61 protein-coding genes and 1 pseudogene (1 of these 62 running past the window's edge) are annotated in these 54,383 nt (G+C 69.7%); 48 read left to right on the top strand and 14 right to left on the bottom strand.

Annotation, left to right across the window (positions count from 1 at the left end; all coding sequences use genetic code 11):
- Together ACIBG4_RS33845 and ACIBG4_RS33840 are read right to left on the bottom strand one after the other, a co-directional pair.
- Positions 1-371: the start of a neutral zinc metallopeptidase gene (locus tag ACIBG4_RS33845; RefSeq protein WP_397205580.1), read on the bottom strand. Its footprint begins 406 nt before the window's first position; the window shows 371 of its 777 coding nt (coding positions 1-371); its start codon is at positions 369-371; its stop codon lies off the left edge, out of view.
- A 123-nt stretch (positions 372-494) separates the two neighbouring features.
- Entirely contained in the window at positions 495-1,067 is a 573-nt protein-coding gene (locus tag ACIBG4_RS33840; RefSeq protein ID WP_397205578.1) for a TetR/AcrR family transcriptional regulator, read from the bottom strand.
- Positions 1,068-1,163: 96 nt separating this feature from the next.
- On the opposite strand from ACIBG4_RS33840, the gene ACIBG4_RS33835 reads away from it, so the two are divergent.
- Complete coding sequence (locus ACIBG4_RS33835) at positions 1,164-1,532, top strand: DUF4267 domain-containing protein (protein ID WP_397205576.1); 369 nt, start codon at positions 1,164-1,166, stop codon at positions 1,530-1,532.
- Between the two features lie 35 nt (positions 1,533-1,567).
- Complete coding sequence (locus ACIBG4_RS33830; RefSeq protein ID WP_310707248.1) at positions 1,568-2,065, top strand: cupin domain-containing protein; 498 nt, start codon at positions 1,568-1,570, stop codon at positions 2,063-2,065.
- A gap of 39 nt (positions 2,066-2,104) precedes the next feature.
- On the opposite strand, the gene ACIBG4_RS33825 is transcribed toward ACIBG4_RS33830, so the two are convergent.
- Positions 2,105-3,007 carry an EamA family transporter gene (locus ACIBG4_RS33825; protein ID WP_397205574.1) on the bottom strand — a complete coding sequence of 301 codons (903 nt, stop codon included), beginning with the start codon at positions 3,005-3,007 and terminating at the stop codon, positions 2,105-2,107.
- A gap of 183 nt (positions 3,008-3,190) precedes the next feature.
- Between ACIBG4_RS33825 and ACIBG4_RS33820 the strand changes: the two genes are divergently transcribed.
- The 6 genes from ACIBG4_RS33820 (at position 3,191) to ccsA (ending at position 8,719) form a co-directional block, all read left to right on the top strand.
- Positions 3,191-4,111, top strand: coding sequence for a LysR family transcriptional regulator (locus tag ACIBG4_RS33820; protein WP_397205572.1), 921 nt, complete (start codon positions 3,191-3,193; stop codon positions 4,109-4,111).
- Between the two features lie 57 nt (positions 4,112-4,168).
- Positions 4,169-4,810, top strand: a complete 642-nt coding sequence (locus tag ACIBG4_RS33815) for a histidine phosphatase family protein (protein ID WP_397205570.1) — start codon at positions 4,169-4,171, stop codon at positions 4,808-4,810.
- Positions 4,811-4,899: 89 nt separating this feature from the next.
- Entirely contained in the window at positions 4,900-5,493 is a 594-nt protein-coding gene (locus tag ACIBG4_RS33810; RefSeq protein ID WP_310707244.1) for a TlpA disulfide reductase family protein, read from the top strand.
- Positions 5,486-6,208 carry a cytochrome c biogenesis CcdA family protein gene (locus tag ACIBG4_RS33805; RefSeq protein ID WP_397205568.1) on the top strand — a complete coding sequence of 241 codons (723 nt, stop codon included), beginning with the start codon at positions 5,486-5,488 and terminating at the stop codon, positions 6,206-6,208. The genes ACIBG4_RS33810 and ACIBG4_RS33805 overlap by 8 nt, the downstream gene beginning before the upstream one ends.
- Positions 6,208-7,788 (top strand): cytochrome c biogenesis protein ResB, encoded by a 1,581-nt coding sequence (locus tag ACIBG4_RS33800; RefSeq protein WP_397205566.1) that lies wholly within the window; start codon positions 6,208-6,210, stop codon positions 7,786-7,788. The genes ACIBG4_RS33805 and ACIBG4_RS33800 overlap by 1 nt, the downstream gene beginning before the upstream one ends.
- Entirely contained in the window at positions 7,778-8,719 is a 942-nt protein-coding gene (ccsA, locus tag ACIBG4_RS33795) for a cytochrome c biogenesis protein CcsA (RefSeq protein ID WP_397205564.1), read from the top strand. Before ACIBG4_RS33800 ends, ccsA begins: the two co-directional genes overlap by 11 nt.
- 164 nt (positions 8,720-8,883) lie before the next feature.
- On the opposite strand, the gene ACIBG4_RS33790 is transcribed toward ccsA, so the two are convergent.
- Positions 8,884-9,189 carry a PLD nuclease N-terminal domain-containing protein gene (locus ACIBG4_RS33790; protein ID WP_355441053.1) on the bottom strand — a complete coding sequence of 102 codons (306 nt, stop codon included), beginning with the start codon at positions 9,187-9,189 and terminating at the stop codon, positions 8,884-8,886.
- Between the two features lie 185 nt (positions 9,190-9,374).
- Between ACIBG4_RS33790 and ACIBG4_RS33785 the strand changes: the two genes are divergently transcribed.
- Complete coding sequence (locus ACIBG4_RS33785; protein ID WP_397205562.1) at positions 9,375-10,412, top strand: hypothetical protein; 1,038 nt, start codon at positions 9,375-9,377, stop codon at positions 10,410-10,412.
- A gap of 10 nt (positions 10,413-10,422) precedes the next feature.
- Positions 10,423-10,776: a hypothetical protein gene (locus ACIBG4_RS33780; protein ID WP_397205560.1), complete on the top strand. Its 354-nt coding sequence runs from the start codon at positions 10,423-10,425 to the stop codon at positions 10,774-10,776.
- 140 nt (positions 10,777-10,916) lie between these two features.
- On the opposite strand, the gene ACIBG4_RS33775 is transcribed toward ACIBG4_RS33780, so the two are convergent.
- Positions 10,917-11,138: a BldC family transcriptional regulator gene (locus tag ACIBG4_RS33775; protein ID WP_026214226.1), complete on the bottom strand. Its 222-nt coding sequence runs from the start codon at positions 11,136-11,138 to the stop codon at positions 10,917-10,919.
- Positions 11,139-11,393: 255 nt separating this feature from the next.
- Between ACIBG4_RS33775 and ACIBG4_RS33770 the strand changes: the two genes are divergently transcribed.
- Positions 11,394-11,612: a DUF4229 domain-containing protein gene (locus ACIBG4_RS33770; RefSeq protein ID WP_355441065.1), complete on the top strand. Its 219-nt coding sequence runs from the start codon at positions 11,394-11,396 to the stop codon at positions 11,610-11,612.
- On the opposite strand, the gene ACIBG4_RS33765 is transcribed toward ACIBG4_RS33770, so the two are convergent.
- The gene (locus ACIBG4_RS33765; RefSeq protein WP_355441068.1) at positions 11,609-12,817 is read right to left on the bottom strand and encodes a hypothetical protein; all 1,209 of its coding nucleotides are present in this window, start codon (positions 12,815-12,817) and stop codon (positions 11,609-11,611) included. The two genes, ACIBG4_RS33770 and ACIBG4_RS33765, sit on opposite strands and share 4 nt — an antisense overlap.
- A 78-nt stretch (positions 12,818-12,895) precedes the next feature.
- Between ACIBG4_RS33765 and ACIBG4_RS33760 the strand changes: the two genes are divergently transcribed.
- From ACIBG4_RS33760 to ACIBG4_RS33680, 17 genes are all read left to right on the top strand, one after another.
- Positions 12,896-13,612, top strand: coding sequence for a demethylmenaquinone methyltransferase (locus ACIBG4_RS33760; protein WP_397205557.1), 717 nt, complete (start codon positions 12,896-12,898; stop codon positions 13,610-13,612).
- A 207-nt stretch (positions 13,613-13,819) separates the two neighbouring features.
- Complete coding sequence (locus ACIBG4_RS33755) at positions 13,820-15,082, top strand: geranylgeranyl reductase family protein (protein WP_310707234.1); 1,263 nt, start codon at positions 13,820-13,822, stop codon at positions 15,080-15,082.
- 76 nt (positions 15,083-15,158) lie between these two features.
- Positions 15,159-15,554: an NADH-quinone oxidoreductase subunit A gene (locus ACIBG4_RS33750; protein WP_310707233.1), complete on the top strand. Its 396-nt coding sequence runs from the start codon at positions 15,159-15,161 to the stop codon at positions 15,552-15,554.
- Between the two features lie 2 nt (positions 15,555-15,556).
- Positions 15,557-16,108 (top strand): NADH-quinone oxidoreductase subunit B family protein, encoded by a 552-nt coding sequence (locus ACIBG4_RS33745; protein WP_175591133.1) that lies wholly within the window; start codon positions 15,557-15,559, stop codon positions 16,106-16,108.
- Complete coding sequence (locus tag ACIBG4_RS33740; RefSeq protein WP_397205554.1) at positions 16,105-16,800, top strand: NADH-quinone oxidoreductase subunit C; 696 nt, start codon at positions 16,105-16,107, stop codon at positions 16,798-16,800. The genes ACIBG4_RS33745 and ACIBG4_RS33740 overlap by 4 nt, the downstream gene beginning before the upstream one ends.
- On the top strand, positions 16,797-18,125 hold the full coding sequence (locus tag ACIBG4_RS33735) for an NADH-quinone oxidoreductase subunit D (protein ID WP_310707232.1): 1,329 nt from the start codon (positions 16,797-16,799) through the stop codon (positions 18,123-18,125). Before ACIBG4_RS33740 ends, ACIBG4_RS33735 begins: the two co-directional genes overlap by 4 nt.
- Positions 18,122-18,778, top strand: a complete 657-nt coding sequence (gene nuoE / locus ACIBG4_RS33730) for an NADH-quinone oxidoreductase subunit NuoE (RefSeq protein ID WP_310707231.1) — start codon at positions 18,122-18,124, stop codon at positions 18,776-18,778. The genes ACIBG4_RS33735 and nuoE overlap by 4 nt, the downstream gene beginning before the upstream one ends.
- On the top strand, positions 18,775-20,064 hold the full coding sequence (gene nuoF / locus ACIBG4_RS33725; protein WP_310707230.1) for an NADH-quinone oxidoreductase subunit NuoF: 1,290 nt from the start codon (positions 18,775-18,777) through the stop codon (positions 20,062-20,064). Before nuoE ends, nuoF begins: the two co-directional genes overlap by 4 nt.
- A complete protein-coding gene (locus ACIBG4_RS33720; protein WP_397205551.1) occupies positions 20,061-22,448 on the top strand; it encodes an NADH-quinone oxidoreductase subunit G in 2,388 nt (795 codons plus the stop codon). The genes nuoF and ACIBG4_RS33720 overlap by 4 nt, the downstream gene beginning before the upstream one ends.
- Positions 22,445-23,746, top strand: a complete 1,302-nt coding sequence (gene nuoH / locus ACIBG4_RS33715; RefSeq protein WP_357621800.1) for an NADH-quinone oxidoreductase subunit NuoH — start codon at positions 22,445-22,447, stop codon at positions 23,744-23,746. Before ACIBG4_RS33720 ends, nuoH begins: the two co-directional genes overlap by 4 nt.
- Positions 23,733-24,248 (top strand): NADH-quinone oxidoreductase subunit NuoI, encoded by a 516-nt coding sequence (gene nuoI / locus ACIBG4_RS33710; RefSeq protein WP_310707227.1) that lies wholly within the window; start codon positions 23,733-23,735, stop codon positions 24,246-24,248. The genes nuoH and nuoI overlap by 14 nt, the downstream gene beginning before the upstream one ends.
- Complete coding sequence (locus tag ACIBG4_RS33705; protein WP_355441088.1) at positions 24,241-24,999, top strand: NADH-quinone oxidoreductase subunit J; 759 nt, start codon at positions 24,241-24,243, stop codon at positions 24,997-24,999. The genes nuoI and ACIBG4_RS33705 overlap by 8 nt, the downstream gene beginning before the upstream one ends.
- Positions 24,996-25,292 carry an NADH-quinone oxidoreductase subunit NuoK gene (nuoK, locus tag ACIBG4_RS33700; protein ID WP_310707225.1) on the top strand — a complete coding sequence of 99 codons (297 nt, stop codon included), beginning with the start codon at positions 24,996-24,998 and terminating at the stop codon, positions 25,290-25,292. The genes ACIBG4_RS33705 and nuoK overlap by 4 nt, the downstream gene beginning before the upstream one ends.
- Positions 25,293-25,365: 73 nt before the next feature.
- Complete coding sequence (nuoL, locus tag ACIBG4_RS33695) at positions 25,366-27,210, top strand: NADH-quinone oxidoreductase subunit L (protein WP_397205715.1); 1,845 nt, start codon at positions 25,366-25,368, stop codon at positions 27,208-27,210.
- On the top strand, positions 27,210-28,775 hold the full coding sequence (locus ACIBG4_RS33690; protein ID WP_310707223.1) for an NADH-quinone oxidoreductase subunit M: 1,566 nt from the start codon (positions 27,210-27,212) through the stop codon (positions 28,773-28,775). Before nuoL ends, ACIBG4_RS33690 begins: the two co-directional genes overlap by 1 nt.
- Positions 28,776-28,783: 8 nt before the next feature.
- Positions 28,784-30,358, top strand: a complete 1,575-nt coding sequence (gene nuoN / locus ACIBG4_RS33685; RefSeq protein WP_310707526.1) for an NADH-quinone oxidoreductase subunit NuoN — start codon at positions 28,784-28,786, stop codon at positions 30,356-30,358.
- A gap of 11 nt (positions 30,359-30,369) precedes the next feature.
- The gene (locus ACIBG4_RS33680) at positions 30,370-31,359 is read left to right on the top strand and encodes a polyprenyl synthetase family protein (protein ID WP_397205547.1); all 990 of its coding nucleotides are present in this window, start codon (positions 30,370-30,372) and stop codon (positions 31,357-31,359) included.
- On the opposite strand, the gene rarD is transcribed toward ACIBG4_RS33680, so the two are convergent.
- Positions 31,335-32,270, bottom strand: a complete 936-nt coding sequence (rarD, locus tag ACIBG4_RS33675) for an EamA family transporter RarD (protein WP_397205545.1) — start codon at positions 32,268-32,270, stop codon at positions 31,335-31,337. The two genes, ACIBG4_RS33680 and rarD, sit on opposite strands and share 25 nt — an antisense overlap.
- Positions 32,271-32,390: 120 nt before the next feature.
- Here rarD and msrA point away from each other — a divergent pair, with 120 nt between their 5' ends.
- The 8 genes and pseudogenes from msrA to ACIBG4_RS33635 all read left to right on the top strand — a co-directional run bounded on the left by msrA (position 32,391) and on the right by ACIBG4_RS33635 (position 36,432).
- On the top strand, positions 32,391-33,053 hold the full coding sequence (gene msrA / locus ACIBG4_RS33670; protein WP_397205543.1) for a peptide-methionine (S)-S-oxide reductase MsrA: 663 nt from the start codon (positions 32,391-32,393) through the stop codon (positions 33,051-33,053).
- Between the two features lie 66 nt (positions 33,054-33,119).
- The gene (locus tag ACIBG4_RS33665) at positions 33,120-33,326 is read left to right on the top strand and encodes a hypothetical protein (protein WP_397205541.1); all 207 of its coding nucleotides are present in this window, start codon (positions 33,120-33,122) and stop codon (positions 33,324-33,326) included.
- Entirely contained in the window at positions 33,323-33,739 is a 417-nt protein-coding gene (locus ACIBG4_RS33660; protein ID WP_397205539.1) for a type II toxin-antitoxin system VapC family toxin, read from the top strand. Before ACIBG4_RS33665 ends, ACIBG4_RS33660 begins: the two co-directional genes overlap by 4 nt.
- 13 nt (positions 33,740-33,752) lie before the next feature.
- Positions 33,753-33,860: pseudogene (locus tag ACIBG4_RS33655) on the top strand (peptide-methionine (S)-S-oxide reductase); the annotation flags it as partial.
- Positions 33,861-33,863: 3 nt separating this feature from the next.
- Positions 33,864-34,295 (top strand): hypothetical protein, encoded by a 432-nt coding sequence (locus tag ACIBG4_RS33650; RefSeq protein WP_397205537.1) that lies wholly within the window; start codon positions 33,864-33,866, stop codon positions 34,293-34,295.
- Positions 34,296-34,830: 535 nt separating this feature from the next.
- Positions 34,831-35,142, top strand: coding sequence for a hypothetical protein (locus tag ACIBG4_RS33645; RefSeq protein ID WP_355441110.1), 312 nt, complete (start codon positions 34,831-34,833; stop codon positions 35,140-35,142).
- Positions 35,118-35,534, top strand: coding sequence for a type II toxin-antitoxin system VapC family toxin (locus ACIBG4_RS33640; RefSeq protein ID WP_397205535.1), 417 nt, complete (start codon positions 35,118-35,120; stop codon positions 35,532-35,534). Before ACIBG4_RS33645 ends, ACIBG4_RS33640 begins: the two co-directional genes overlap by 25 nt.
- A gap of 121 nt (positions 35,535-35,655) precedes the next feature.
- Complete coding sequence (locus ACIBG4_RS33635; RefSeq protein WP_397205533.1) at positions 35,656-36,432, top strand: hypothetical protein; 777 nt, start codon at positions 35,656-35,658, stop codon at positions 36,430-36,432.
- 104 nt (positions 36,433-36,536) lie between these two features.
- Here the strand turns inward: ACIBG4_RS33635 and ACIBG4_RS33630 are convergent, their stop codons facing one another.
- Positions 36,537-37,928, bottom strand: coding sequence for a cytochrome bc complex cytochrome b subunit (locus ACIBG4_RS33630; protein WP_397205531.1), 1,392 nt, complete (start codon positions 37,926-37,928; stop codon positions 36,537-36,539).
- A gap of 156 nt (positions 37,929-38,084) precedes the next feature.
- On the opposite strand from ACIBG4_RS33630, the gene ACIBG4_RS33625 reads away from it, so the two are divergent.
- The gene (locus tag ACIBG4_RS33625; RefSeq protein ID WP_397205529.1) at positions 38,085-39,017 is read left to right on the top strand and encodes a GNAT family N-acetyltransferase; all 933 of its coding nucleotides are present in this window, start codon (positions 38,085-38,087) and stop codon (positions 39,015-39,017) included.
- 82 nt (positions 39,018-39,099) lie between these two features.
- On the opposite strand, the gene ACIBG4_RS33620 is transcribed toward ACIBG4_RS33625, so the two are convergent.
- A complete protein-coding gene (locus ACIBG4_RS33620) occupies positions 39,100-40,254 on the bottom strand; it encodes a methyltransferase (RefSeq protein WP_397205527.1) in 1,155 nt (384 codons plus the stop codon).
- Between the two features lie 141 nt (positions 40,255-40,395).
- Between ACIBG4_RS33620 and ACIBG4_RS33615 the strand changes: the two genes are divergently transcribed.
- From ACIBG4_RS33615 to ACIBG4_RS33605, 3 genes are all read left to right on the top strand, one after another.
- Positions 40,396-40,947 (top strand): RNA polymerase sigma factor, encoded by a 552-nt coding sequence (locus ACIBG4_RS33615; RefSeq protein WP_397205525.1) that lies wholly within the window; start codon positions 40,396-40,398, stop codon positions 40,945-40,947.
- Positions 40,944-41,504, top strand: a complete 561-nt coding sequence (locus ACIBG4_RS33610; RefSeq protein ID WP_397205523.1) for a hypothetical protein — start codon at positions 40,944-40,946, stop codon at positions 41,502-41,504. The genes ACIBG4_RS33615 and ACIBG4_RS33610 overlap by 4 nt, the downstream gene beginning before the upstream one ends.
- A 199-nt stretch (positions 41,505-41,703) precedes the next feature.
- Positions 41,704-42,408: a DUF4097 family beta strand repeat-containing protein gene (locus tag ACIBG4_RS33605; protein WP_397205521.1), complete on the top strand. Its 705-nt coding sequence runs from the start codon at positions 41,704-41,706 to the stop codon at positions 42,406-42,408.
- 78 nt (positions 42,409-42,486) lie between these two features.
- Here ACIBG4_RS33605 and ACIBG4_RS33600 read toward each other — a convergent pair whose 3' ends face one another.
- Positions 42,487-43,332 carry a phosphotransferase gene (locus tag ACIBG4_RS33600; protein WP_397205519.1) on the bottom strand — a complete coding sequence of 282 codons (846 nt, stop codon included), beginning with the start codon at positions 43,330-43,332 and terminating at the stop codon, positions 42,487-42,489.
- Between the two features lie 165 nt (positions 43,333-43,497).
- Here ACIBG4_RS33600 and ACIBG4_RS33595 point away from each other — a divergent pair, with 165 nt between their 5' ends.
- Positions 43,498-44,091: a TetR/AcrR family transcriptional regulator gene (locus ACIBG4_RS33595; RefSeq protein WP_397205517.1), complete on the top strand. Its 594-nt coding sequence runs from the start codon at positions 43,498-43,500 to the stop codon at positions 44,089-44,091.
- A 30-nt stretch (positions 44,092-44,121) separates the two neighbouring features.
- Here ACIBG4_RS33595 and ACIBG4_RS33590 read toward each other — a convergent pair whose 3' ends face one another.
- Positions 44,122-44,754 (bottom strand): class I SAM-dependent methyltransferase, encoded by a 633-nt coding sequence (locus tag ACIBG4_RS33590; protein ID WP_397205515.1) that lies wholly within the window; start codon positions 44,752-44,754, stop codon positions 44,122-44,124.
- A gap of 213 nt (positions 44,755-44,967) precedes the next feature.
- Here ACIBG4_RS33590 and ACIBG4_RS33585 point away from each other — a divergent pair, with 213 nt between their 5' ends.
- The 4 genes from ACIBG4_RS33585 to katG all read left to right on the top strand — a co-directional run bounded on the left by ACIBG4_RS33585 (position 44,968) and on the right by katG (position 48,616).
- Complete coding sequence (locus tag ACIBG4_RS33585; protein ID WP_397205513.1) at positions 44,968-45,393, top strand: ribonuclease domain-containing protein; 426 nt, start codon at positions 44,968-44,970, stop codon at positions 45,391-45,393.
- Positions 45,390-45,755 (top strand): barstar family protein, encoded by a 366-nt coding sequence (locus ACIBG4_RS33580; protein WP_397205511.1) that lies wholly within the window; start codon positions 45,390-45,392, stop codon positions 45,753-45,755. The genes ACIBG4_RS33585 and ACIBG4_RS33580 overlap by 4 nt, the downstream gene beginning before the upstream one ends.
- A gap of 158 nt (positions 45,756-45,913) precedes the next feature.
- The gene (locus ACIBG4_RS33575; protein WP_310707201.1) at positions 45,914-46,351 is read left to right on the top strand and encodes a Fur family transcriptional regulator; all 438 of its coding nucleotides are present in this window, start codon (positions 45,914-45,916) and stop codon (positions 46,349-46,351) included.
- Between the two features lie 33 nt (positions 46,352-46,384).
- Positions 46,385-48,616, top strand: a complete 2,232-nt coding sequence (katG, locus tag ACIBG4_RS33570) for a catalase/peroxidase HPI (protein WP_397205509.1) — start codon at positions 46,385-46,387, stop codon at positions 48,614-48,616.
- 65 nt (positions 48,617-48,681) lie between these two features.
- Here katG and ACIBG4_RS33565 read toward each other — a convergent pair whose 3' ends face one another.
- The gene (locus ACIBG4_RS33565) at positions 48,682-49,638 is read right to left on the bottom strand and encodes a hypothetical protein (protein WP_397205507.1); all 957 of its coding nucleotides are present in this window, start codon (positions 49,636-49,638) and stop codon (positions 48,682-48,684) included.
- Positions 49,639-49,834: 196 nt separating this feature from the next.
- Complete coding sequence (locus ACIBG4_RS33560) at positions 49,835-51,016, bottom strand: FAD-dependent monooxygenase (RefSeq protein ID WP_397205505.1); 1,182 nt, start codon at positions 51,014-51,016, stop codon at positions 49,835-49,837.
- A 114-nt stretch (positions 51,017-51,130) separates the two neighbouring features.
- Here ACIBG4_RS33560 and ACIBG4_RS33555 point away from each other — a divergent pair, with 114 nt between their 5' ends.
- The gene (locus tag ACIBG4_RS33555) at positions 51,131-51,844 is read left to right on the top strand and encodes a TetR/AcrR family transcriptional regulator (protein WP_397205503.1); all 714 of its coding nucleotides are present in this window, start codon (positions 51,131-51,133) and stop codon (positions 51,842-51,844) included.
- Here the strand turns inward: ACIBG4_RS33555 and ACIBG4_RS33550 are convergent, their stop codons facing one another.
- The gene (locus tag ACIBG4_RS33550; protein ID WP_397205501.1) at positions 51,845-52,339 is read right to left on the bottom strand and encodes a MarR family winged helix-turn-helix transcriptional regulator; all 495 of its coding nucleotides are present in this window, start codon (positions 52,337-52,339) and stop codon (positions 51,845-51,847) included. It abuts the gene before it with no gap.
- Positions 52,340-52,407: 68 nt separating this feature from the next.
- Here ACIBG4_RS33550 and ACIBG4_RS33545 point away from each other — a divergent pair, with 68 nt between their 5' ends.
- Both ACIBG4_RS33545 and ACIBG4_RS33540 read left to right on the top strand, forming a co-directional pair.
- A complete protein-coding gene (locus ACIBG4_RS33545; protein WP_310707195.1) occupies positions 52,408-53,022 on the top strand; it encodes a TIGR03086 family metal-binding protein in 615 nt (204 codons plus the stop codon).
- A 180-nt stretch (positions 53,023-53,202) separates the two neighbouring features.
- The gene (locus ACIBG4_RS33540) at positions 53,203-53,997 is read left to right on the top strand and encodes a type I restriction enzyme HsdR N-terminal domain-containing protein (RefSeq protein WP_397205499.1); all 795 of its coding nucleotides are present in this window, start codon (positions 53,203-53,205) and stop codon (positions 53,995-53,997) included.
- The last annotated feature ends 386 nt before the right edge of the window (positions 53,998-54,383 follow it).

Genomic DNA, 54,383 nt, shown 5'->3' with positions numbered 1-54,383 from the left:
ACGACGAAGCGCCGCTCGGCGCCGCAGTATGTCGCCGCGGTGTACTTGCCCCAGGCGTGCCCGCAGTATCGCCGCGGCTTGGTGATGAATCCGATCCTGGCTTTCCTGAACGGCAGGCCGGCGCGCTCGAAATGAGCCCCCCAGGAGGCGTTGAGGCAGTTCAGCACCGTCGTGAGGTACCGCTTGGCGGAGGGCACGTCGTTGCGCTTGACGTCCCGCTCGCGGCATCGGCGCGGTTCGAGGTCGCCGGTGGCGTACAGCTTGTTCTTGGTGAGGTCCGGGTCCCTGATGGGGTAAACGGATGCCTGGGCCGTTCCGGACAGCAGAAGGGAGAAAAGCGTGCATGCCACAACAAGGGGGGTTAAACGCATGAAGGGCATCTTAGGCTCAGATGACCTTGATTGCCGACCATATTCGCGAAGGCCGCTGTCGGCGAATGAATGGCCGCCTAACCCGTAAAGGGCATTTGTTGCCGACCGCGCCGGCGTGGGGTCTCAGCGGGTGAAGCGGCGCAGGAGGAGGGCGACCCGCTGGGGATGCTGCTCGCAGGGCAGCCTGCCGCCCCGCGTGAGCGTCGCCAGCCCGTGCAGGCCGCTCCACAGCGTCTCCACCAGCAGGCCCGGGTCGTCGTCGCCCGCCACGGGCCGGACGGCTTCGAGCAGCTCGTCGAAGGTGGCGTGCAGGGCGGCCGGCGCCTCAAGCGTGGCGAACGGCAGGTCCACGGCCTGGCTGAACATGGCGTCGTACAGCGCGGGCCGCTGCTCGGCGAACGCGGAGTAGGCGGAGGCGACGGCGGCCAGGGCCCGCGTGGGCTCGCGGGCCGTGGCGCGGGCCGCGCGCAACGCCGCGGCCAGGTCGGCGAACCCCTCCACGGCGACCGCGGCCATGATGGCGTCCTTGCCCTTGAAGTGGCTGTAGAGCACCGGCTGGCTGTACTCGACGCGCTCGGCGAGGCGGCGGGTGGTCACCGCCGCCCATCCCTCGGTCTCGACGATCTCCCGGGCCGCTTCGATGATCAGCCGCTCGCGTTCCGCACGCTCGCGCTCTCGGCGCGTCCGAATCGACATACCTCGACTCTAGCGTCGCTAGCGTTCCTGTCTACGCTCTGATAGTGTCGATCTCGTTGCTAGCGCCGCTAGAAAACGTATCGAACGGAGATCGTCGTGCTCACCCCCATCGCCTACGGGCTCGCTGTCGTCCTCGACCTGCTCATCCTCTTCATCGGCATCCGCTTCCTCGCGCAACCCCAGGCCGCCGCCGCGGGTTACGGCGTCCCGGCCAAGGACGGCGACTCCGCCTACCTGACGATCAAGGGCATGCGTGACGTCACCTACGGCCTCGTGGGTCTGGCCCTGCTGTTCTTCGTGGGAGTGCGCGCCGAGGCGTGGTTCATGCTCGTGGTCGCGCTCCTGCCGCTGGTGGACACCGTCATCGTCCTGCGTCACGGCGGCACCAAGGCGGTGGCCTTCGGCATCCACTTCGCCACCGCCGTGGCCGTGCTCGTCAGCGCCGTCCTGCTCTTCCTCGTCTGAGTCGCAACCCCCCTACGAACGCAAGGAGTCCCCAGATGTCTCTCGTCGTCCCCAGCTTCAGCGAGTCCGTGATCGTCCGCTCCGCCGAGGCCGAGGTGATCGGCCGGGCCCCGACCACCATCCGCCTGCTGGCCGACAGCGGCTCCACCGGCGGCGCGCTGTCCACCCAGCGCGTCACGCTGGCCGACGGCGCCGACGGCGCCAAGCCGCACCACCACGCCGGATCGGCCGAGCTGTTCTACGTGCTGGACGGCACCGCCCAGCTCCTGTCCGGCGAGCAGGTCGTGACGGCCGAGCGCGGTGACCTGGTCGTCGTGCCGCCGAACGTCGCGCACGCCTTCGCCGCCGCGCCGGGCGAGGACGCGGACCTGCTCATCGTCATCACGCCGGGCGTCGAGCGGTTCGAGTACTTCCGCCACCTGGAGCGCATCGCGTACGGCAAGGTGCCGCCGGAGAGCCTGCTGGAGGTCCAGGAGCTCTACGACACGTACTTCAGGACCAGCGAGACCTGGGACCGTGCCCGTACGGCATGACCCCGCCGCGGGACCCCGGCCGGCTCGGCCGAGCGGGGGTCAGGGGCGTGGCGCCGGCGTCCGCGGCGCGGAGGGCGCCGGCGACAGGGAGGCGTGCCCCCGGGAACGGGGGCGGCTCCCCGCGTACAGGACGCCCGCCACGATCAGCGCCCCGGCGGCCAGCTTGGGCCACGACAGCGGCTCGCCCGTCAGCAGGGCCGCGGACGACAGGCCGAAGACGGGCACGAGCAGTGTGTACGGCGCGACGGTCGAGGCGTCGTAGCGGCGCAGCAGGTAGCCCCACACGCCGAATCCGCCCAGCGTGGACACGAAGGCGACGTACGCCAGAGAGAGCCAGCCCTCCGCCGGGACGGCGAGGCGCGGCGGGCCCTCCACGAGGAGGGACAGCGCGAGCAGCGGGGGCGCCGACAGGGCGCTCACCCACACCATGAACCGCAGCGAGTCGGGCGGCGCGGCCTTGCGCTGGATGACGTTGCCGAGGCCCCAGGCCGCCGCGGCCGCCACGCACAGGGCGAAGGCGCCGGCGGGCCCCGAGAGGCCGAAGTCGAAGGCGACCAGGGCGAGCCCGGCGAAGGCCACGGCCAGGCCGGTCGCGCGCCGCGCGGTGAGCCGCTCGCCCAGCAGCAGCACCGCGAAGATCACGGTGAAGACCACCTGGGCCTGCAGCACCAGGGAGGTCAACCCGGCGGGCATCCCGGCCCGCATGCCCATGAGCAGCAGGCCGAACTGCCCGACCCCGATCGCCGCTGCGACGCCGGCGACCCAGCGCCACGGCACCTGGGGCCGCCCCACGAGGAGCAGGGCGGGGAACCCGGCGAGGGCGAACCTGAGCCCGGCGTACAGCAGCGGCGGGAAGTGCCGCAGGCCCACCTGCATCACCACGAAGTTGACGCCCCATACGGCCGCGAGGCCGATGGCGAGCGCCAGGTGACGCGGGGTCACGCAGCGCGCGGCTTCCGGTAGCGGACGCGCTGCTCCTTGGCCTGCTCGGCCAGGGTCTGGAGGTAGGAGAACGAGGGGGCGGACTGCTTCTTCTGCTTAAGGATTCGCATGCATATATTTTCCAACGCTACAGAGTGAAGGACAAGCGAGACTTTCTACGCTAAACCCTTTAGGCTGGCTTACATGTTGGACCTGAACCGGCTCAAGGCTCTGCATGCCGTCCACGTCTACGGATCGGTGGGCGCGGCGGCCGACGCCCTCATGGTCACGCCCTCGGCGGTGTCCCAGCAGATCGCCAAGCTCGAACGCGAGACCGGCGCCCGCCTGGTGGAGCGCAACGGCCGGGGGGTGCGGCTCACCGACGCCGCGGGCCTGCTGGCCGAGCACGCCGAGCGCATCCTCGCCCTCGTGGAGACCGCCGAGGCCGACTTCGAGGCGCTGCGCGGCGCGGTCGTGGGCCGCCTGCAGATGGGAGCCTTCCCCACGGCGACCCGCGGGCTCATGCCCGGCGCGCTCACGGGGCTGCGCGCCCGCCACCCCGACCTCCAGGTCGTGCTCAACGAGCGCGATCCCGAGCGGGTGGTGCGCGAGGTGGCGCGGGGCGAGCTGGACCTCGGCGTCATCCAGGACTGGATGAACCGCCCGATGGCCATCCCCGACGGGCTGTCCAAGGCGACGCTGCTCGACGACATCGCCGACGTGGTGCTGCCCAGCGGCCACCCGCTCGCGGGCAGCAGGGAGATCGAGCTGGCCGCGCTGAGCGGAGAGCAGTGGATCAGCTCCTCGCCCGGCACGGTCTGCCACGACTGGCTCGTCTTCACACTGCGCAGCGCCGACCTGGAGCCGGACATCTCCTGCATGGCCGACGAGTACCCGACGCAGATGGCCCTCGTCGCGGCCGGCCTCGGGTGCGCGATCATCCCCAGGCTGGGCAGGGACCTCGTGCCCGAGGGGGCCACCGTCGTGCCGCTGCTGCCCCGGCAGTCGCGGCGGATCTACGCGATCTGGCGCACGGACGCGGCCCGCCGCCCCGCCATCAGGGCCGCGGTCGACGCCCTGACCCACGCCAGCCGCACCCACGAGAACGCCTGGGCCACCGTCTGAAACGCCGGGAACCACGCTGCCGGCGTCAAGGGCGGAGCGGATAGGCTGTGGCTCATCATGGCTGAAACCACCGTCGTCCACCTGATGCGTCACGGCGAGGTGCACAACCCCAACGGCATCCTCTACGGCCGGCTCCCCGGATACCACCTGTCCGACACCGGCCGGCTGATGGCCGAGACCGTCGCCAAGGCGGTGGCCTCACGTGACATCGTCGCCCTCTACTGCTCCCCGCTGGAGCGCGCCCAGGAGACCGTGGCACCCCTGGCGGCGACGCTCGGCCTGGAGGTCACGACCGACGAGCGGCTGATCGAGGCCGCCAACCTGCTCGAAGGCCGCATGGTCGGGCAGGGGCTGACGATCTTCCGCAACCCGCGCAACTACCGCTACTTCTGGAACCCCATGCGCCCGTCCTGGGGCGAGCCGTACCCCGTGATCATCAAGCGGATGCGCTCGATCGTGGAGGAGGCCAGGGACGCGGCGCGCGGCCATGAGGCGGTCCTGGTGAGCCACCAGCTCCCCATCTGGGCGATCCGGATGGCGGCCGAGGGGCGCCGCAGACTCTGGCACGACCCGCGGCGCAGGCAGTGCGCGCTGGCCAGCCTCACCACATTCACGTTCGAGGGCAACCGCCTGGTCAGCGTCGGCTACAGCGAGCCGGCCGGCTCGCTCGTCAAGGGGCCGACGATCCCGGGGGCCTGATCCTCCCGCGGCGCCCCAGCGTCCTGGGCGGCCGGTCCCGCCGGTAGAGTTGCAAGCTCTACCGCTTGTAGTGCAAGGAGATCTTCCCCGTGCGCGCGAAGTCCGTCTCCATCGGTTCCGCCGGCCCGCTCGCCCTCGTGGCCGTCCTGGCCGTAACGGCTACGGGCTGCGCCGGCAGCCAGAACGGGCAGCCCCAGGCGGGCGACACGCGCTTCGTCGCCGGCGACGGCACGATGCAGGTGTTCGCCGCGGCCGAGCGCAAGGCCGCGCCCGCGATCCAGGGGCAGACGCTCGACGGCGGCACCGCCTCCCTCGCCGCGCACAAGGGCAAGGTCGTGGTGCTCAACTTCTGGGCGTCCTGGTGCGGGCCCTGCCGGGCCGAGGCGCCGGTGCTCAAGGACGTCGCCGCCAAGACCAAGGGCTCGGGCGTCGAGTTCGTCGGCATCGACTTCAAGGACCGCCAGGCCGACGCGCTGGCCTTCGAGCGCACCGAGCAGACCGGCTACCCGAGCATCTTCGACCAGCCGGGCAAGGTGGCGCTGGCCTTCCAGGGCACGGTCCCGCCCGCCGCCATCCCGTCCACGCTGGTGATCGACGAGCAGGGCCGCATCGCCGCCCGCGCGCTCGGCGCCGTGCGCTACCAGGACCTGATGGACACCGTGACCAAGGTGCGCGATGAGTGACGTCGTCGCCTCCGGCTCGCTGCTGCTGGCCGTGCCGATCGCGGTCCTCGCGGGGGTCGTGTCGTTCCTGTCGCCGTGCGTGCTGCCGCTGGTGCCGGGCTACCTGTCGTACGTGACCGGCATGAGCGCCGACCCGAAGCGGGGGCGGCTCGTGCTGGGCACGGCGCTGTTCGTGGCCGGGTTCGCGGTGGTGTTCGTCGCCGGGGGGGCGCTGTTCGGCGGGCTCGGCTCGATGATGATGGTCAACGCGGACGTCATCACGCGGGTGCTCGGCGTCGTCACGATCCTGCTCGGGCTGGCCTTCCTGGGCGTGGTGCCCGGGCTCATGCGCGACGTGCGCATCCACCGGCTGCCGGCCGCGGGGCTGGCCGGCGCGCCGCTGCTCGGGGTGGTGTTCGGGCTGGGCTGGACGCCGTGCATCGGCCCGACGCTGGCCGTGGTGCTGGCGCTCGGGCTCAACGAGGGCAGCGCGTCCCGGGGCGCCCTGCTCGCCGTGGCGTACGCGCTGGGGCTGGGGCTGCCGTTCGTGGCCGCCGCCCTGGCCTACAGCAAGGCGCTGCGCACGTTCCGCGCCGTCCGCCGGCACAGCCGGCTGATCACCCGGATCGGCGGCGGCATGATGGTCGCCGTCGGGCTGCTGCTCGTGACCGGCCTGTGGGGAGAGATGATCGCAAGCATGCAGGGGCTCGTCGGCGGGTTCAGGCCGGTGATCTGATGGCGGTCAAGGAGCTGGAGAAGGAGCAGGCGCCGCGGCCCGCCGGTTTCGGCGCGCTGGGCTGGGCGCGCTGGGCCTGGCGCACGCTCACCTCCATGAAGACGGCCCTCATCCTGCTGTTCCTGTTCGCGCTGGCCTCGGTGCCCGGCTCGCTGGTGCCGCAGCGCGGCGTCGAGCCCGACAAGGTCGCGCGGCTCTTCCAGCAGAACCCGGCCCTCGCCGAGTGGTACGACCGCTTCCAGCTCTTCGACGTCTTCACCTCGGTCTGGTTCGCCGCGATCTACCTGCTGCTGTTCACCTCGCTGGTGGGCTGCATCATCCCGCGCACCGCCACCTACTTCCGTGAGGTGCGCCGCCGGCCGCCCGCCGCGCCGCGCAACCTGGCGCGGCTGCCGCACCACGCCGCCTTCGCCGGCGACCTGACGGTCGAGGAGGCGGCCCGGCGGCTGCGCGCCCGCCGCTTCCGGGTCGAGACCGGCGACGGATGGGTGGCCGCCGAGAAGGGCTACCTGCGGGAGACGGGCAACCTGCTCTTCCACATCTCGCTGCTCGGCCTGCTCGTCGCGGTCGGCATGGGCTCCCTGTACGGCTACCGGGGCAACGTGCTCGTCGTCGAGGGCGACGGCTTCGCCAACACCGTCGCCAACTACGACCGGTTCATCCCGGGCCGCGAGGTGTCGGCCGAGTCGCTGGAGCCGTTCTCGTTCGAGCTGAAAGATTTCAAGGCCACCTACCAGGTCCAGGGCGACAAGCGCGGCCAGGAGCTCGACTACTCGGCGTACCTGCGGGTCAACGACTCGCCGACGGCGCCGGCGCGCGACTACGAGCTGAAGGTCAACGAGCCGCTGGAGATCAACGGCACGCAGACGTACCTCATCGGGCACGGCTACGCGCCCGTGTTCAAGGTCACCGACGGCCAGGGGCAGGTCGCCTTCGACGGGCCGGTGCCGTGCCTCATCGAGCACAAGCCCACCCTCACCTCGGGCTGCGTGGTCAAGGCGCCCGACGCCCGGCCCGGGCAGCTCGGTTTCCTGCTGAGGTTCCTGCCGACGAGCGTGCCGCTGACCGACGGCACCTACGCCTCCGCCTTCCCCGGCGAGCTCCAGCCCGAGGTGCAGGTGCTCGGCGCGTTCACCGGCGACTTCGGCGTGCGCTCCGGCCGCCCCCAGTCGGTGTACCAGCTGGCGCCGCAGGACCTCATGAAGAAGCTCAAGCCGCTCGTCATGGGCACCTCCGTGCCGAAGCCGCTGCCCGTGGGCCAGTCGCTCGACCTGCCGAACGGCGCCGGCAAGCTGCAGTTCACCGGGGTCAAGGAATGGATCACCCTCCAGGTCGCCTACGACCCCGGCCGGGTGCCCGCGCTGCTGGCCGCCGCCCTCGCGACGGTGTCCATCGCGGCGTCGCTGACGATCCGCCGCCGCCGGGTGTGGGTGCGGATCGGCGGCAAGGACGGTGCCGGCGAGAAGGGCGCGGTCGAGGTGGGCGGCCTGACCCGCACCGAGGGCTCCGCCGCGGGCTTCGCCGAGGAGTTCGACGACATCGTGAAGGTTCTATCTGCTGGAGACAAGGATGTCCGCTGACCGACTGGCCGAGGTGAGCGACCTCTTCGTCGTCGCCGCGGTGCTGCTCTACCTGTTCTCCATGGTCGGCTTCGCGCTGGAGCTGGCCTTCGGGCGGGCCCGGGCCGACGCTCCGGCCGCCCGCGCCAAGGTGCCCGTCACCGTGGGCGGCGGCGACACCGGCGACGCGGACGCGGCCGTACCCGCCGGGGTGGAGCCGCCGAGCTGGGCGCCCAAGGCGGGCGTCGCCGCGCTCGGGCTGGGCTGGCTGGGCTGGGCGGCCAACCTCGCCGCCATCGTCACCCGCGGCCTGTCCGTGGACCGGTGGCCGTGGGGCAACATGTACGAGTTCGTGGTGGCGATCTGCTTCGCCGCGGTGACCACGTTCCTCGCCATCCAGTTCCGGCAGAACGCGCGCTTCCTCGGCGCGTTCGTGATGGTGACGGCGACGCTGGGGCTCGGCTTCGCGGTCAAGGTGCTCTACACGGCCGCGGGCCCGGTGGTGCCGGCGCTCAACTCGTACTGGGTGGCCATCCACGTCACGGCGGCGATCCTGGCGAGCGGCCTGTTCATCCTCGCGGGCGTCGCGGGCATCCTCTACCTGGTGCGCGGCGACGGCCTGTCACGGCTGCCGTCGCGGGCCGACCTGGAGCGGGTGGCGCACCGGGTGATCGTCCTGGCGTTCCCGGTGTGGACGTTCGCCGTCATCGCCGGCGCGCTGTGGGCCGACAAGGCGTGGGGCCGCTACTGGGGCTGGGACCCCAAGGAGGTCTGGGCGTTCATCACCTGGGTCGCCTACGCCGCCTACCTGCACGCGCGGGTCACGGCGGGCTGGCGCGGCCGGGCGGCGACGATCGTGCAGCTCATCGCGTTCGCCTGCCTGCTGTTCAACCTCATCGGCGTGAACATCTTCATCAGCGGGCTGCACAGCTACGCCGACGTGAGTTCGTGAGCCGGAGGGGCGAGCGGGAGGGGGGTGCCTTCGCTTCGCGGGGGCGCCGACCGGCCCGTCAGCCGGCCGGCCGATGAATCAGCCGGCCGATCACTGAGCCGGTCGATCGCTGAGCCGGTCGATCGCTGAGCCGGTCAGCTGTCAGCCGGTCAGCCGTCAGGCGGTCAGTCGTCGCCGCGCATGCGGCGGTCGAGCTCGCGCAGGAACTCGGGGTCGTCGTCGGGGCCCTTGGGGATGGGGGCGGGGGCCGCGTCGGGCCGCCGCCGGGGTGCCCGCTCCGCCGTACGCGCGCTCTGGGGGCGGCCGAGCAGCATCCAGAACAGCCCGCCCGCGAAGGGCACCAGCACGACGATCAGCAGCCAGAGGGTCTTGGGGACGTTCCTGACCTCCTCCTCGGGGGTGGTGATGAGGTCGAACAGCGAGTAGAGCCAGAAGGCCAGCAGCGCCAGGCCGATTACGACACCTGCCATGCCCGAACTGTAAGCCATCTGCGACGTGATCGTGTCAGCCACATGCACCATTTCGGGTGACTCGCGATGATCCGCGTCGTACCGTGGAACAGATTCAGCGGAGCCCCTCGCCGGGCGGCGCCCCACGGCCGTCCGGCGGCTCGCGCGGGCGCCACGGCGTGGAGAGGTGCGCGTGGAGAGGTGCGATGGCCTTTTCTAACGACAAGGGCCGCCATCGGCGGGGTCGTTGGTGGCGGCGTGGCTCGTACCTCTTCTCCCGGCGCAGCGAGGCGCCCCCGGACGCCGACCGCTCCTTCTGGGCCTACGGCGCCCCGTCCCTCCGCCGCCCGGAACGCCCGGTACAGGAGCCGCCACGCGAGTCCTCCCGCGGGCCCGACAGCCGCTCCTTACGTGACCGGCTGGAGCGGGACCGGCTGGAGCGTGACAGGGCGGCTCGCGAGGCGCACCGGGCGCCGCCGGGGCAGGGCGAGACGTCCCGCCTGTGGGAGCGGCGGCGCAGGTGGGAGGCGCCCGAGCGGTTGCCCGCCGCCGTGGTGGAGCGCCCCCAGTACACCTGGTACGACTTCGAGCTCGACGACCTGCCGCCCAGGGCCCAGCCGAATCGGCCTGACGCCCCGTCCCTGGGCGACGGGCTGCGCCACTGCGGCAGGCTGGAGGCGGTCCTGCACCGCCAGTGGGACGCCCGGCTCGGCCCGCCGACGCCGGAGGTGATCCGGGCCGTGGAGAGCCTCGCCAGGCTCCCGGAACGGCTCAAGGACCTGCTGGCCGACGGTCTGGAGGGCATCTACGTCGGCCACGGCGGCGTCCCGGACCTCGACGACATGGGCTACCTGCGCGGCGCCCCACTGCCCTCGGGCCGCGCCACCTGGGACATCTGCGCCGGCGCGTACGGCGACCGGAAGATCGTGGTGGGCGACCGGCCGTCGCCGACGCCGGACGTGATGATGCACGAGGTGGGTCACGCCATCGACGACATCGACTCGACGTACGGTGACTGGGTGTCCGACTCGGCGGAGTTCGTGGCCCTGTACGAGCAGGCCACGCCGTTGCTGGCCTCGGCCTTCCACCGGCAGGGAGGCGGTCTTGGCCGCAAGGAGTTCTTCGCCGACGCCTTCGCCGCGATCGCCTCGCGGCAGCGCCCGGCGCTCGTCGACATGCTGAACGGCGACACGCGGATGGCGCTCGACGTCATGCTGTTCTTCAACCGGCGCTACGGAATCTAGGTGATCAGCCATGTACGTCATCCGGCTCGCTGACGGGACCCTGCGCGTGCCGCGGACCCTGACCAGCGAAGACGGGCGCCTCATCGCGAACGCGTACGTGGACCTCGAACCCGGCGACCCCGACTACGACCGGTGGCTGCCGGAGTCGCTGACCGAGGACGAGCTGGCCGAGCGGCGCGGCAGGTGGCAGGCGGGCAACGACGAGCTGGAGCGGGAGTTCCTGGCGTACCGGGCGGAGCAACTGGGGGCCGAGAACGCGGGCAGGGCCCGGGCGGAGCAGCTGGGGGCCGAGAACGCGGGCCGGGCGGAGCAGGTCGGGGCGGAGAACGCGGGACGGGCCAGGATGGAGCAGGAGGAGACCTAGCCGCGCGGCCGGTGGCCGGGGAGGACCGTCCTGGACAGGCGCCAGCCACGGTCAGCGGTTGGCGCCCGGCGTGCCGTACCTATCCAGAACGGCATCCCGCCGCGGTGATCCTGGCGCGCAGGATCACCGAAGACGGAACGTCAGACGCGCGGGGACTCGCCTGCCGGCCGATCGGCCGTAAGGACGTCCTCGCCTCGCAGAAGGGCGTGCACTTCCGACTCGCGGAAGCGCCGGTGCCCTCCGGGGGTGCGGATACTGCTGATGCGGCCTGCCGCAGCCCAGCGCGTAACCGTCTTTGGGTCTACCCGGAAGAGGGCGGCAACCTCTCCTGGGGTCAGCAGACGCTCGCTGCTACTCTCCACCAATCTCTCCCCCTCGCATCCCGCTTCCTGCCAGCGGGCGGACAGGTAACAAGTGTGTCGAGCGAAGCCTGATTTATCCGTGGTTTTCGACAAAGATCACGGGTTGTTATCAGCTGACTGCCCGATTGTTATATGATAGAGCCTCTTTGGGGCTCTCGTGGGTGTTTCTTTACGAAACTCCCTGACTGGGAACAGTAGCAGCGCTCGCGCCGGATGCGAAGAGCGACCGCACTAGCCGGCGAGTAACCTCGACGTGTGCGTCCCGTTCTCGTTTACACCCTGTTGAGGATTGTTCTCTTCCTCGTGACCGCCGGCCTGCTCTTCCTGCTGGGCCTGCAAAACCTGTTCTGGCTGATCGTCGTCTCATTCTTGGTCAGCGGAGTCGTGAGCTATGTCGTGCTGTCCAAGCAGCGAGACTCCATGAGCACACGCCTCACCAACAAGATCAACCGGCCGAAGCCGCACGACGACTAGGGCAGGGGGAACATGCCAATCCGGGCATGGTACTCCCGTCCGAGTCTCGTCGTGTCGCTACCAACCAGTAGTCCGCCGGGGTGGGCCAGAAACGCCTTGACCCCGATGCCGCGCTCCCGCCCGGGATTCCAACTGAGCGCCTTACCTGTCATCGGATGAATGGCCGCGATCCCCTCACGGGGCACCGCGCCCGGTCCGGCCGAGTCGTGGCCGCCGGGATTGTTCATCCAGCGCTGGTGGCCGCCCACGTAGACGGCCGCCCCGGTGACCGACACCGCGTAGAGCGAGTCGCCGCCGGTGCTGTTGACCCAGGTGGGCCGCACCTCGGAGGCCGTCGCGTACGTCTCGAACCTGGCGGCCGAGTCGCACAGCCGGCCGCTGCGCGGTCCTCCCGTGGTGACGACCACGAAGTAGCGGCCGTCCGGTGAGACGTCGAGCCCGCGCACGTACGAGGGGAACGCGCGCATGCACGCGGGCGCGTACGCGGTGGTCCGCCAGGGTGCGACCCGGGCCGTGGCGCCGGCGACGTCGATCAGCCCGAGCTGGGGCCGTGAGCGCCCGCCCAGGGTGGTGAAGCTGCCGTCGACCACCAGTCGGTCGGCCGTCGCGGCCAGCGCGGTGACCTTCACCTTGGGCGTCAGCGGAGCCCCCGGTGTGATCGCGAAGCGCGGGTCGGCCGCCCCGGTGACGGCGTCCAGCCGGGCCAGCGCCGTGCGGGGGCCGGTGAAGTCGCCTCCGGCGTACACCTGGGAGCCGCGCCGGGCCAGCGTGGTGACCATGCCGCCCGTGACCCGCGGCGCGAAGCCCGGCACCGCCGAGCCGTCGGCCAGCCTGAGCCGCGCCAGCGGCCCCAGGGGGGCGCCGTCGACCTCGGGGAAGTCGCCGCCCACGTAGACCGTGCCGTCGTCGCCGGCGGCCAGGGCGTGGACGGGGCCGTCGACCTCCGGCGCGAAGCCGGGCAGGATCCGCCCGGTGGCCAGGTCGTAGGCGAACAGGTTGTCGCGCGCCACCGTGCCGGACCGGTCGGCGCCGGAGACCTCGGTGAACGAGCCCCCCACCACCACGGTGCCACCGACCAGCGCGATCGCGTTCACGATGCCGTCGAGGACGTGCGGCGTGGTGTCGACCGGGTCGGCCGACACCACCCGGGCGTGCGCGACGGGGGCGGTCGCGAGGAGCGCCGCGAGTGTGACTCGGGAAAACATTCGCCAAGTTCTAGCAGACTCTTCGTGGTCATACGCTTACTTTCCGTTGATTGTCGCCGTGGCCATAGGCTTGGTCCCATGACGCGTGCTCAGTTGGACAAGCAGCCGGACCAGGTCGCCGCGATGTTCGATCGCACCGCCCGGCGCTACGACCTCGTCAACGATGTGCTTACGCTGGGCCAGGTGCGCCTGTGGCGCAAGGCCGTCGCCCACGCCGTCGACGCCGGACCCGGCGAGCTGGTCCTCGACCTCGGCGCCGGCACGGGCACCTCGACCGACGCCTTCACCACGCTGGGAGCGCGCGCGATCGCCTGCGACTTCTCGCTGGGCATGCTCCACACCGGTGTGCGCAGGCGCGGGGGCAACGCGCTGAGCGGGCCGGGCGTGCCGTTCGTCGCGGGCGACGCGATGCGGCTGCCCTTCGCCGACGACTCCTTCGACGCGGTGACCATCTCGGTGGCGCTGCGCAACGTCCACGACACCGCCCAGGCGCTGCGCGAGATGCTGCGGGTCACCAGGCCGGGCGGGCGCCTGGTCGTGCTGGAGTTCTCCCGCGTGACGGTGCCGGCCTTCGATCTCGTCTACCGCCAGTACCTGATGCGGCTTCTTCCCGTGGTGGCCCGCGTCTTCGGCTCCAACGGCGCCTCCTACGACTACCTCGCCGAGTCGATCAGGGACTGGCCCGACCAGGCGACCCTGGCCCGCACGATGCAGGGGGCCGGCTGGGAGCGGGTGGCCTGGCGCAACCTGGACCTGGGGATCGTGGCCATCCACCGGGGGTTCAAACCGGCCTGAGCCGGGTCCACGATGCGGGACACGCCGGGACGGGGTTGAGCGAAATTCGCTTCCGGCGACGGTTTGGTCAAAGCGGCAGGCCCCGACTGCCACTATGTACCGGAAAAGCGTTAGACTGCGGGCCGACAAGTTTGTGAAGGGGTTCACAAAGGAACGAAGGCGCCAGACACCCCGAGGCCTTCGAGCGTGTAGGACAGGAACAGTCCAGTGACCGTGCCCACAGCCAGAAAGCCTGACGACGATGCCGACGTCATCGTCGTCGGCGCCGGTCCCGCCGGTTCCGCCACCGCTTTCCACCTCGCCCGGGCCGGGCTCGACGTGCTGCTTCTGGAGAAGACCACCTTCCCCCGGGAGAAGGTCTGCGGCGACGGGCTGACGCCCCGCGCGGTCAAGCAGCTGATGAACATGGGCATCGACATCGACGCCCCCGGCTGGGTGCGCAACAAGGGCCTGCGGGTCGTCGGCGGCGGCCTGCGCTTCGAGCTCGACTGGCCCCAGCTGGAGCGCTTCCCCGACTTCGGCCTCGTGCGCACCCGGCAGGACTTCGACCAGATCGTCGCCGCCAACGCCGTCAAGGCCGGGGCGCGGCTGATGGAGGGCGTCAACGTCAGCGGCCCGGTCCTCGACGACCGCAGCGGCCACGTGGTCGGGGTGACGACCAAGGACGGCGCCACCTACCGGTCCCGGATCGTGGTGGCCGCCGACGGCAACAGCACCCGGCTGGCCCTCGGCATGGGGCTGCACAAGCGCGAGGACCGCCCGATGGGCGTGGCCGTGCGCACCTACTTCACCAGCCCCCGCCACGACGACGACTACCTGGAGACCTGGCTGGAGCTCTGGGACGACGAGACGCTGCTGCCCGGCTACGGCTGGGTGTTCGGCGTCGGCGACGGCACCGCCAACGTCGGTCTCGGGCTGCTCAACACCAGCGCCCAGTTCAAGAACATCGACTACCGCGACCTGCTCAAGCGGTGGTGCAGGGCGATGCCCGCCGAGTGGGGCTTCACCGAGGAGAACATGACGGCCCCCATCCGCGGCGCCGCGCTCCCCATGGCCTTCAACCGGCAGCCCCACTACACGCGCGGTCTCGTCCTGGTCGGCGACTCCGGCGGCGCGATCAACCCGTTCAACGGCGAGGGCATCGCGTACGCCATGGAGACCGGCGAGATCGCGGCCGAGGTCATCGAGCGGGCCCTGCGCAGGGACACGACGCCCGCCCAGCGCGAGCGCACCCTGCGCGCCTATCCTGACGTGCTGAAGGACGCCTACGGCGGGTACTTCACCCTTGGCCGGTGGTTCGTCGAGGCCATCGGCAAGCCCGGCGTCATGAGCTTCGGCACCCGCCATGGTCTGCCGCACCCGAGGCTGATGCGCTTCGCGCTCAAACTCCTTGGTAATCTCACCGACCGGCGGGGCAATGCGTCAGACAAGATCATCAACGCACTCTCGAAGGTCGCGCCGCCAGCATGAATCCCGCACACACCCGGCACATCCATAGACCAGGCTGCGCGCCCGCGCGCGCGGCGACTCCAGAGGAGGCGTAGCGATGGACCTTTACGTGCCCATCCTGGTGCTCGCCGTTCTCGCGGGGGGCTTCGCGATCTTCTCGGTCGCCATCGCCCCCTTCACCGGACCCAAGCGCTGGAACCGCGCCAAGCTTGACGCCTACGAATGCGGCATCGAGCCGACGCCCCAGCCGGTCGGTGGCGGACGGTTCCCGCTCAAGTACATGGTGACCGCGATGCTCTTCATCGTGTTCGACATCGAGATCATCTTCCTCTACCCGTGGGCCGTGTCGTTCGCCCCGCTGCACGGCGACGACGGCCGTGTGCTCGCCTCGGGCCTCGGCATCTTCGCGCTGGTCGAGATGCTGCTGTTCATCGTCACCGTGCTCGCGGCCTACGCGTACGTGTGGCGCCGCAAGGGTCTGGACTGGGACTGAAAATGGGACTTGAAGAGAAACTCCCCAGCGGCTTCATCCTCAGCACGGTCGAGCAGGCCGCGGGATGGGCGCGCAAGAACTCCGTGTGGCCGGCCACCTTCGGTCTCGCCTGCTGTGCCATCGAGCTGATGGCCACCGGTGGCCCCCACTACGACCTGGCGCGCTTCGGCATGGAGCGCGCTTCGGCGTCTCCCCGCCAGGCCGACCTGATGATCGTCGCGGGTCGCGTGTCGCAGAAGATGGCCCCGGTGCTGCGGCAGATCTACGACCAGATGGCCGAGCCGAAGTGGGTCATCGCGATGGGCGTGTGCGCCTCCAGCGGCGGCATGTTCAACAACTACGCGATCGTGCAGGGCGTCGACCACGTCGTGCCGGTCGACATCTACCTGCCGGGCTGCCCGCCGCGGCCGGAGATGCTGATCGACGCGATCGTCAAGCTACACGACAAGATCCAGAACATGAAGTTCGGCGCACACCGGGCCAAGCAGATCGACGAGCTCGAACTGCGGGCCCTGCGCCAGCTTCCGCTGATCGACCAGGGGGCTGCCAAGTGACCTCCCCAGACAACCTCCCCGAGGTCCCCGGGGCCGAGGTCCCGGCGGCTCCGGAGGTGCCCGAGGCGCCGGTCGTCCGGCGCGGCATGTTCGGCACGTCCGACTCGGGTGACACCTCCGGCTACGGCGGCCTGGTGGTGCGGCGGGCGCCGCAGCTGTCCACGCCCCGCCCGTACGGGAGCTACTTCGACGAGATCGTCGACACCCTGGCCCTCGACGACGCGATCGAGCGCGTGGTCGTCGACCGGGGCGAGCTGACCCTGCACGTCAAGCGCGAGCGCCTCGTCGAGGTCTGCCAGAAGCTGCGCGACGACCCGGCCCTGCGCTTCGAGCTGTCGCTCGGCGTGTCCGGCGTCCACTACCCGCACCTGGCGGGCGAGGAGCTGCACGCCGTCCTGCACCTGTGCTCGATCACGCACAACCGGCGCGTCCGGGTCGAGGTGAGCTGCCCCGACTCCGACCCGCACATCCCCTCGACGGTCGGCGTCTACCCGGGCCACGACTGGCACGAGCGTGAGACGTACGACTTCTTCGGCATCGTCTTCGACGGCCACCCCGCGCTGACCCGGATCATGATGCCGGACGACTGGGACGGCCACCCGCAGCGCAAGGACTACCCGCTCGGCGGCATCCCGGTCGAGTACCGCGGCGCCACGGTGCCTTCGCCGGACCACAGGAGGGCATACTCGTGACCACTGGCTACGACGAGGCGACCGAGGGCAAGGTCTACTCGGTCTCCGGCGCCGACTGGGACGAGATCGTCACCGCCGGGGTGCGCGACTCCGACACCGAGCGCCTGGTCGTCAACATGGGCCCGCAGCACCCGTCCACGCACGGCGTGCTCCGCCTGGTCCTGACCCTCGACGGTGAGACGGTCACCGAGGCGCGCGGCGTCATCGGCTACCTCCACACCGGCATCGAGAAGAACATGGAATACCGGACGTGGACCCAGGGCACCACGTTCGTCACCCGCATGGACTACCTGTCGCCGATCTTCAACGAGACGGCGTACTGCCTGGGCGTGGAGAAGCTCCTCGGCATCGAGGACCGCATCCCGGACCGGGCCCAGGCCATCCGGGTCATGATGATGGAGCTCAACCGCATCTCCTCGCACCTGGTCGCGATGGGCACGTTCGGCATGGAGCTGGGCGCGACCACGCCGTTCCTCTTCGGCTACCGCGACCGCGAGATGATCATGGATCTCTTCGAGTACATCACCGGTCTGCGGATGAACCACGCCTACATCCGCCCCGGCGGCGTGAGCGTGGACCTGCCCGCGGGCGCGGTCGACAAGGTCGGCGAGTTCCTCAAGGAGATGCCCAAGCGGATCAAGGACATCCGCAAGCTCCTCGACGCCAACCCGGTCTACCTCAGCCGCACCCGCGACGTCGCCTACCTCGACCTGACCGGCTGCATGGCCCTCGGCATCACCGGGCCGATCCTGCGCGCCGCCGGCCTGCCGTGGGACCTGCGCAAGTCGCAGCCCTACTGCGGGTACGAGACCTACGAGTTCGAAGTGGCCACCGAGCGCGGCGCCGACGTGTACTCCCGCTACCTCGTGCGCATGCGCGAGATGGAGGAGTCGCTCAAGATCGTCGAGCAGGCCCTCGACCGCATCGCCGGCCCGCTCAAGGGCGACCCCGTGATGATCGAGGACAAGAAGATCGGCTGGCCCGCGCAGCTCGCGCTCGGCCCCGACGGCTTCGGCAACTCGCCCGATCACATCGCGCACATCATGGGCAGCTCCATGGAGGCCCTCATCCACCACTTCAAGCTGGTGACCGAGGGCTTCCGGGTGCCGGCCGGGCAGGCGTACGCCTCGATCGAGTCGCCGAAGGGCGAGCTCGGCGCCCACGTGATCAGCGACGGGGGCACCCGCCCCTACCGCGTGCACTTCCGCGAGCCGTCCTTCTGCAACCTGCAGGGCTTCCCCGCGATGGCGGAGGGCGGCCAGATCGCCGACGTCATCGCCGCGGTGGCTTCTATCGACCCCGTCATGGGAGGTGTGGACCGGTGACTTATTCACCGGAAGTCCGTGAGCGTCTCGAGCGGGACGCCAAGGAGATCATCGGCCGCTACCCCAAGGCGCGCTCCGCCCTGCTGCCGCTGCTCCACCTGGTGCAGTCGGAGGACGGCTACGTCTCCGACGCCGGCCAGGAGTTCTGCGCGGAGATGCTGGGCCTCAGCAAGGCTGAGGTCGTCGGCGTCTCCACCTTCTACACCATGTACAAGCGCAGGCCCGCCGGCGACTACCACGTCGGCGTGTGCATCAACTCGCTGTGCGCGGTCATGGGCGGCGACCAGATCTGGGAGGAGCTGAGCGAGCACGTCGGCGTCGGTCACGAGGAGACCACCTCCGACGGCAAGGTCTCGCTGGAGCGCCTGGAGTGCAACGCCGCCTGCGACTTCGCCCCGGTCATGATGGTCAACTGGGAGTTCTTCGACAACCAGACGCCCGACTCCGCCAAGCAGCTCGTGGACGACCTGCGTGACGGCAAGGACGTGCGGCCGACCCGGGGCCCGAAGAAGCTGTGCACCTTCAAGGAGGCCTCGCGCGTGCTCGCCGGCCTGCCCGACGACCTCGCGGGCGAGGGCCCGTCGGCCGCCGGCGCCTCGCTGGAGGGCCTGAAGGTCGCCAAGGCCAACGGATGGAAGGCCCCAGAGGCATGAGCGTCACCCTGACTCCCGTCCTGACCGCCAACTGGGACCGTCCCGACTCCTTCACCCTCGACGGCTACGGGCCGTACGAGGCGGCCAAGAAGGCGCTCGGCATGGACCCCGACGCGGTCATCCAGGCCGTCAAGGACTCCGGCCTGCGCGGCCGCGGCGGCGCGGGCTTCCCGACCGGCATGAAGTGGGGCTTCATCCCGCAGGGCGACGGCAAGCCGCACTACCTCGTCGTCAACGCCGACGAGTCGGAGCCGGGCACCTGCAAGGACATCCCGCTCATGATGGCCAACCCCCACTCGCTGGTCGAGGGCGTCATCATCACCGCCTACGCCATCCGCGCCAACCACGCCTTCATCTACGTGCGCGGCGAGGTGCTGCACGTCATCCGCCGGCTGCACGCGGCCGTGCGCGAGGCGTACGAGAAGGGCTACCTGGGCACCGACATCTTCGGCTCCGGCTACGACCTGGAGCTCGTCGTGCACAGCGGTGCCGGGGCGTACATCTGCGGCGAGGAGACGGCGCTGCTCGACTCGCTCGAAGGCTTCCGGGGCCAACCTCGACTCAAGCCTCCGTTCCCGGCCGTGGCGGGCCTGTACGCCTCGCCTACTGTCGTGAACAACGTGGAGTCCGTGGCGAGTGTTCCCTCGATCATCGCCAACGGGGCCGACTGGTTCGCCGGGATGGGCACCGAGAAGTCCAAGGGCTTCGGCATCTTCTCGCTGAGCGGCCACGTCACCCGGCCCGGCCAGTACGAGGCGCCGCTGGGCATCACCCTGCGGGAGCTGCTCGACATGGCGGGCGGCATCCGCGAGGGGCACCAGATCAAGTTCTGGACCCCCGGCGGCTCGTCCACGCCGATCTTCACCGACGAGCACCTGGACGTGCCGCTCGACTTCGAGGCGGTCGGCGCCAAGGGCTCCATGCTCGGCACCCGCGCGCTGCAGATCTTCGACGAGACCACCTGCGTGGTCCGCACCGTGCTGCGCTGGACCGAGTTCTACGCCCACGAGTCGTGCGGCAAGTGCACGCCGTGCCGCGAGGGCACCTACTGGCTCAAGCAGGTGCTCAAGCGGCTCGAAGCCGGACAGGGCACCGAGGACGACCTGGTCACCATCACCGACATCGCCGACAACATCCTGGGCCGCTCCTTCTGCGCCCTCGGCGACGGCGCGACCAGCCCGATCCACTCCTCGGTGAAGTACTTCCGCGACGAGTACCTCAAGCACTTCGAGGTCGGCGGCTGCCCGTTCGACGCGAAGAAGTCCACTCTCTGGGGTGACCAGTGACAACAACCGCCGTAGAGACCACCCTGGTGACCCTGTCGATCGACGGGTTCCAGGTCAGCGTCCCCAAGGGCACCCTGATCATCAGGGCGGCCGAGCTGCTGGGCATCCAGATCCCGCGCTTCTGCGACCACCCGCTGCTCGACCCCGCGGCCAACTGCCGCCAGTGCCTCGTGGACATCCCCGACGCGGGCAACGGCCGCGGCTTTCCCAAGCCGCAGCCGTCGTGCGCGATCGAGGTCGCCGAGGGCATGGTGGTGCAGACCCAGCTCACCTCGCCGGTCGCCGAGAAGGCGCAGCGCGCGGCGATGGAGTTCCTGCTGCTCAACCACCCGCTGGACTGCCCGGTCTGCGACAAGGGCGGCGAGTGCCCCCTGCAGAACCAGGCCATGTCCAACGGCCAGGGCGAGTCCCGCTTCCACGAGCACAAGCGGACCTTCCCCAAGCCGCTGCCGCTGTCCACGCAGGTGCTGCTCGACCGTGAGCGGTGCGTCCAGTGCGCCCGCTGCATCCGCTTCTCCGACCAGATCGCCGGCGACCCGTTCATCGAGTTCTTCGAGCGCGGCGCCAAGGAGCAGGTGGGCGTCGCCGACGGCGCGCCGTTCCAGTCCTACTTCTCCGGCAACACCGTGCAGATCTGCCCGGTCGGCGCGCTGACCGGCGCCGCCTACCGGTTCCGGGCGCGGCCGTTCGACCTGGTCTCCACGCCGAGCGCGTGCGAGCACTGCGCGTCCGGCTGCTCGCTGCGCACCGACCACCGGCGCGGCCGGGTCACCCGCCGCCTCGCCGGCAACGACCCGCAGGTCAACGAGGAGTGGAACTGCGACAAGGGCCGCTGGGCGTTCACCTACGCCACGCAGCCCGACCGCCTCAAGACCCCGCTGGTCCGCAACGAGGAGGGCGTGCTCGTGCCCGCCTCGTGGCCGGAGGCGCTGAGCGTCGCCGCCCAGGGCCTGGCCGCCGCCCGCGGCAGGGCCGGCGTCCTCGTCGGCGGGCGCGTCACGGTCGAGGAGGCGTACGGCTACTCCAAGTTCGCCCGCGTCGCCCTCGGCACCAACGACGTCGACTTCCGCGCCCGGCCGCACTCCGCCGAGGAGGCGGCGTTCCTGGCTCACGCGGTCGCCGGTCGGGGCATCGAGATCTCCTACGCCGACCTGGAGAGCGCGCCCGGCGTGCTGCTCGTCGGGTTCGAGCCCGAGGAGGAGTCGCCGATCGTCTTCCTGCGCCTGCGCAAGGCGTGGACGAAGCGCGGCCTCAAGGTCACCGCCATCGCGCCGTTCGCCACCCCGGGCCTGGCCAAGATGGGCGGCACGCTCATCCGCACCGCGCCGGGCGGCGAGGCCGACGCGATCGGCGACCTGGTCGGCAGCCTCCCCGAGGGCACGGTCGTGCTCGCCGGTGAGCGGCTCGCCACCGTCCCGGGCGCCCTGTCCGCCCTCCTCCGGCTCAGCGCCGCCTCCGGCGCCCGGCTGGCCTGGGTGCCGCGCCGGGCCGGTGAGCGCGGCGCGGTCGAGGCGGGCGCGCTGCCCAACCTGCTGCCGATCGGCCGGCCGGTCGAGGACGAGAGCGCCAGGGCGGAGATCGCCCGGGCGTGGAACGTCGCCTCGCTGCCCGCCGTCCCCGGCCGCGACACGGCCGGCATCCTGGCCGCCGCGGCGCAGGGCGACCTCGACGCGCTCGTCGTCGCCGGGGTCGACCCCTACGACCTGGCCGACCCGGCCGCCGCGCTGGACGCCCTGGAGCGCACGCCGTTCATCGTCAGCCTGGAGATCCGTGCCAGCGCGGTCACCGACCGGGCCGACGTCGTCCTGCCGGTCGCCGCCGTGCAGGAGAAGGGCGGCACGTTCGTCAACTGGGAGGGCCGCGGACGCTCGTTCGAGGCGCCGCTCAGGGTGCCCGGCCTGCAGAGCGAGCTGGTCGTCCTCGGCAACCTCGCCGACCGCATGGACGTGCACCTCGGCCTGCCGGACGCCAAGACCGTCCGGCGCGAGCTGAGCGCCATCGGCGCCTGGCGCGGCACCCGCGTCGCCGCCCCCGGAGTCTCCACCCGCTCGCAGGCCGCCCCGGCGGCCGGTCAGGCGGTGCTGGCGACCTGGCACCTGCTGCTGGACGAAGGCCGGCTGCAGGACGGCGAGCCCTACCTCGCGGGCACCGCCCGCGCCGCCGAGGCGCTGGTCTCGGAGAGCACGGCGGCGGAGATCGGCGTCGTGGACGGCGACAAGCTCGTCGTCGGCGGCCCCGGCCCGAACCCGGTCACGCTGCCGGTCCGCGTCGCGGACCTGCCCGACCGCGTGATCTGGGTGCCGGCGAACTCCGGCGGCTGCTCGGTCACCCGCGACCTGCGCGCGGTGGCCGGCGACATCGTCACCATCGGGAGCGCCTCATGAACCATGTTCTCGCGGCCGATCCGACCCTCGCCGACTTCGGCAAGGACCCGCTCTGGATCACCATCATCAAGGCCGTGCTGCTCTTCGTCTTCCTGATGCTGGGCGTCCTGTTCGGCGTCTGGTTCGAGCGCAAGCTCATCTCGCGGATGCAGAACCGCTACGGCCCCAACCGGGCCGGCAAGTTCGGTCTGCTGCAGTCCGTGGCCGACGGCCTGAAGATGGGCCTGAAGGAGGACCTCTTCCCGCGGACCGTGGACAAGGTGCTCTACCTGCTGGCCCCGGTCATCATGGTGGTCCCGGCGTTCCTGGCCTTCTCGATCGTGCCCATCGGGCCGGTGGTCAACCTGTTCGGCGTGCAGACGCCGCTGCAGCTCGTGGACCTGCCGGTGGCCGTGCTGTTCATGCTGGCCATGGGCGCCATCTCGGTCTACGGCGTGGTGCTCGCCGGCTGGTCGTCCCGCTCGCCGTACGCGCTGCTCGGCGGTCTGCGGTCGGCGGCGCAGGTGGTCTCGTACGAGATCGCGATGGGGCTGTCCTTCGTGGGCGTCTTCCTGTTCGCCGGGACGCTGTCCACCTCGGAGATCGTCAAGGCGCAGGAGCAGACCTGGTACGCGGTCCTGCTGATCCCGTCGTTCCTCGTGTACGTGGTCTGCATGTTCGGCGAGGCCGCCCGCATCCCGTTCGACCTGCCCGAGGGCGAGGGCGAGCTGGTCGGCGGCTTCCAGACCGAGTACTCCTCCTCCCTGAAGTTCGCCCTGATCATGATGGGCGAGTACCTTCACACGTTCACCGCCTCCGGCATCGCGGTGACGCTGTTCCTCGGCGGCTGGCGGGCGCCCTGGCCCATCTCCCTCTGGGAGGGGGCCAACCAGGGCTGGTGGCCGGTCCTGTGGTTCTTCATCAAGTTCGTGCTCACGTTCTGCTTCATCGTGTGGGTACGGGCCTCCCTGCCGCGCGTGCGCTACGACCAGCTCATGTCCCTGGGCTGGAAGGTGCTGATCCCGGTCAACCTGGCCTGGATCCTCATCGTCGCGGCGGTCCGCAACGTGGTGGTCAACAAGGACACCTCGATGCTGTCCATCGGGCTCGGCGTGGTCATCGTCATCGGGGCCATCGCCATCTGGCTCCGGTTCGACACCGTCAACCAGCGGCGCAGGGAAGCGAAGAAGGCCCAGGTCGAGGCCGAGTTCGAGGAGCTGACCAGCGACCCGGCGGCAGGTGGCTTCCCGGTGCCGCCGCTCGATCTGCCGCACTACCACGGGGTGCAGCACAAGGAGATTCCCAGTGGGACTAACTGATTGGCTGAACCCCGTCAAGGGCTTCGGGGTCACCTTCCACACGATGTTCAAGAAGCCCGTCACGGTCAACTACCCGGAGGTGAAGCGGCCGACGGCTCCGCGCTTCCACGGCCGCCACCAGCTCAACCGGTGGCCCGACGGCCTGGAGAAGTGCGTCGGCTGCGAGCTGTGCGCCTGGGCGTGTCCGGCCGACGCCATCTTCGTCGAAGGCGCGGACAACACCGAGGAGGAGCGCTTCTCCCCGGGCGAGCGTTACGGGCGCACCTACCAGATCAACTACCTGCGGTGCATCCTGTGCGGTCTCTGCATCGAGGCGTGCCCCACGCGGGCGCTCACGATGACCAACGAGTACGAGCTGGCCGACACCAGCCGCGAGAGCCTCATCTACACCAAGGAGATGCTCCTCGCGCCGCTCACCCAGGGCATGGAGCAGCCTCCGCACCCCATGCGGCTCGGCGAGACCGAAGAGGACTACTACCGGCTGGGACGGACCAATGGGTGAGACCGTCACATTCTGGGTGCTCGCCGTCGTATCCGTCGGCGCGGCGCTCGGCATGGTCTTCAACCGGAAGGCCGTCTACTCCGCGCTGATGCTCGGCACCGTGATGCTCTGCCTGGCCGTCCTGTACGCGGTGCAGGACGCGCCGTTCCTGGCGGCGGTGCAGATCATCGTCTACACCGGCGCAGTCATGATGCTGTTCCTGTTCGTGCTCATGCTGGTCGGCGTCGACTCGTCCGACTCGCTGGTCGAGACGATCAAGGGCCAGCGGTTCTGGGCGGCGATCGCGGCCATCGGGTTCGCCGTGCTGGTGATCCTGGCCTTCGGCAACGCGGTCTTCGCGCCGCAGGCGGGCCTGGAGGGCGCGGTCGGCACGGCCGGCTACATCCGGTCGCTGGCGCTGTTGCTGTTCACCAAGTACGTGTTCGCGTTCGAGATCACCTCGGCGCTGCTGATCACCGCCGCGCTCGGCGCGATGGTGCTGGCGCACCGCGAGCGGCTCACCGAGAAGGCCACGCAGAAGGACCTGTCCCGGGCCCGCTTCCGCGGCGACCGGCCGTCCCCGCTGCCCGGCCCCGGCACGTACGCGCGCAACAACGCCATCGACATGCCGGCGCTGCTGCCCGACGGGACCGTCGCGGGGGACTCGGTCAACCGCTACATCGCGCGCTACGACGTCGAGGAGGGCCACCTCCCCGACGACCCGCGCCTGGCCGAGGCCATCCAGCACAAGGCCGAGGAGGACTCCAAGTGACCACGCACTACCTGGTCCTCTCGGGCCTGCTGTTCGCCATCGGTGCGATGGGCGTGCTCATCCGGCGCAACGCGATCGTGGTGTTCATGTGCGTCGAGCTCATGCTCAACGCCTGCAACCTCGCGTTCGTCACCTTCGCCCGCCAGAACGGCAACCTCGAAGGCCAGATCATCGCGTTCTTCGTGATGGTGGTGGCCGCGGCCGAGGTCGTCGTCGGCCTGGCAATCATCGTGACGATCTTCCGAACCCGCAGGTCCGCGTCCGTAGACGACGCCAACCTGCTGAAGTACTAAGAGGTGACTGGTGGAATCTCCCGCTGAGATCGTCCAGCACACCACCGGCGGCGTGATCGGCGTCTCGTGGCTCATGATCGCCTTCCCGCTCCTGGGCGCGGCGATCCTGCTGATCCTCGGGCGCAAGACCGACCGGTGGGGCCATCTGCTGGGCGTGGCCATGTCCCTCGCCTCGTTCGTCGTGGCGGTGCTGGCGTTCTTCGACATGATCGGCCTGCCCGCCGAGCAACGGCGTCAGGCCGTGCACCTGTACGAGTTCATCCCCGGCATGGTCGACATGGGGCTGCTCGTCGACCCGCTGTCGATCAGCTTCGCGCTGCTGATCACGGGTGTCGGATCGCTGATCCACATCTACTCGATCGGCTACATGTCGCACGACCCCGACCGGCGCAGGTTCTTCGCGTACCTGAACCTGTTCGTCTCCGCGATGCTCCTGCTGGTGCTGGCCGACAACTACGTCGGCCTGTTCATCGGCTGGGAGGGCGTGGGCCTGGCCTCGTACCTGCTGATCGGCTTCTGGCAGTTCAAGCCGTCGGCCGCGGTCGCCGCCAAGAAGGCGTTCGTCGTCAACCGCGTCGGTGACTTCGGGCTGCTCGTCGGCATGTTCATCATCTGGACCGCGACCGGCACGTTCGCCTTCGGCGACCTGACCGAGAAGGTCGGGAGCATGTCGCAGGGCACGCTCACCGCGGTCGGCCTGCTGCTGCTCCTCGGCGCGTGCGGCAAGTCGGCGCAGCTCCCGCTGCAGTCCTGGCTGCTCGACGCGATGGAGGGCCCGACCCCGGTCTCGGCCCTCATCCACGCCGCCACCATGGTCACCGCCGGCGTCTACCTGGTCGTCCGCTCGGGCGCGTTCTTCTTCCCCGAGGGGTCGGCGCAGGCGCTGGCCGTCGCGATCGTCGGCGCGGCCACGCTGCTCGCCGGTGCGATCATCGGTTGCGCGAAGGACGACATCAAGAAGGGCCTGGCCGGCTCGACGATGTCGCAGATCGGCTACATGATGCTCGGCGCGGGCCTCGGCCCGGCGGGCTACGCCTTCGCCATCGGCCACCTGATCACGCACGGCTTCTTCAAGGCCGACATGTTCCTCGGCGCCGGCTCGGTCATGCACGGCATGAACGACGAGGTGGACATGCGGAAGTACGGCGGGCTGCGCAAGTACATGCCCGTCACCTTCGTCACGTTCATCATCGGCTACCTGGCGATCATCGGGTTCCCGCTGCTGTCCGGCTACTTCACCAAGGACGGCATCATCGAGACGGCCGTCCATCACCAGCCCGTTCTCGGCTGGCTGGCCGTCGCCGGTGCGGGCATCACGGGCTTCTACATGTCCCGGATGATCTTCATGACGTTCTTCGGTGAGAAGCGGTGGGCGGAGGACGCGCACCCGCACGAGTCGCCGGCCGTCATGACGTGGCCGCTGATCATCCTGTCGATCGGCTCGATCTTCCTCGGTGGCTACCTCATCCTGAGCAACAGGCTGATGCTGTGGCTCGCGCCCGCGGTCGGGCGTCCCGAAGAGCTGCCCACGTTCCACTTCGCCAGTGTTCCCGGCCTCGCCACGCTGGCGCTGGTGGCGGTCGGCGCCGCGTTCGCCTGGGTGCGGTACGGCCGGGCCGAGGTGCCCGCCGTCCAGCCGCGCGGCTCGTTCCTCACCACGTTCGCCCGGCGCGACCTGTACGGTGACGCGCTGAACGAGTCGCTGTTCATGCGGCCCGGTCAGTGGCTCACCCGGATCGCGGTGTTCTTCGACAACCGCGGCATCGACGGAGTCGTCAACGGGCTGGCCGCGGGCATCGGCGGGACCTCGGGCCGCCTGCGGCGGATCCAGACGGGCTTCGCCAGAACCTACGCGTTGTCCATCCTGATCGGTGCCGCCCTGCTGACCGGCGCCCTGCTCCTCGTTGGGAACATCTGATGTCGTCACTCTGGCTCCCCATACTCCTGGCGGTGCCCGTGCTGGGGGCCGTCGTGGTGGCCCTGCTGCCCAAGGGCGCCGACCAGGTCGCCAAGCAGGTCACGCTGGCGGTCTCGCTGGTCGTGCTGGTGCTGACGCTGGTCATGGCGTTCCAGTTCCCGTCGGCCAAGGGCGAGCGGTTCAAGTTCGCCGCGGTCTACGACTGGATCCCGAGCTTCGGCGTCCACTTCGGGGTCGGCGTCGACGGTATCGCGCTGGTGCTCATCGTGCTGTCCGCGGTGCTGGTGCCGATCGTGGTGCTGGCCTCGTGGCACGACGCCGACGGTGTCCGCTCCGCCGACGGCACGCTGATCACGCCGAAGCGGTCGGTCAAGACGTACTTCTCGCTGCTGCTCGTCCTCGAGGCGATGATGATCGGCGTCTTCGCGGCGACCGACATCTTCCTGTTCTACGTGTTCTTCGAGGCCATGCTCATCCCGATGTACTTCATGATCGGGTCGTACGGCGGGGCGCAGCGGTCGTACGCGGCCGTCAAGTTCCTGCTCTACTCGCTGTTCGGCGGCCTGCTCATGCTGGTCGCGGTCATCGGGCTGTACGTGGTCGCGGGCAAGAGCACGTTCATGTTCCCCGAGCTCGTCGGCGCCATCCAGGACCCGGCGACGCAGAAGTGGCTGTTCGCCGGCTTCTTCATCGCCTTCGCCATCAAGGCGCCGCTGTGGCCGGTCCACACCTGGCTGCCCGACGCCGCCGCCCAGGCCCCGGCCGGCGCGGCCGTGCTGCTCGTGGGCGTGCTGGACAAGGTGGGCACGTTCGGGATGCTCCGCTTCTGCCTGGAGCTGTTCCCCGACGCGGCCAAGGCGTTCACGATGCCGATCGTGGTGCTCGCGGTCATCAGCATCATCTACGGCGCGATCGTGGCGATCGGGCAGACCGACATGAAGCGGCTCATCGCCTACACGTCGATCTCGCACTTCGGCTTCATCGTGATGGGCGTGTTCGCCATGTCGCAGGTCGCCCAGTCGGGCGCCACGCTGTACATGGTCAACCACGGCTTCGCGACCGGCGCGCTGTTCCTGGCCGCCGGGTTCCTCATCGCCCGGCGCGGCTCGCCGCACATCGCCGACTACGGCGGGGTGCAGAAGGTGGCTCCGCTGCTCGCCGGCTTTTTCCTGATCGCCGGTCTGGCCGGGCTCTCGCTGCCGGGACTGTCGTCCTTCGTCAGCGAGTTCATGGTCATGACCGGTACGTACTCCAGCTCGGCCCACGGGTCCGGGGCGCTGACCGTCGCGGCCGTCGTGTCGGCGGTGGCGGTCATCCTGGCGGCCGTCTACATCCTGTGGATGGTGCAGCGGACGCTCAACGGGCCCACCGCCGAGCCGGTCAAGGCGTTCAAGGACCTGAACGTGCGCGAGATCGTCGTGCTCGCGCCGCTGGTCGCGCTGATCATCGGCTTCGGCTTCTTCCCCAAGCCGCTGCTCGACGTGATCAACCCGGCGGTGACCCAGACGCTGGTCAACGTCAAGGTGGACAACCCGGCTATCGCTGAGAAGGGGGCCGGTCAGTGAGTGACATCATGCAGGCGCCGACGATCGAGTACGGCACGCTGGCGCCGATGCTGCTGGTCTTCGGCGCGGCGGTGCTCGGCGTGCTCGTGGAGGCGTTCGCGCCCCGCTACCTGCGCAAGGTGATGCAGGTACCGCTCACGCTGATCTCCCTGGGCGGCGCGTTCGCCCTGGTGCTCGTACAGGTGATCATGCGTGGCACGCCCAGCGCGGCGGTGGCCATGGGCGCGGTCGCGGTCGACGGGCCTTCGCTGTTCATCTGGGGCATCATCCTCGTCCTGTCGTTCGTGTGCGTGCTGCTCGTCAACGACGAGGGTCACTTCGTCGCCTCGGCGGCGGCGGTGCCCGGCAGCTCCGACGAGGAGGAGGCCGAGGCCAGCGGCGGCGGCCACACCGAGGTCTACCCGCTGCTGCTGTTCGCGGTGGGCGGCATGATGCTGTTCCCCGCCGCCCACGACCTGCTGACCATGTTCGTCGGCCTCGAGGTCATGTCGCTGCCGCTGTACCTGCTGTGCGGCCTGGCCCGCCGGCGCCGCCTGCTGTCGCAGGAGGCGTCGATGAAGTACTTCCTGCTGGGCGCGTTCTCCTCGGCGTTCTTCCTGTACGGCACGGCCATGCTCTACGGCTACGCCGGCACCGTGTCGCTGCCGGGCATCAACAAGGCCCTGGCCGGCGGCTCGCTGCTCGACCCGCTGCTGCTGATCGGGTTCGCGATGCTGGGCGTCGGCCTGCTGTTCAAGATCGGCGCGGCGCCGTTCCAGGCGTGGAAGCCGGACGTCTACCAGGGCGCGCCGACCCCGATCACCGCCCTCATGGCCTCGGGCACGCTGGTCGCCGCCATGGGCGCCGTGCTGCGGGTGTTCTGGGTCGGCCTGGGCAACCTCGACTGGAACTGGCGTCCGGTCATGTGGGCCGTCGCGGCCCTCACCATGATCGTGGGTGCGGTGCTGGCGATCACGCAGACCGACATCAAGCGGATGCTGGCCTACTCCTCGATCGCGCACGCCGGGTTCCTGCTCATCGGCGTCATGGCCACGTTCGACAAGAGCCAGCAGAACTCCGGCTCGCTGTCGGCCATCCTGTTCTACCTGCTGGTCTACAGCTTCACGACGGTCGGCGCGTTCGCGGTCGTCACGATGATCCGGGACCCCGGAGGCGAGGCGGGTCACCTGTCGCGCTGGGCGGGCCTGGGCAAGCGGTCGCCGCTGCTGGCGGGCATCTTCGCCTTCTTCCTGCTCGCCTTCGCCGGCATCCCGCTGACGAGCGGCTTCTTCGGGAAGTACGCGGTGTTCGCGGCGGCCCTGGCCAGCGGCTCGGAGCGGGGCGACTCCATGGGCGGCTGGATGACCGGGCTGGTCGTGCTGGGCGTCGTCGCCTCGGCGGTGGCCGCGTTCTTCTACGTCCGCGTCATCGTGCTGATGTTCTTCAGCGAGCCGGCGGCCGACGGCCCGTCGATCGCCCAGCCGAGTATGGGCACCGTGGCCGTCATCGCCGTGGCGGTGCTCGTTACGGTAGGAGTGGGGATCTTCCCGCAGCCCATGCTGGACGTGGCCAACGAGGCCGCGGCCAACCTGTTCATCCGATAAGGGGATATGCCATGTCCGCGCCTCCCGTTGTTGACCTTCCCATTGAGGACGAGCGGCTGGCGCAGGACGTGGCCACCGGCCTGGCCGCCGTGGAGAAGCTCCTGCGCTCGTCGGTGGAGAGCGAGGACGCCTTCGTCACGGAGGCGTCCAAGCACCTCATCGAGGCGGGCGGCAAGCGCTTCCGCACGCTGATGCTGCTGCTGGCGGCCCAGTTCGGCGACCCGTCGGCGCCGGGTGTCGTGCCCGGCGCCGTGGTCATCGAGCTGACCCACCTCGGGTCGCTCTACCACGACGACGTCATGGACGAGGCCCCGGTCCGCCGGGGCTCCCCGTCGGCCAACGCCCGGTGGGACAACACCGTGGCCATCCTCACGGGCGACTACCTGTTCGCCCAGGCGTCCGACATCCTGGCCGACCTCGGACCGGAGCTGATCCGCATCCAGGCGCAGACGTTCTCGCGGCTGGTGCAGGGACAGATCCGCGAGACGATCGGGCCGCGCGGCGACGACGACCCCGTCACGCACTACATCAGCGTCCTGGCCGACAAGACCGGATCGCTCATCGCCGCCTCGGGCCGCTTCGGCGCGCTGCTGTCGGGCGCGCCCGCCGACGTGGAGGAGCGGCTCAGCCGGGCCTGCGAGGCGATCGGCGTGGCCTGGCAGCTCGGCGACGACCTGCTGGACGTGGCCTCCACCTCCACCGAGTCCGGCAAGACGCCCGGCACCGACCTGCGCGAGGGCGTCCACACGCTGCCCGTCCTGTACGCGCTCGCCTCCGGCACGCCGTCGCGGCTGATGGAGCTGCTGTCCGGCCCGGTGGCCGAGGCGGACGTGGAGGAGGCGCTGACGCTGCTGCGGGAGCATCCGGCGATGGTGCGGGCCCGGGACGAGCTGGTGGCCTGGGTGGACCGGGCCCGCGACGACATCTCCGCCCTGCCGGACATCCCGGCCAAGGCCGCGTTCATGGCGCTGTGCGACTACGTGGCGGAGCGCTCCGGCTGAGCCGTGACGGGCCGCGCCTCCCGGTTGCGGAGGTGGGTGGCGCGGGCCGTACGGATGCTGTCGTAGGTGAAGACGGCCAGGGCCAGCCACACGATCGAGAAGCCGATCCAGCGGCTGGCCGGCATCGTCTCCTTCGCCACCAGCACCCCGCACAGGAACTGCAGGACCGGCGCGATGTACTGGAGCAGGCCGAGCGTGCTCAGCGGCACCCGGATGGCGGCGGCCGTGAAGCACAGCAGCGGCACGGCGGTGATGATGCCGGCGCCCACGAGCAGCGCCGCGTGCCCGGTCCCGGTGTGGCCGAACGTCGCCTGCCCGGCCGTCTCCAGGTACACGAGGTAGCCGAAGGCCGGCAGGAGCAGGACCAGGGTCTCGATGGTCAGGCTCTCGGCCGCGCCCACGTTCGCCTGCTTCTTGATCAGCCCGTACACGCCGAACGAGACGGCGAGCGTGAGCGCGATCCAGGGCAGCCGGCCGTAGTCGATGGTCAGCACGAGGACGGCCAGCGCGCCGAACCCCACGGCCGCCCACTGCAGCGGCCGCAGCCGCTCACGCAGCAGCACCACCCCGAACAGCACGCTGACCAGGGGGTTGATGAAGTAGCCGAGGGCGCTCTCGACCACGTGGCCGGCGTTGACGGCGTAGATGTAGACGCCCCAGTTGACCGTGACGATCGCGGCGGCGAGGGCGAGGAGGCCGAGCTTGCGCGGCTGGCGGGCCATCGTCCTGATCCACGACCAGTGACGGCGCACCGCGAGCACCGCCACGACCGCGACCAGCGACCAGACCATGCGGTGGGCGAGGATCTCGACGGCTCCGGAGGGCCTGAGGAGAGGCCAGTAGAGGGGGAAGAGCCCCCACATCGTGTAGGCGGCGACTCCGAACAGCACACCGCGGCGAACGTCAGGCATGTCCCCCATAGTCGTGCCTTACCACGCTTAAACACAAATGTGTATCGCTATGCGGGACTATGTAGCGACCCTTAAGCGTTAGGCGTTCTGTATCGTAGGCAGAGTCTGCGGAGGTGCACCATGGGTTGGTTGTTCGGCGGCAACAAGACGAGCATGGTCCGGCCGGAGGACGCCCTGCCGGGGCGCCCGGAGGAGATGCCGGCCCCGGCCCGGCACGCGGTCCTCGACGCCCCGATCGCCCCGCCGTACCCGGAGGGCGCGCAGGTCGCCGACTTCGGCCTGGGCTGCTTCTGGGGCGCGGAGCGCACGTTCTGGCAGACGCCTGGCGTCATCACCACGGCCGTCGGCTACCAGGGCGGCTACACGCCCAACCCGACGTACGAGGAGGTCTGCAGCGGCCGCACGGGCCACACGGAGGCCGTCAGGGTCGTGTACGACCCGTCGAAGGTGTCGTACGAGGACCTCCTGAAGGTCTTCTGGGAGGCTCACGACCCGACCCAGGGCATGCGCCAGGGAAACGACGTCGGCACGCAGTACCGCTCGGCCATCTACTACCACTCGCCGGAGCAGCGTAAGGCGGCGGAGGGGTCGCGGGAGTCGTACCAGAAGGTGCTGTCGGAGGCGGGGTACGGGGACATCACGACCGAGCTGGCCGAGGCGGGCCCGTTCTTCCTCGCGGAGGAGTATCACCAGCAGTACCTCTTCAAGAACCCCGGAGGCTACTGCGGGATCGGCGGAACCGGGGTCTCTTGCCCGGTGGGTCTGACCTCCGGCGAGGCTTGAGCACATCGCTGAGATGTTGACAAGGTGTCCCGGGCTCCTGGGAAGCCCTGTCTATACACTGATGTCATGAGCGTGATGCGCGAGGAACTTCATCACCTGGTGGACCGGCTCCCCGACGAGAAGGTCGCGCCTCTGCTGCGCTTGGTCAAAGATCAGCTCGATGAGCCGCCGGCCGTCCGCGACCTGCCATTCATTGGCATGCTGGCGGCTGAGCCGGATTTTGCCGAACGCAGCGAAGAGATCTTGAAGTCGGAGGACAATCACCGCCTGTGATCGTCCTTGACACAGGCCCACTGGTTGCGGCGCTCAACCACGAAGACAAGCACCACGACGTATGCGCACGCTTGCTGAGGACGCACCCTGGTCCATTGCTGGTCCCGTCCTCTGTCGTCGTAGAAGTCTGCCAGTTGGTCGAAAGGCGACAGGGCGGTAAGGCGGAAGCGGCTTTCTTGCGGAGTTTCGGGGCGGGATTGACGCTTGTGGATCTCATCGCGTCAGATCTGGATCGCATGAGCGCCTTGGTCGAGATGTACGCGAGCCTTCCCCTGGGCGCAGTGGACGCGTCCGTGATCGCGGTTACCGAACGGCTCAAGATCTCAGAGGTGGCCACACTTGACCGCCGTCACTTCACGGTGGTCCGGCCGAACCACACCAGCGCGCTACTCCTTCTTCCGGAAGCGCTCTGACTTGCGACCTGAAGCGAAGCGCTACCACCAGCAGTACCTTTTCAAGAACCCGAACGGCTCCTGCGGGATCGGCGGGACGGGTGTGGCCTGCCCCGTCGGCCTGACCTCTGGCGAGGCCTGAGCAGTGCTCTTACGGACGCCCCGGGAGCACCTGGAGGACGTGCTCAGGCGGCCTGGGGCGTACGGGCTGGACGGCTCGTACCGGTTGTTCACGACGTACATTGCCGGTTTCCACGCGGGCAGCGGTCACACCTTCCTCGACGGCTTCAGGGAATGGTTGGTCGTGCGCGTGGACGGCGGTGACAACCTCGTCTGGGAGGCGCTGGTGTTCATGCTGGCGTTGCCCGGCGAGAGGTTGCGCTTTGTTCGCGATCGGATGGACGACGAGCGGAACGCGGTCGTTGTGAGGACTCTCTTCGACATGCTTGAAGGGTTCTTGGACGATCGTGACGGCCGGCCAGCCGGGCGGGACATGATTCGTGCTGACTACGAGCAGTGGCTCGGTCGGCAGAGCTGGAGCCGTCCTGGCCACCCCCCTTCCGGGCGCGGAGAGTAGTCACGGCGACAATCTTTTCTACAGGGTCAAGCCCGCCGCGTAGCGGCGGGAACCGCACTATCTTGAGGGTCGAGAACGTCCGGCGTCTGGACTCGTCGCTGTAGAGGTCCGTCGCGCCGCGCGCGTCGGCGAACACTCGGCCGTCCTGGTACGTGATCGCTTCGACGAAGCGCTCGTAGTCCCAGGACGCCGGGCGAGGCGGTCTTCGGCGAAGATCACAGCCCTTGTACTGCCGTGCCGTTGGGGAGTTCGCCGGCCCGCAGAGCCACCTGGCCTCCATGGTGCTCCCCAGTCCCTCGGCGTTCGGGAAAAATCCTGACTCCGTTGCAGGCGGAGAGATGGGATTTTCTGAACAACCAGCCGGAGGCGCTTGCGGCGTGGCGTCTCCGAAGCCCGGACGGCTACTGCGAGATCGGCGGCACCAAAGTCAAGTTGGGTGACCCGTCCGAGTGGTTCTGTGCGACCGGGCTGACGATTGCAGAGGAGTAGGCTCAACATCAGGATGGATTGCTACTTCGAGTAGTAAACTAGGCGTATGAGCATGCCTGAGCGGGACTTCGGGCCGGGGGATGGTCCGGCGGCCAAGGTAAGCGTCTCCCTGCGCTCGGGGAACATCCGGGCGGTCAGGGAGCGTGTTGGAGCGCGCGGATTCTCCGCGTACGTGGATGCGGCCGTGGAACGTCAGATTGAGCGTGATCTGCTGGAGGAGGCACTGCAGGCGAACGAGGCAGCCTCGGGTCCGATCCCGCAGGCGTTTCGCGATGAGGCGGCTGAGCTGTTCCGCAGTGTGAAGTCCGCACCCGAGCTCCTGGAGGAGGACGGGTGGCGCGCGCACGAAGCAAGCTGAGTGCGGGCACCGTCGTCCTGGACTGCGAGGGGCTCGTCAAGTGGTGTGAGGCCGACCGGCGGGTGACCGCGATCGTACGGGAGGCGCAGGACAACGACTTTCGGGTCGTCGTCAGTGCGATGACGCCGATCGAGGCTCAAGACGTGCGTGTGAAAACTGAACGCCTCAAGTGGTACCTGTCACGGCTGAGGGTCGAGCCGGTGACCGAGGAGATCTGTTCGCGCGCGATCGAGTTGCTGCGCGGCAGTCGGCTTCACGGCCATAAGTACGCCATCGACGCTGTCGTGGCCGCTACGGCGCTTCGTGCGATGAAACCGGTTCTCATCCTCACCTCCGACGAAGACGACATGAGCAAGCTCTGCGGGAAAACCGTCAAGATTGTCGGGCTTTGAAGGCGCTTCATTACGAGAGGGCATGCGCAACGTAGGCGGCACTCCTCCCCACCCTCGTACGCACCCGTCATCCGGTACTGCTGATCGCCATGCCGGTGCGTGATGGCCGACACTCTGGACTGTGGATGACGAGGCGGCAGAGGACGCGCGGCGCTGGCTGGCAGAAGTAGGCGTCACCCAGGTCCGGGAAGGCGTATGGGCGAGTGACGAACCATCGGTGGAAGAACTGCTCACGGCCAACGACGTGGCCCACACGTGGACAAGCGTGGCGCTGGAGGACCCTGACCTCGACGCGGCCGGCCGGCTACGACTCGCCCTCGGCCTCCTGGACCTTCTCGACGACTACTGGGTGACGTGCGAGATTCGCTTCGCCGTAGTCGCTGCGCAAGATCTGCGAGCTGAAACCCTGTGGGACGGTTACCGTCGGCGGTTGGAGGCTTCGGAGTCGCCCGAGCCGGTCACCTATTCGCTGTGGGTCGACTGGTTCGAGGACCGCGGCACGGTGGAAGTCGCCTTCGCCGAAGTGCTGGGCAACGACATCGAGCAGTTGCTGACCGAGGATCGGCTGCACGCGTTGACTCAAGATCCACTGTTTCGGCGTGCTCAACGAGTTCTGGAGATCTCCGGTCCCGTGCCCTGGCCGCTCAAACACCCCGTCTACCAGGCAGTCGTGGAAGTACCGGCCCTCCATCCCGCCCTGTTCCAGGGCCTGCTCAGCAGCTACCACGACTTCCATGGCGACCTTGAGCCCCATGCGGCCCGTGCTCTCTTGCAGCGACTGGATCTCCCGCCGGGCATCAAGGGGCTCGCCCAGTTGCGCGCGGTCCTTCAGGCAGGGCACCGCAACCACTACCGCGCCCCAGACGCCTGGCGGGCAGCCGACTGCGAGACCTCCTGATCCGTAGCCGGGGAGAGGAAGTCCGGGGACTTCTACCGGCGCCAGAAAGCCCTGGTGACCGTGCCGAGCACCAACCGCACACCCGGCAGCGTCTCACCCAACCGTCATCTCCCTGAGGTGATCGCCGGCTCTCGCCGCTCCTGCCGCGCCGGCACCAGCCGTTCGTGGAATCCGCCGTCCGGGGACCGCGTGATGATCCCCGTCTCCACTCCGTGCTCGGCCACGTCGTGATCTGTCTCCTGAAGCGCGAAGCAGATCCACCGGGTGACCACGAAGGCGATGACGGGGCCGATGACCACGGCGTACCTGAAGAGGATCGTCACAGCGTCGACGGTGAGGTCGAACTGGTGGGCGATCTGGTCGTTGGCCGCGGCTGCCCACAGCAGGCCGTAGAACGTGATGCCCGCGACGGCGACGGCCGTCTTCACCGGTGTCTCATGAGGCTGGTCGAGAACGTCGTGCGCCGGCGTCTCGCGAGCTGTACGGCTCCTGGTCCTGGGGCGGCCCAGCGTGTCGCGGCGGCCGCGTCGGGAGGCGAGGAAGCGCTCGGCCGTCGGGTAGGCCGCCAGGGCGGTGAAGAACAGGCCGGGTATCACCAGGGTGGGGACGAGGACCGCGAGGCTGAGTGTGTGGTCCCCGATGGTGAGTTCCCACCCGGGCATGATGCGGAGGGCGCCGTCGAGGAACCCCATGTACCAGTCCGGCACCGAGCCCGCCGAGATCTGTGTCGGCCTGGCAGGGCCGTACAGCCAGACAGGGGCGATCTGGAACCCGAACCCGAGAATGATCAGCATGCCCGTCGTCGCGACCGCCATCGTCGGGCGTGCGCTCCGCCGCGTGGGGAGCGAGGTGGCGAACCGGGAGTGGCCGTGCCGCCGCATCAGCCGTTCCCGGGCGATCAGCAGCGCGGCCATGACGATCGGGAGCAGCAGGTGCCCGGCGTACATGACCGGGATGACCCTGTCGCCGGGAAAGTCCGGGCCGAACAGCAGCGACAGCACCCAGGTCCCCACCACGGGGATGGACTGCACCACCGACACGATCAGCCACAGGCTCCCACCCGACAGCATGTCGTCAGGCAGAGCGTTGCCGGTCTCGCCCGCGGCCATGCCGAGCGCCAGCAGCATCACCCAGATCAGCCACTGCCCGGTGCGCGGACGGCGGAAGGCGCCGGTGAGGAACATGCGCAGCAGCTGCAACACGACGGCCGCCACGAAGACGAGCGCCGCCCAGTGGTGGACCTGGCGGATGAGCAGGCCGCCGCGCACCTCCAGGCTCACATGCATGGTGGAGTCGAAGGCCCTGCTGACGAAGAGTCCGCGCAGCGGGCCGTACGAACCGTCATAGGTCACCTGGGACATGCCGGGGTCGTAGAACACCATCAACACAGCCCCGGTCACCGCCAGAACGACGAACGACCAGACGGCGATCTCCGCGAACATGAAAGACCAGTGGGAGAACTGGAACGAGCGGCGTCTGGCCGGCAACGAACGCATGATGGCCCCCTAACCTTGCCTACTCATATGACGGAATCGGGCCGGCTTCTGTGACAGCGATGAGGCGCCGGTGACGGTGATTCACGTCACGAGGACCAGCAGCTGGCATCGGACATTCAGCCTTGGGTGCGACAAAAGGTCCGCTAACCTCTTCAGGTGATTTCCTACCGTGCGATCGTCCCAGCGGAGCTCGACCGGGTGACCGAGTGGGTCGTGACCGAGCCCGTCGGCTGGATCGCCGCCGACCGTTACCTCGCAGAACTGGCCGAGAACATGTACCGGCCGGAGTGGACGTGGATCGCCGAGGTCGGTGACCGGGTCGTCGGACGGGCGCTGTGGTGGGGGCCGAGGGACAGCGCGTACCCGGTCGCGCTCGACTGCCTCGACGTGGATCCCGCGGTGGGCGAGCGCACCGAGGTCGCCGCCGAACTGATCAGGGCCGCGCTGGCAGTGTTCCCGCGGCCGGTGCAGTACGCGATCAAGGCGGCCGGCGGCTGGCGTGACGATCCGGCCACCTCGGCGGCCGTGGAATGGCGGCGGGCGGCGGCACACGCGGCCGGCCTCACCGGGGAGGTGGAGCGGCTGCAGTTCGAGTGGGCCCCGGCCGACGGAGTGCCCCCGGCGGCCGGGGCGCTGCGGTTCGCCGAGGCGTCCGACGAGGAGTTCCTGGCGGTGTTCACGAGAATCGCCGAGGGCAGCCTGGACTTCCATACCCGGACGAGCGTGGCGGCCAAGGGCGTGGACGCGGCCGCGCGCGAGGAGATGGACTTCTATCTCGGAGCGCCGGGCAAGCGGGAGTGGTGGCGGATCGCCTGTACGCACGAGGGCGAGGTGGTGGGCATGGCGATCCCCTCGGCGACGCCGTACAGCGTGAACGTGGGGTATCTCGGGGTGGTCCCGGAGTTCCGGGGGCGCGGATACGTGGACGAGATTCTCGCCGAGATCACCCGCATGCACGCGGCCAACGGGGAGTCGCGCATCACCGCCACCACCGATGTGGGCAACGCGCCGATGGCGGCCGCGTTCCTGCGCGCCGGATACCGGAACACGGAGATCCGGATCAACCTCTCCAACGATTTCCAGTCCTGAGGACTTGGTGCCGGGAGCGGAGCGCCCTGCTGCGGTCTGGGCGGCAACCTCGGGAGGAGTCGTCGAGCCGATCCGTCGACAGTCAGCGCTTGACGGCGCGCAGGACGACGAACTTGGGGTCGCTCGCGGCGACCTCGCAGTTGCCGAACAGCCGGCGCAGCTTCACGTGATAGCCGAGGTGCCGGTTGGCGACCACCCAGAGTTCGCCGCCGCGCCGTAGTGCCGTGCGTGACCCGTTGAACATGCGCCAAGCCGTCGCGTCGGTCCTCGCGCGGTGCGTGTGGAACGGCGGGTTGGTCAGGACCAGATCCACCGTGCCCGCCGGCACACCGGACATGCCGTCGGCCGCCAGGAACGTCGCGCCGCCGTCCACATCCGCGTTCGCCCGGAACGTCGCCTCCGCCGAAGCCAGCGCCTGGTAGGACTCGTCGATGAACGTCACCTTGGCTCCGCTGCCGGCCAGTGACGCGGCGAGTCCGATCACCCCGTTGCCGCAGCCGAGGTCCACGACATGCTCATGGCCCCCGAGCGGTGGCAGGTTCTGCAGGAAGAACCGGGTGCCGATGTCGAGGCGGTCGGCGCAGAAGGTGCCCGCATGGTTGGTGACGGTGAGCCCTGAGACCGTTCCGATGTCGGTAGGCAGCGCGTAGCTGCGCGGCCACGGGCTGGCGCCACGGGGCAGCCGGGGGTCGGGTGAGCAGAAGATGAGGCGCGCCTTCTTCGCCGCCAGCGACGTCCTGGTCGGCCCGAGAATGCGTTCGAACAGCTGGAGCGTCGAGGTGTGGATCTCGGTGACCATTCCCGCGCCGACGACGACGGTGCCCGCGTGCACGTGCGGCGCGAGACGGTGCAGCTGATCCTCAAGGAGCGAGAGCCCCTTGGGCACCCGGATCAGCAGCACATCGATCCGGGGCGGCGGCTCGTCCATGGTCGTACAGAGCCGTACCGCGTCCGGGGGGACCTCGTTGCGAACCAGGTTCGCCCGGGTCGCCTGCTGAGTGAGGTAGGAGTCGGTGATCTGCACGGGACGATGATCGGCGAGTGCGGTGACCAACGCGCCCCAGCGGTCCCCGAGCACGACCACGGTGCCCGACAGGTCGGTGGGTCCGCCGTCGGTTCCCTCGAGATGCCGCAGCAGGTACTCGTCGGCGGCGTCCCACGCGCGTAGCTGATCACGGGGGTCCTCGGGGAAACGGGTGAGACGGAACTCGCCTCTCGACGTGCTCAAATGGTTCATCGTGCCTCAGGCTAGCGAGTCGCGCGTCCGCTACGCCAACGACGACGCTCCACTCGGGTCCGTACGACCGCCCGTTGATTTGTAAGCCTTCAGCCGGTTCTCACCAAGTACGGGTGTAGATCGACGAAGGGAGCAAGGCCGGTGCGTCTCATACGGGGAAAGCTCGCCACCGACCCCGTGGCGTTCGAAGCCTTCTACCGGCGGCACATCGACGCGGTCACGCGTTTCCTGTCGCGCCGGGTCGACGACCCGCACACGGTCGCCGACCTGGCGGCCGACGTGTTCCTCGCGGTGTTCGACTCGGCGCACACGTACCGCCCGGGCAAGGGCAGCGAGATCGCCTGGCTGTACGGCGTCGCGCGCAACACGCTGTCGGCCGAGCGGCGGCGGGCGCTGCGGGAGTCCCAGCTCACACATCGTGTGAGCGGGCGGCGTCCGCTGGACGGCGACGACGTGTCCCGGTTGGAAGAGCAGATAGACGCGGAACGGCCCGCCAGGGCGGCCTTCGAGGCCATGGCCGGATTACCCGACGGGGAGCGCGCTGTCCTGGAACTGGTGGTGCTGGAGCAGCTCACGCCGTCGGAGGCGGCGGTGGCGCTGGGAATCCGGCCGGGGACCGCCATGGTGCGGCTGCACCGCGCCCGCAAGGCACTTCGTGACCTGCCCTTCGTCATGGAAGGAATCCCACGATGAGATTCGAGGAGCAGTTGCTGATGGACCTCAAGACCGAGATGACCGCGCGGAACGAACGCAGCCGCCGCGTCGGCCGCCGCCTGCTTGCGGGGGCGGCGGTGGCCGGGCTGGCGGCTGTGGGGGCGGTGGCGTTGCCGCTGCTGACCGGGTCTGAGCCGGCGTACGCGGTGAGCAAGAACACCAACGGCACCATCACGGTGGAGCTCAAGGAATTCAGGGACGCCGACCAGCTGGAGCAGGATCTCAAGGATCTGGGCGTGACCGCCGACGTCACGTACCTCAAGCCCTACACGAAGTGCCAGAACGACCGGGGCGCGCTCGTCGGCGGCCGGTACGACACCCCGGAGGAGTGGCGCAAGTCCGCTCACTACAAGGTCGCCAGGCCGGGGCCGAAGGGTTTCGTCATCGATCCCCGCTATGTCGGGAAGGGTCAGACGGTGGCGCTGGAGTTCACCGAGAACCCGAAGGGGCCGGTCAAGTCGCAGCTCAAAGCATCGGTGATCCAGGGCGCTGTCAAGCCGTGCGTCCCGGTGCAGGACCCGACGCAGCTCGGCTGACCAGCGGCTGTGCGAGGCCGGCGTACCCGCGGGGGCAGCCGGGGTGGTCGTGGACCGTGAGGGTGTTTCATGGGTGGCCACGTGTGAAACACCCTCACGAAACGATCCATCAGGACGTACTTGAGGCCCTGCCTCCGGTGGTCACCGGCCGCACGGGGAACCGGGCGTGATCCGTCCGGATCATCCAGAATCGAACATCATGAAGAAGCAGAGAGCAGCGATGGTCGCGGGCCTTCTCGGGCTCGGGGCGATGTTGAGCGGGTGCGGCACCAGCGGTGCGCCGGCTGAGGACACCGTGTCGTACGACGTCACCGACACGGTGGCGGCGTTGCACGTCGAAGCCGATTCCGGGACCGTCGAAGTGGTCGGGTCGGATCGCCGGGGCATCCGAGTGACGGAGCGGCTGAGCTGGCTCAAGAACAAGCCGGAGACCGTCCACGAGGTTCGAGGTGACACGCTGAAGCTGACGTTCACCTGTCCCACCACGTGGGGGTGGGGCGCCTGGGGCGCGTCCTGCGACGTGGACTACCAGGTCGAGGTGCCTGCGGGACTCCGTGTCAAGGTGGGCTCCGACTCGGGGAACCTGACGCTGAGGAGTCTGTCGGGCGAGGTGGAGGCCAGCACCGACTCCGGGGCGATCGAGGCCGGCGAGCTGACGGGCAGGCGGGTCGTCACGACGACCGACTCGGGTGATGTGAACCTGGCCTTCGCCGGACGGCCCGACCAGGTCACGACCGCCACGGATTCGGGTACTACCGTGATCCATGTGCCATCGGGGCCGTACAACATCGTGGCCAGGACGGACTCCGGCCGCAAGAACATCAAGGCCGCGAGCGCCCCCTCGGCCCCGCGCACGATCGCGCTGTCCAGCGACTCCGGCGACCTGGAGGTCACGACACCCTGACGGGGCCGCGAACACCGGTGGGCGTCTCGCGATCCCGGCGCGTCCGGGGCGGAGCGATCCGCCGGCCTGCGCGTCCGATCAGCGGGCGTGTTGCTCCAGCCAGGCGACGATGTGCCGTACGTAGCTCTCGGTGTGCGCCAGCGGCCTGCCGGCGAGTTCGAGGACCGCCACCAGGTGGTCGACGCCGAAGGTCCTGTCCCAGACCCGGGCACGGTGGTAGGTCTGGCCGTCGACGGCCTGACGGAGGTTGTCCCAGCCGTGCCACGCCATGAAGGCGGCGTCGATCGCGGGATCGAACAGGTGGGCTCGATCCCAGTCCAGGACGCCGATCAGCTTGCCGTTCTCGCTCCAATGGACGTTGGACCCGACCAGATCGCCGTGGACGAGGGAGTCGGGGACGGGTTCGAGGGCCAGCGCCTCCTCCAGGCGTCTCCGGCCCTCGTCGCGCCACTTCGCCGGGAAAAGGGGGATGACCTCGTCGGCCAGGATCGATGCCCAGTTGTCGCTGCCGTGGTGCTCGCGTGGTGCGGGCAGGAGGGCGCGCAGCTCCGGGGTGACGGGCAACTCTCGCACGGCCCTCAGCAGCTCGCCGATCCTGCCCGGATCGCCCTCGCCCTCCCGCAGCCCGGCGCCGTCGATCCACGACACGGCGACAGCCGCTCGATCCCCGAACATCCTCACCGGCGTCAGCGGCTCGGGGACGGCGAACGGCAGCCCGGCGGCGGCGATCAAACGCAGCACCTGCGTACAACGCGGCAGGGCCTCGGCCCCCGCGGGGCGCCGGCTGACGCGCACGGCCGCGACACCGGGAAGCAGGACGACGTCGTGAATGCCACCCCTGGCCAGCCGCGCCGCGTCGAGGGGAGCTCCCGGGAGGAGCGCGTCAGCTATCTCCAGCAGCTCGTCGGGTACGTGTCCACGCATACATCGGCTACTTTCTGCGGTTCGGACTCGGTGCCGCATCCTGACACCCGCGGCCATCACTCGGCCGTCGTGCCGGCGATGCGAGTTCAGGACCGATCATAGAAACGCCACCAGCGACATTTTTCCTATCGTGGACATGATCTCTAGCGTTGCTATGATATTGCCATGTCCGCCATCACCGAACGCCGCGAACGTGAACGTGCCCAACGCCATCAGCTGATCATCACGGCCGCCCGCGAACTGGCCGAGGCCGAAGGGTGGGAGGCGGTGACAACGCGAAGGCTGGCCGAACGCGTCGAGTACAGCCAGCCCGTGCTCTACAGCCATTTCAACGGGAAGGACGCCATCCTGCGCGCCGTCGCCATCGAAGGCTTCGGTGAACTCGCGGCGCGCCTGCGCGATGTCCGGCTGGCCGCCCCCGAGCCGGCGCAGGCGCTGCACGCCGTCTGCCGCGCCTACCTGGAGTTCGCCACCGAGCAGCCCGCTCTCTACCAGGCCATGTTCGTGCTGCCGACCGATGTGAAGTTCGCGCACGCCGAGACGCCGCCCCCGCTGCGCGCCGCTTTCGACGAGTTCGTGAGCTGCTTCCGCTCGGACAACCCGCGACGCGAGCTGTTCGCCGAAGTCACCTGGAGCGCGTTGCACGGCATGGCCGCCCTGTCGGGCAGCGGCCGCATCCCCCCGAACTTTCAGACGGAGCGGCTCGACTTCCTCGTCACCCAGATCGCCGGCGCACCAGGTGGACCGGCCACGCTGTGAGGGGCGACGGGCCCGGACCGGCAGTTCGACTCAGGCCGCGGGTCTGCGGGCGGCGAAGCGCTCGATCATGCCGAGTTTGAACCGGTCATGCCGTTCCACGGTCAGCCCCATGGCGCGGACCAGGGGCAGCGGGCGGCGGCGGAAGTGCTCACCCTGCAACGGAACGCTCACCAGGTCGGCCGCCGCCTGCAGCACCCGGATCGGCCAGGAGGACGAGGCGACGTGGTCGGCCAGCAGCAGCAGGCCGCCCGGCCGCAGCACCCGGTGCATCTCGGCGAGCGCCCGCGACTCGTCGGGGATCGCGCACAGCGCAAACGTGCAGACGACCGTGTCGAAGCACGCGTCGGGGAACGGCAGCGCCTGCGCGTCGGCCTGCCGGAACTCCGCCGGCACGCCGAGCGACCCGGCGCGGCGTCTGGCCACCGCGAGCATCGCCTCGCTCCACTCCACGCCGGTCAGCCGGACACCGTCCGGGTAGTGCCCGAGGTTCAGGCCGGTGCCGATCGCGACCTCCAGCACCTCGCCGGAGGCCTGCCGGCAGAGCCACTCGCGGGTGTCGCCGAAGAAACGGCGCTCGGCGAACGCCATCTGCCGGTCGTAGGTCACGGCCTGGCGGTCCCAGTACGTCCGTAACCGGAGGTCCCGCTCATCGGTGTCGGCCATCGTGTCACCAGCCCTTCTCCCGGTGCCCCGAATCTACCCAGCGGGATCGGCACCTGCGCGGAGACAGCGCCGTTCGTGATCGCACGCTGATCCGCACTCTGATCCGCGCGCGAAGAGTTCACCGTACTTTTGGTGGTTCTTACCGTTGTTCGACCCGGCACGGCGGGGATTCTGACGGTGTCGGTCCCCTCGCATTCCCCGCAAGGAGGCTTCGTGCGCACCCCGCAACCCTCCCGGCGTTCCTGGCCGGCACGGATCGCCGTCATCCTCGTCGCCATCACCTCCCTGACCGGCGTGGCCGGCGTCGCCCCCGCCGACGCGTCGGTCCACGACTCCTGCACCGTCTCCCGGTGCGCCGACGCGCGCTCGGCCGACGCGACGTGGGCGGGCAAGGGCTATCCGACCAGCAGCGGCTGGTACTCCTGGCCGGACGGGAAGTACAACTACACCGGCGGGCGCTTCTACAACCGGGAGGGCCGGCTCCCGAGCGGGGCCACCTACTACGAGTACGACGTGTACTCCCGGGCACGGGGCGCCGCTCGTGACGCGTACCGGATCGTCGTCAACCGCAGCACCGGCGTGACCTGGTTCTCGCCGAACCACTACACCGACTTCTACCGGCTCCAGGGGCTCCGATGAGATCCGTCGCAGGTCCGCTGCCGCCCTGGCTGACGGTGTCCACGAGCCCGGCGCCCGCGGTCGTCGACGGACGCGCGTGCCGGACCCGCGCCGCCTTCTTCGAGGAGGCGGCGCGGGCTCTGCGTCTGCCCGGCTACTTCGGCCGTAACTGGGACGCCCTCACCGACTGCCTGCGCGACGCGGCCCGAGTCCTGATCGTGGAGCACGCCGAGGAGCTGCTCGGCGGCGAGCCGCCCGAACAGTTCGCCGTCCTGCTGGCCGTCCTGGGTGACGCCGCCGACGCCGGGCTGACCGTGACGCTGTGCACCGATCCCGACCGTGAAGCGCTGCTCCGGCAGCGGATCGCCGCCGCCCTGCCCTGAAGCGTCGCCTGAGGTTTGCCGGGTCTTTGCCCATGGCCACGACACGCCCTTCCGGCCGGCGGAACCCGTAGCCGTACGGCGGTTCCACGTGCGCGGCGCCAGACTTGAAGTGTTCGTTACCTTGTATCATTCGTGTTTATGGCGGTATGTTGGGCACCATGACCGCACCCAGGACACCGACCACCGCCGAGGAGCTGCGCGGTGCAGGCCTGCGGGTGACGGCCGCCCGAGTCGCGCTGCTCGACACCGTTCGGGACGGCGATCACCTCGACGTCGAGGCGATCGCCTCCGGGGTGCGCGATCGCGTGGGCCACATCTCCCTCCAAGCCGTGTACGAGGCCCTCAACGCGCTCACCGCGGCGGGACTCGTACGCCGCATCGAGCCGGCCGGCAGCCCTGCCCGGTTCGAGCGACGCGTCGGCGACAACCACCACCACGTGGTGTGCCGGTCGTGCGGCGCCGTCGGCGACGTCGACTGTGCGGTCGGCCACGCGCCCTGTCTGACCGCGTCCGACGACCACGGCTTCTCGATCGAGGAGGCCGAGGTCATCTACTGGGGCCTGTGCCCCCGCTGTTCCACTGCCAGCAGTTCCTGAGCACCCTGATCCGCGTAGCCCGGAAGGATTCCCATGTCCGAGAACCATGATGCAATCGTCACCGACCCGAAGACGGAGGGCGGAGGCGGCTGCCCGGTCCCGCACGGGCGCGCCCTGCACCCGACCCAGGGCGGCGGCAACCGCCAGTGGTGGCCTGAGCGGCTCAACCTGAAGATCCTCGCCAAGAACCCGGCCGTGGCCAACCCCCTCGGCGACGACTTCGACTACGCCGAGGCGTTCAAGAGCCTCGACCTCCCGGCCGTGAAGCGGGACATCGCCGAGGTGCTGACCACCTCGCAGGACTGGTGGCCGGCCGACTTCGGCCACTACGGCCCGTTCATGGTCCGGATGGCGTGGCACAGCGCGGGCACGTACCGGATCAGCGACGGCCGCGGCGGAGCCGGGGCCGGCCAGCAGCGCTTCGCGCCCCTCAACAGCTGGCCCGACAACGGCAACCTCGACAAGGCTCGCCGCCTGCTGTGGCCGGTCAAGAAGAAGTACGGCCGGAACCTCTCGTGGGCCGACCTGCTGATCCTCGCCGGCAACGTGGCGCTGGAGTCGATGGGCTTCAAGACGTTCGGCTACGCCGGCGGTCGCGCGGACGTGTGGGAGCCCGACGAGGACGTCTACTGGGGTCCCGAGACCACCTGGCTCGGCGACGAGCGCTACAGCGGTGACCGGGAGCTCGAGAACCCGCTCGGCGCGGTGCAGATGGGCCTCATCTACGTCAACCCGGAGGGCCCGAACGGCAACCCGGACCCGCTGGCCGCGGCCCGCGACATCCGTGAGACGTTCCGGCGGATGGCGATGAACGACGAGGAGACGGTCGCCCTGATCGCGGGCGGTCACACCTTCGGCAAGACCCACGGCGCCGGCCCGGCGGACCACGTCGGCGCCGACCCCGAGGCCGCCTCGATCGAGGAGCAGGGCCTGGGCTGGAGGAACACCTTCGGCACCGGCAAGGGCGGCGACACGATCACCAGCGGTCTCGAGGGTATCTGGACGAACACCCCGATCACCTGGGACAACAGCTTCTTCGAGATCCTCTTCGGCTACGAGTGGGAGCTGTTCAAGAGCCCCGCCGGCGCCAACCAGTGGAGGCCCAAGAACGGCGCCGGGGCCGGCACCGTTCCCGACGCCCACGACCCGTCGAAGACCCACGCCCCGACGATGCTGACGACCGACCTCTCGCTCCGCGTCGACCCGATCTACGAGCAGATCTCGCGGCGCTTCCTGGAGAACCCCGACGAGTTCGCGGACGCGTTCGCGCGGGCGTGGTTCAAGCTGACCCACCGCGACATGGGGCCGGTCGCGCGCTACCTCGGCCCGGAGGTCCCGGCCGAGACGCTGCTGTGGCAGGACCCGCTCCCCGCGGTGACGCACCAGCTCATCGACGCCCAGGACGTCGCCTACCTCAAGGGCCAGGTCCTCGCCTCGGGCCTGACGGTGTCCCAGCTGGTGTCCACCGCGTGGGCGTCGGCCTCGTCCTTCCGCGGCAGCGACAAGCGCGGCGGCGCCAACGGCGCCCGCATCCGCCTCCAGCCGCAGAGCGCGTGGGAGGTCAACGACCCCGACCGGCTGGCGACGGTGCTGCGCACCTTGGAAGGGATCAAGGACGCCTTCGACGCCGCGCAGACCGGCGGCAAGAAGGTCTCGCTCGCCGACCTGATCGTGCTGGCCGGTGCCGCGGGTGTCGAGCAGGCCGCCAAGGACGCCGGTTTCGACGTCCAGGTGCCGTTCACGCCGGGCCGCGTGGACGCCTCGCAGGACCAGACCGACGTGGAGTCGTTCGCCGCCCTGGAGCCGACCGCCGACGGGTTCCGCAACTACCTCGGCAAGGGCAACCGGCTGCCGGCCGAGTACCTGCTGCTCGACCGGGCGAACCTGCTGACCCTGAGCGCCCCCGAGATGACCGTCCTCCTCGGCGGCCTCCGCGTCCTGGGCGCGAACTACCAGCAGTCGTCGCTCGGCGTCCTCACCACGACCCCCGGCGCTCTGACGAACGACTTCTTCGTCAACCTGCTCGACCTGGGCACGACGTGGAAGGCGACCTCCGAGGACCAGAACACGTTCGAGGGTCGCGACACCGCCACGGGCGAGGTCAAGTGGACCGGCAGCCGCGCCGACCTGGTCTTCGGGTCGAACTCCGAGCTGCGCGCGCTCGTCGAGGTCTACGCGAGCGACGACGCGAAGGAGAAGTTCGTGAACGACTTCGTCGCGGCGTGGGACAAGGTCATGAACCTGGACCGGTTCGACCTGGTCTGACTCGTCTGATCAAGGTCCAGGCCGGCCCCGTACGGGACCGGCCTGGACCTTGTGCATGAGCGGGGTCAGCGGCCACTGCCCGCCACGAGACCGGAGTACGAGGCGACCACCTCGACCTGGTCCGGCTCGGCCTTCTTCGGAGGGATGCGGGCCGCCACCTGGAACAGGTCGGTGACCTCCATGTACGTGTAGTACTTGCCGCGCAGGAAGCCGCTGTCCTTCTGGAGGACGTAGTTGCGCTGCGGGCTCGGCCGTACGTCGTAGCGGATGGTGCGCTCGATCGTGGTGAAGGTCAGTGCCCCGCCGTCGGCGGTCCGCAGCGTGTACGACGGGTAGCGGGTGGCCGGGCGGGCCTTCGTGGTGATGCTCGCGTACGGGTTCATCCGCATGCGGGTCTTCGCGGCGCTCGTGGTGAGGTTGTCGGCGGCGAAGAGGCTCTTGTCGGCGGCAGTACCCTTGCCGGCCAGGTGGGCGGCGTACTTCTCCGCGAAATCGGCCGGTGACATCATCAGGCCGGTGCCGTCAGCGGGGCCGACCTCCTTGGCCAGGCCCGCGGCGTCGACGGAGATCTCGGGCAACTCCTTGGCGGTGGTGCCGTCGAAGGCGTCCGGGGCGTACACCTGCCGCCAGCCGTCCCCCTGCCGGGCGAAGAGCAGGTACGTCGGCTCCTTCGCGGTCGTCGGCTTGCGCTGCCAGTGCACCGTGGCCAGGAACCAGGGCTTCTGCCCGGCGGCCGGCGCCTGGAAGACGGGCTTCGTGTAGCCGAACGGCTTGTACGTGATGGTTTTGTGCAAGATGCGGCTGGAGGCGTAGCTCGCCTTGTCGATGGTGTAGCTGGAGCCGCCTTCGTACCCCGCCAGGAGCTTGGCGCTGCGGGCCTTGTTGGCGGCGTTGTTGCGCTTCACGTAGTCGGCGAGGACCGAGGCGGCCTCCTGGTCCGAGATGGCGCGAGCGGGCGTCGGGGCACTGCTCGCACTCGGTGTGCCCGGGGTGCCGGCCGGGGGATTCGCCTTTCCGCCCATGCCCGGGAGGGCGGAGCATGCTGTGAGCAGACACCCTGCCATGACGCCACTGATCGTCCAGCCGTACCTTCGCACTTTCCGTACCTCTAACCACTACGGGACCAAAGGGCCTCAAGGTAGCAGGAGTGATGCCGGGCGCCACAACAGCTCGGGCGGACGCGGCCGGATCAGCCTGAGGAGGACCGCCCGGCCCGGGTCAGGCGGCCGCCGGCGCGGGATCGCGGCGCGGGGTGAGCAGGTTGCGGAGCCGGCCGGCGGTGGCGGCGGCGGGCCAGAGGCGGGTCGCCAGGTTCCGGGCCGCGATTCCGGTACGGGTCGAAGGGACCATCAGGGAGGCGGCCATCGCGACGTTGTCCTGCTTGGGGTCCACCAGGGTGCGGTGCCGGGCCTCGTAGCGGGCGAAGGCTGAGCGGGGGTCGGCGGGGCTGGCGGCCAGCTCCTCGGCGAGCGTGTACGCGCCGGCCATGGCCAGGGTGGAGCCGTCGCCGAACAGCGACACCGACGAGGCGGCGTCCCCGAGCAGCGCGACGCGGCCCTTGCTCCAGCGGTCGAGCCGTACCTGGCTGACGGCGTCGAGCCACAGGTCGTCGGCGGCGCGCACGCCGTCCAGGAGTTCGGGCACGCGCCAGCCGTCGCCGGCGTAGGTCTCGGTCACGATCCGCTTGTGCTGCTCGATGTCGCGGTGGTCGAAGCCCTGCACCGCCGGGCTGCGGAAGATGAAGGCGGCCAGGGCGCGACCGCGCACAGGGTGGACGGAGGCCATCCGGCCGGGGGCGTTGTGCAGGACGACGTCTTTCCCATGATCGGCCGGGCCGTTCAGCTGCATCGTGGCGACGTACAGTCCCATGTGGCGGACGAAGTCCTCCTCGGGGCCGAAGGCGATCCGGCGGGTGGTCGAGTGCAGCCCGTCGGCGCCGATGACCAGATCGAACCGGCGCGGCGCGGCCTTCTCGAAGGTGACTTCCACCCCGCCGCCGTCCTGGCTCAGCGACGTGATGGTGTCGTCGAACAGGAACTCGGCGGAGTCCCGGCCGGCCTCGTACAGGATCCTGGCCAGGTCGGTGCGCGTCACCTCCACCTCCCGGCTGCCTGTCGCCCGTTGCAGGGCGCGCATGTTGACGCGGCCGACCTGACGGCCGGAGCCGTTGACGAAGCTCATCGCCGTCACGTCTGTGGCGGCCTCGCGCAGCCGCTCCATCACCCCCATCCGCTCGGCCACCTCCACGGCCGGGCCCCGGACGTCCACGGGGTTGCCGCTGGTGCGCAGGCCCGCCGCCCGTTCGACGACGGTGGTACGGAATCCACGCTCGGCCAGCCAGTAGGCCAGCGTGGGGCCGCCGACTCCGGCTCCGGAGATCAGCACTGAGGGGGTGGTCATGTCGCGCTCCTGTCGATCCGTCGATGTGCCATCAACTTATGACTAAAAATGAAAATCAGTCAAGAGGTTGACACGGATGTGACCAGAACTCTTATCTGGTCATATGATGGCGCCATGAGTGCCAGCGCCGAACGACTGCGGGACCCGCAGCAGCGGACCGAACGGGCCACCCGGATCCTCGACGCGGCCGCGGACCTGCTGGCCCGCCACGGCTACCGGCGGGTCACCATCGACGACGTCGCCGCCGAGGCCGGCATCGGCAAGGGCACGGTCTATCTGCACTGGAAGACCCGCGAGCAACTGTTCGGCGCGGTCTTCGGGCGTGAGGTGCTGTACGCGATGGACGAGCTCCGGCAGGCGCTGGGGCACGATCCGCAGGTGTGCCTGCTGCACCGCTTCGCGCGCACGTACTTCGTGGCCATCGCGAACCGGCCGCTGCTGCGCGGGTTCCTTCTCGGCGACCCCGACCTGCTCGGCAAGCTGGCGACCTCGCGTGACGCCGCCCGCGACGACCGGCACGCCGCCATGGCCCGCGGCTACTTCCAGCTGCTGTCGGAGCGCGGCCTGCTCCGCGCCGACATGGACGCCGACGAGGTGGGTTACGCCTACCAGGCGACGTTCGAGGGCTTCCTGCGGGCGGAGGCGAGTGGCCCGGCCGAGGGCCTGGAGCGGCGGGCGGACCTGCTGGCGCGTACCGTCCGGCAGGCGTTCGAAAGCGAGCCGGCCACCCCGGACGGCGCCCTGCGGGACCTCGCCGCCGCCGTCGTCGCCCTGCTCACCGGCCTCATCGACGCCGACCGCGCCGAGTCGGGCATCCCGCGGTCCTGATTACCGGGATGTCCGGGGGCGGCGGGCGCCGTTCCCGACGATCTCCTCACGGGGCAGTGCGGACAGCGTCTGCAGCGCGCGCAGGAAGGCGTCCCGGTCCTCGGCGGGCAGGCGCGCGAGGAGCCGGTCCTCCTGCTGCTGGATGCCCGCCTGGGCGGCGTCCCGTACGCGCCGGCCCTCGGCGGTGAGCGACAGCAGGTGTGTGCGCCGGTCGGCCGGGTCGGCCCGCCGCTCGATGAGCCCGCGCTCCTGCAGGCCGTCGAGCACGCCGATGATGCGGGTCTTGTCCGCCCCGATGGCCTGGGCGAGCGCGCTCTGACTCCGTACCGGCTGCCTGCCCAGCGCGAGCAGGACCACGTACGCCCACATGGACAGGCCGTGCGCCCGCAGGACCGGCAGCTCGGCCGCGACCAGGGCGCGGCTCAGGGGCGCCATCATCGCCGCGAGGTCGGGACGTCCGGCCGCCGTCTGCTCAGGGGCGCTGCTCTCCGCCATGCCCCAACGATATGCCGTCGTTTAACATATGCATGGACTTATAGTAGGCACATGCTTATGATTGCGCCATGACGACTTCCGATGTCACCGGTATCACCGCCCTGAACAGGCGCGCGGTCGAGATCAGCGTCGAGGTGGTGTCCCGGGTGACCGTGGCCGACCTCGACCGGCCCACGCCCTGCGCCGAGTGGACGCTGGGCGACCTGCTCGCCCACATGACGGCCCAGCACCGCGGCTTCGCGGCCGCGGCCCGAGGTCACGGTGCGGACCTCGCGGTGTGGGAGGTCCGCCCCCTCACCGCCGACGGCGACCCGGCGGCCGAGTACGCCGAGGCCGCGCGCGACGTCCTCGCCGCGTTCGCCGAGGAGGGAGTGCTGGAGCGGGAGTTCGCCCTTCCCGAGTTCGGCCCCGGCGCGGCGTTCCCCGGCGCGTCGGCCATCGGCTTTCATCTCATCGACTACGTCGTGCACGGTTGGGACGTGGCCCGGTCGCTGGGCCGGCCGTACGAGCTGGAGGCGGAGCTGGCCGAGCCGGCGCTGCGCGTCGCCCGCGCGGTCCCCGACGGGGCCAACCGGCTGGCGCCGGGGGCGGCGTTCCGGCCGGGCCTGCCGGTGAAGGACGACGCCGAACCCCTGGACCGGATCCTCGCCATCCTCGGCCGCTCACCGTCCTGGCCCGCCTGACCACCCTGCCGTCGATATGGCGAATTATCATGACATTCTGATATTGCGAATTCCTTTCGCGTATCGAGGCTTTAGTTTTTGTCATGAATTTGAGATGTCGTGGGCGGCGAATTGTCCGGCGTCGATGTGACGTCAGCGTTTAGTCTGCCTTCGTTGTCACGAGAACTTCAGGGCGGTCACATGGGCGAGCAGGCGGTCGAGGCATCGGTCATTTCCGGGCAGGCGGACGAAGCGGCCACCGCCTCGCTCGCGGCCACGAGCGAGGCGACCGCCAGGAAGCCGGCCGCTCCGCGTGCCGCCCCCAAGTGGGAGATGGACGCGCGGGACCGCGTCCGGGCGGCCGTCCGCCGCTACTCCAAGCCCCTGGCTGACCTCGTCGCCAGGGACGCCAACGAGGGCGACACCCGGCTGCTGGTGACGGACTTTCTCTGTGACGGGCTCGGCTACGACAAATATGAGGAACTCACGACCGAATATCAGGTCAAGGGCGAGTTCGCCGACTACGGGATCCGTATCGACAAGCAACTCGTCGCCTTCATCGAGGTCAAGCGCTGCAGCCAGAAGCTGAACGTGAGACACCTGCGTCAAGTGCAGATGTACGCCGTGAATGAAGGGGTCGAATGGATGATCCTCACCAACGGTCAGGTCTGGCAGGTGTACCACATGACCGGAGGGCTGCCGGTGGTGATCGATCTCGCCCTGGAGGTGGACCTGCTCAGTGAGGCCGGTCTCGCGGCGAAGACGGACGCGCTGTTCTACCTGAGCAAGGACGCCTTCAAGCGTCGCCTGATCGACGATCTGTGGAAGGCGCGGGCGGCGACCTCCGCCAAGTCGCTCGCTCAGGTCGTGCTGTCGGAGCCGGTGGTCGACGCGATCCGGAAAGAGGTCCGGCGGCAGACCAGCCACAATGCCGAGCCGAAGGATCTCGTCCGCATTCTCCGGGATGACGTGCTGCGGGCCGAAGCCCTCGGCTAGGGGCGGCCGGGGTGAGCACGAGGGAGTCCAGCAGCCGCTGCAGGCCCGGCCGGAGCGGGGCCTCGGCGTGGTCCCGGCACCTGCGGGCCGGATGGGCCGGCGCGTGCAGGTACGCCCGCTCGTCCCTGGTGAGCCGCAGCACATCGGCGTTGGCGTCCAGCACCTCGCCGGCGACGTTCCGGCTGTTTCCCTGCTCCAGCCAGGTGTAGTGCCTTCCCTGGCAGTCTTGGGCGCCGGTCCCGCGATGACGGACGGCGGGCCCGGACCTGCCGGCTCCTAGAGCCTGTTTTCTGGATCTCATGTGAGCCATAGCAACAGGCAGACGATGGTGACACTTGCCTGGTAGTGAACGGCGAGCTTGTCGTAGCGGGTGGCGATGCCTCTGA

The sequence above is a fragment of the Nonomuraea sp. NPDC050383 genome, assembly GCF_044459125.1.
GTDB lineage: Bacteria > Actinomycetota > Actinomycetes > Streptosporangiales > Streptosporangiaceae > Nonomuraea.
The sequence above is the reverse complement of the archived record's forward strand: the minus strand, read 5'-3'. Positions and strand labels throughout refer to the sequence as shown.

Coding starts and splice junctions, on each gene's coding strand:
- ACIBG4_RS33840 (WP_397205578.1), bottom strand. CDS start 1,067: ATGTCGATTCGGACGCGCCGAGAGCGCGAGCGTGCGGAACGCGAGCGG.
- ACIBG4_RS33830 (WP_310707248.1), top strand. CDS start 1,568: ATGTCTCTCGTCGTCCCCAGCTTCAGCGAGTCCGTGATCGTCCGCTCC.
- ACIBG4_RS33820 (WP_397205572.1), top strand. CDS start 3,191: ATGTTGGACCTGAACCGGCTCAAGGCTCTGCATGCCGTCCACGTCTAC.
- ACIBG4_RS33815 (WP_397205570.1), top strand. CDS start 4,169: ATGGCTGAAACCACCGTCGTCCACCTGATGCGTCACGGCGAGGTGCAC.
- ACIBG4_RS33805 (WP_397205568.1), top strand. CDS start 5,486: ATGAGTGACGTCGTCGCCTCCGGCTCGCTGCTGCTGGCCGTGCCGATC.
- ACIBG4_RS33800 (WP_397205566.1), top strand. CDS start 6,208: ATGGCGGTCAAGGAGCTGGAGAAGGAGCAGGCGCCGCGGCCCGCCGGT.
- ccsA (WP_397205564.1), top strand. CDS start 7,778: ATGTCCGCTGACCGACTGGCCGAGGTGAGCGACCTCTTCGTCGTCGCC.
- ACIBG4_RS33790 (WP_355441053.1), bottom strand. CDS start 9,189: ATGGCAGGTGTCGTAATCGGCCTGGCGCTGCTGGCCTTCTGGCTCTAC.
- ACIBG4_RS33785 (WP_397205562.1), top strand. CDS start 9,375: ATGGCCTTTTCTAACGACAAGGGCCGCCATCGGCGGGGTCGTTGGTGG.
- ACIBG4_RS33780 (WP_397205560.1), top strand. CDS start 10,423: ATGTACGTCATCCGGCTCGCTGACGGGACCCTGCGCGTGCCGCGGACC.
- ACIBG4_RS33765 (WP_355441068.1), bottom strand. CDS start 12,817: ATGTTTTCCCGAGTCACACTCGCGGCGCTCCTCGCGACCGCCCCCGTC.
- ACIBG4_RS33760 (WP_397205557.1), top strand. CDS start 12,896: ATGACGCGTGCTCAGTTGGACAAGCAGCCGGACCAGGTCGCCGCGATG.
- ACIBG4_RS33750 (WP_310707233.1), top strand. CDS start 15,159: ATGGACCTTTACGTGCCCATCCTGGTGCTCGCCGTTCTCGCGGGGGGC.
- ACIBG4_RS33745 (WP_175591133.1), top strand. CDS start 15,557: ATGGGACTTGAAGAGAAACTCCCCAGCGGCTTCATCCTCAGCACGGTC.
- nuoF (WP_310707230.1), top strand. CDS start 18,775: ATGAGCGTCACCCTGACTCCCGTCCTGACCGCCAACTGGGACCGTCCC.
- nuoH (WP_357621800.1), top strand. CDS start 22,445: ATGAACCATGTTCTCGCGGCCGATCCGACCCTCGCCGACTTCGGCAAG.
- ACIBG4_RS33705 (WP_355441088.1), top strand. CDS start 24,241: ATGGGTGAGACCGTCACATTCTGGGTGCTCGCCGTCGTATCCGTCGGC.
- nuoL (WP_397205715.1), top strand. CDS start 25,366: ATGATCGCCTTCCCGCTCCTGGGCGCGGCGATCCTGCTGATCCTCGGG.
- ACIBG4_RS33690 (WP_310707223.1), top strand. CDS start 27,210: ATGTCGTCACTCTGGCTCCCCATACTCCTGGCGGTGCCCGTGCTGGGG.
- nuoN (WP_310707526.1), top strand. CDS start 28,784: ATGCAGGCGCCGACGATCGAGTACGGCACGCTGGCGCCGATGCTGCTG.
- ACIBG4_RS33680 (WP_397205547.1), top strand. CDS start 30,370: ATGTCCGCGCCTCCCGTTGTTGACCTTCCCATTGAGGACGAGCGGCTG.
- rarD (WP_397205545.1), bottom strand. CDS start 32,270: ATGCCTGACGTTCGCCGCGGTGTGCTGTTCGGAGTCGCCGCCTACACG.
- msrA (WP_397205543.1), top strand. CDS start 32,391: ATGGGTTGGTTGTTCGGCGGCAACAAGACGAGCATGGTCCGGCCGGAG.
- ACIBG4_RS33665 (WP_397205541.1), top strand. CDS start 33,120: ATGAGCGTGATGCGCGAGGAACTTCATCACCTGGTGGACCGGCTCCCC.
- ACIBG4_RS33645 (WP_355441110.1), top strand. CDS start 34,831: ATGAGCATGCCTGAGCGGGACTTCGGGCCGGGGGATGGTCCGGCGGCC.
- ACIBG4_RS33630 (WP_397205531.1), bottom strand. CDS start 37,928: ATGCGTTCGTTGCCGGCCAGACGCCGCTCGTTCCAGTTCTCCCACTGG.
- ACIBG4_RS33620 (WP_397205527.1), bottom strand. CDS start 40,254: ATGAACCATTTGAGCACGTCGAGAGGCGAGTTCCGTCTCACCCGTTTC.
- ACIBG4_RS33610 (WP_397205523.1), top strand. CDS start 40,944: ATGAGATTCGAGGAGCAGTTGCTGATGGACCTCAAGACCGAGATGACC.
- ACIBG4_RS33605 (WP_397205521.1), top strand. CDS start 41,704: ATGAAGAAGCAGAGAGCAGCGATGGTCGCGGGCCTTCTCGGGCTCGGG.
- ACIBG4_RS33600 (WP_397205519.1), bottom strand. CDS start 43,332: ATGCGTGGACACGTACCCGACGAGCTGCTGGAGATAGCTGACGCGCTC.
- ACIBG4_RS33595 (WP_397205517.1), top strand. CDS start 43,498: ATGTCCGCCATCACCGAACGCCGCGAACGTGAACGTGCCCAACGCCAT.
- ACIBG4_RS33590 (WP_397205515.1), bottom strand. CDS start 44,754: ATGGCCGACACCGATGAGCGGGACCTCCGGTTACGGACGTACTGGGAC.
- ACIBG4_RS33580 (WP_397205511.1), top strand. CDS start 45,390: ATGAGATCCGTCGCAGGTCCGCTGCCGCCCTGGCTGACGGTGTCCACG.
- ACIBG4_RS33575 (WP_310707201.1), top strand. CDS start 45,914: ATGACCGCACCCAGGACACCGACCACCGCCGAGGAGCTGCGCGGTGCA.
- katG (WP_397205509.1), top strand. CDS start 46,385: ATGTCCGAGAACCATGATGCAATCGTCACCGACCCGAAGACGGAGGGC.
- ACIBG4_RS33565 (WP_397205507.1), bottom strand. CDS start 49,638: ATGGGCGGAAAGGCGAATCCCCCGGCCGGCACCCCGGGCACACCGAGT.
- ACIBG4_RS33560 (WP_397205505.1), bottom strand. CDS start 51,016: ATGACCACCCCCTCAGTGCTGATCTCCGGAGCCGGAGTCGGCGGCCCC.
- ACIBG4_RS33555 (WP_397205503.1), top strand. CDS start 51,131: ATGAGTGCCAGCGCCGAACGACTGCGGGACCCGCAGCAGCGGACCGAA.
- ACIBG4_RS33550 (WP_397205501.1), bottom strand. CDS start 52,339: ATGGCGGAGAGCAGCGCCCCTGAGCAGACGGCGGCCGGACGTCCCGAC.
- ACIBG4_RS33545 (WP_310707195.1), top strand. CDS start 52,408: ATGACGACTTCCGATGTCACCGGTATCACCGCCCTGAACAGGCGCGCG.
- ACIBG4_RS33540 (WP_397205499.1), top strand. CDS start 53,203: ATGGGCGAGCAGGCGGTCGAGGCATCGGTCATTTCCGGGCAGGCGGAC.